The 57,218-nt window shown below is 42.2% G+C and carries 41 protein-coding genes and 2 pseudogenes; 35 read left to right on the top strand and 8 right to left on the bottom strand.

What is annotated here, in order from left to right; translation table 11 throughout:
- The first annotated feature begins 202 nt into the window (after window positions 1-202).
- From leuS to ACT8YW_RS05675, 4 genes are all read left to right on the top strand, one after another.
- On the top strand, window positions 203-3,037 hold the full coding sequence (leuS, locus tag ACT8YW_RS05690) for a leucine--tRNA ligase (protein WP_444104301.1): 2,835 nt from the start codon (window positions 203-205) through the stop codon (window positions 3,035-3,037).
- A 95-nt stretch (window positions 3,038-3,132) separates the two neighbouring features.
- The gene (locus tag ACT8YW_RS05685) at window positions 3,133-4,050 is read left to right on the top strand and encodes a YitT family protein (RefSeq protein ID WP_004314158.1); all 918 of its coding nucleotides are present in this window, start codon (window positions 3,133-3,135) and stop codon (window positions 4,048-4,050) included.
- Between the two features lie 50 nt (window positions 4,051-4,100).
- Entirely contained in the window at window positions 4,101-4,682 is a 582-nt protein-coding gene (locus tag ACT8YW_RS05680; protein ID WP_444104303.1) for a non-canonical purine NTP diphosphatase, read from the top strand.
- Window positions 4,683-4,713: 31 nt separating this feature from the next.
- A complete protein-coding gene (locus tag ACT8YW_RS05675; RefSeq protein WP_444104300.1) occupies window positions 4,714-5,556 on the top strand; it encodes an OmpA/MotB family protein in 843 nt (280 codons plus the stop codon).
- A gap of 152 nt (window positions 5,557-5,708) precedes the next feature.
- Here ACT8YW_RS05675 and nadA read toward each other — a convergent pair whose 3' ends face one another.
- A complete protein-coding gene (gene nadA / locus ACT8YW_RS05670) occupies window positions 5,709-6,647 on the bottom strand; it encodes a quinolinate synthase NadA (protein ID WP_004316098.1) in 939 nt (312 codons plus the stop codon).
- Window positions 6,648-7,148: 501 nt separating this feature from the next.
- On the opposite strand from nadA, the gene ACT8YW_RS05665 reads away from it, so the two are divergent.
- Complete coding sequence (locus ACT8YW_RS05665) at window positions 7,149-7,676, top strand: RNA methyltransferase (protein WP_004302816.1); 528 nt, start codon at window positions 7,149-7,151, stop codon at window positions 7,674-7,676.
- A gap of 361 nt (window positions 7,677-8,037) precedes the next feature.
- Here ACT8YW_RS05665 and ACT8YW_RS05660 read toward each other — a convergent pair whose 3' ends face one another.
- Window positions 8,038-8,616, bottom strand: a complete 579-nt coding sequence (locus ACT8YW_RS05660; protein ID WP_004302817.1) for a DUF4294 domain-containing protein — start codon at window positions 8,614-8,616, stop codon at window positions 8,038-8,040.
- A 144-nt stretch (window positions 8,617-8,760) separates the two neighbouring features.
- Between ACT8YW_RS05660 and ACT8YW_RS05655 the strand changes: the two genes are divergently transcribed.
- The 12 genes and pseudogenes from ACT8YW_RS05655 to ACT8YW_RS05600 all read left to right on the top strand — a co-directional run bounded on the left by ACT8YW_RS05655 (window position 8,761) and on the right by ACT8YW_RS05600 (window position 27,653).
- Window positions 8,761-10,809, top strand: a complete 2,049-nt coding sequence (locus ACT8YW_RS05655) for a helix-hairpin-helix domain-containing protein (protein WP_444104299.1) — start codon at window positions 8,761-8,763, stop codon at window positions 10,807-10,809.
- Between the two features lie 43 nt (window positions 10,810-10,852).
- Window positions 10,853-11,362 carry a sigma-70 family RNA polymerase sigma factor gene (locus ACT8YW_RS05650; RefSeq protein WP_444104298.1) on the top strand — a complete coding sequence of 170 codons (510 nt, stop codon included), beginning with the start codon at window positions 10,853-10,855 and terminating at the stop codon, window positions 11,360-11,362.
- Between the two features lie 31 nt (window positions 11,363-11,393).
- Window positions 11,394-12,572 (top strand): FecR family protein, encoded by a 1,179-nt coding sequence (locus ACT8YW_RS05645; RefSeq protein ID WP_444104297.1) that lies wholly within the window; start codon window positions 11,394-11,396, stop codon window positions 12,570-12,572.
- A 132-nt stretch (window positions 12,573-12,704) separates the two neighbouring features.
- Window positions 12,705-16,058, top strand: coding sequence for a SusC/RagA family TonB-linked outer membrane protein (locus ACT8YW_RS05640; RefSeq protein ID WP_444104296.1), 3,354 nt, complete (start codon window positions 12,705-12,707; stop codon window positions 16,056-16,058).
- A 16-nt stretch (window positions 16,059-16,074) separates the two neighbouring features.
- Window positions 16,075-17,598: a RagB/SusD family nutrient uptake outer membrane protein gene (locus tag ACT8YW_RS05635; protein ID WP_444104295.1), complete on the top strand. Its 1,524-nt coding sequence runs from the start codon at window positions 16,075-16,077 to the stop codon at window positions 17,596-17,598.
- A 9-nt stretch (window positions 17,599-17,607) separates the two neighbouring features.
- Complete coding sequence (locus ACT8YW_RS05630) at window positions 17,608-18,291, top strand: DUF4843 domain-containing protein (RefSeq protein WP_373173483.1); 684 nt, start codon at window positions 17,608-17,610, stop codon at window positions 18,289-18,291.
- A gap of 17 nt (window positions 18,292-18,308) precedes the next feature.
- Window positions 18,309-19,976: a PKD-like family lipoprotein gene (locus ACT8YW_RS05625; protein ID WP_444104294.1), complete on the top strand. Its 1,668-nt coding sequence runs from the start codon at window positions 18,309-18,311 to the stop codon at window positions 19,974-19,976.
- A gap of 15 nt (window positions 19,977-19,991) precedes the next feature.
- Window positions 19,992-22,340, top strand: coding sequence for a zinc-dependent metalloprotease (locus ACT8YW_RS05620; protein WP_444104293.1), 2,349 nt, complete (start codon window positions 19,992-19,994; stop codon window positions 22,338-22,340).
- A 25-nt stretch (window positions 22,341-22,365) separates the two neighbouring features.
- Window positions 22,366-24,477: a DUF5117 domain-containing protein gene (locus tag ACT8YW_RS05615; protein WP_444104292.1), complete on the top strand. Its 2,112-nt coding sequence runs from the start codon at window positions 22,366-22,368 to the stop codon at window positions 24,475-24,477.
- 115 nt (window positions 24,478-24,592) lie between these two features.
- The gene (locus ACT8YW_RS05610; protein ID WP_444104291.1) at window positions 24,593-25,366 is read left to right on the top strand and encodes a radical SAM protein; all 774 of its coding nucleotides are present in this window, start codon (window positions 24,593-24,595) and stop codon (window positions 25,364-25,366) included.
- Between the two features lie 97 nt (window positions 25,367-25,463).
- Window positions 25,464-26,276 (top strand): annotated as a pseudogene (locus ACT8YW_RS05605) (efflux RND transporter permease subunit); the annotation flags it as partial.
- Between the two features lie 12 nt (window positions 26,277-26,288).
- Window positions 26,289-27,653 carry a TolC family protein gene (locus ACT8YW_RS05600; protein ID WP_444104290.1) on the top strand — a complete coding sequence of 455 codons (1,365 nt, stop codon included), beginning with the start codon at window positions 26,289-26,291 and terminating at the stop codon, window positions 27,651-27,653.
- 138 nt (window positions 27,654-27,791) lie between these two features.
- On the opposite strand, the gene ACT8YW_RS05595 is transcribed toward ACT8YW_RS05600, so the two are convergent.
- Complete coding sequence (locus ACT8YW_RS05595) at window positions 27,792-29,471, bottom strand: SulP family inorganic anion transporter (protein ID WP_444104289.1); 1,680 nt, start codon at window positions 29,469-29,471, stop codon at window positions 27,792-27,794.
- A gap of 249 nt (window positions 29,472-29,720) precedes the next feature.
- Between ACT8YW_RS05595 and rbr the strand changes: the two genes are divergently transcribed.
- On the top strand, window positions 29,721-30,299 hold the full coding sequence (rbr, locus tag ACT8YW_RS05590) for a rubrerythrin (protein WP_349824727.1): 579 nt from the start codon (window positions 29,721-29,723) through the stop codon (window positions 30,297-30,299).
- A 157-nt stretch (window positions 30,300-30,456) separates the two neighbouring features.
- Here rbr and ACT8YW_RS05585 read toward each other — a convergent pair whose 3' ends face one another.
- Window positions 30,457-30,732: a DUF4884 domain-containing protein gene (locus ACT8YW_RS05585; RefSeq protein WP_444104288.1), complete on the bottom strand. Its 276-nt coding sequence runs from the start codon at window positions 30,730-30,732 to the stop codon at window positions 30,457-30,459.
- Window positions 30,733-30,734: 2 nt separating this feature from the next.
- The gene (nadB, locus tag ACT8YW_RS05580; RefSeq protein ID WP_004298834.1) at window positions 30,735-32,306 is read right to left on the bottom strand and encodes an L-aspartate oxidase; all 1,572 of its coding nucleotides are present in this window, start codon (window positions 32,304-32,306) and stop codon (window positions 30,735-30,737) included.
- 106 nt (window positions 32,307-32,412) lie between these two features.
- Between nadB and ACT8YW_RS05575 the strand changes: the two genes are divergently transcribed.
- The 4 genes from ACT8YW_RS05575 (at window position 32,413) to dacB (ending at window position 36,972) form a co-directional block, all read left to right on the top strand.
- Window positions 32,413-32,865 carry a PH domain-containing protein gene (locus ACT8YW_RS05575; RefSeq protein WP_087318029.1) on the top strand — a complete coding sequence of 151 codons (453 nt, stop codon included), beginning with the start codon at window positions 32,413-32,415 and terminating at the stop codon, window positions 32,863-32,865.
- 41 nt (window positions 32,866-32,906) lie between these two features.
- Window positions 32,907-34,250, top strand: coding sequence for a dihydrolipoyl dehydrogenase (gene lpdA / locus ACT8YW_RS05570; RefSeq protein WP_444104287.1), 1,344 nt, complete (start codon window positions 32,907-32,909; stop codon window positions 34,248-34,250).
- 64 nt (window positions 34,251-34,314) lie between these two features.
- Window positions 34,315-35,517, top strand: coding sequence for a TlpA family protein disulfide reductase (locus ACT8YW_RS05565; RefSeq protein ID WP_444104302.1), 1,203 nt, complete (start codon window positions 34,315-34,317; stop codon window positions 35,515-35,517).
- Window positions 35,518-35,565: 48 nt separating this feature from the next.
- Window positions 35,566-36,972 carry a D-alanyl-D-alanine carboxypeptidase/D-alanyl-D-alanine endopeptidase gene (dacB, locus tag ACT8YW_RS05560; protein ID WP_444104286.1) on the top strand — a complete coding sequence of 469 codons (1,407 nt, stop codon included), beginning with the start codon at window positions 35,566-35,568 and terminating at the stop codon, window positions 36,970-36,972.
- Between the two features lie 313 nt (window positions 36,973-37,285).
- Here the strand turns inward: dacB and ACT8YW_RS05555 are convergent, their stop codons facing one another.
- Both ACT8YW_RS05555 and ACT8YW_RS05550 read right to left on the bottom strand, forming a co-directional pair.
- Window positions 37,286-38,785 (bottom strand): acetyl-CoA hydrolase/transferase family protein, encoded by a 1,500-nt coding sequence (locus ACT8YW_RS05555; RefSeq protein WP_008775390.1) that lies wholly within the window; start codon window positions 38,783-38,785, stop codon window positions 37,286-37,288.
- A 143-nt stretch (window positions 38,786-38,928) separates the two neighbouring features.
- Complete coding sequence (locus ACT8YW_RS05550; RefSeq protein ID WP_049701489.1) at window positions 38,929-39,390, bottom strand: hypothetical protein; 462 nt, start codon at window positions 39,388-39,390, stop codon at window positions 38,929-38,931.
- 336 nt (window positions 39,391-39,726) lie between these two features.
- Between ACT8YW_RS05550 and miaB the strand changes: the two genes are divergently transcribed.
- Complete coding sequence (gene miaB / locus ACT8YW_RS05545; protein ID WP_444104285.1) at window positions 39,727-41,100, top strand: tRNA (N6-isopentenyl adenosine(37)-C2)-methylthiotransferase MiaB; 1,374 nt, start codon at window positions 39,727-39,729, stop codon at window positions 41,098-41,100.
- Between the two features lie 183 nt (window positions 41,101-41,283).
- On the opposite strand, the gene ACT8YW_RS05540 is transcribed toward miaB, so the two are convergent.
- Complete coding sequence (locus ACT8YW_RS05540) at window positions 41,284-41,997, bottom strand: LexA family transcriptional regulator (protein ID WP_008023698.1); 714 nt, start codon at window positions 41,995-41,997, stop codon at window positions 41,284-41,286.
- A gap of 481 nt (window positions 41,998-42,478) precedes the next feature.
- Here ACT8YW_RS05540 and ACT8YW_RS05535 point away from each other — a divergent pair, with 481 nt between their 5' ends.
- The 12 genes and pseudogenes from ACT8YW_RS05535 to ACT8YW_RS05480 all read left to right on the top strand — a co-directional run.
- The gene (locus ACT8YW_RS05535) at window positions 42,479-42,880 is read left to right on the top strand and encodes a hypothetical protein (protein ID WP_444104284.1); all 402 of its coding nucleotides are present in this window, start codon (window positions 42,479-42,481) and stop codon (window positions 42,878-42,880) included.
- Between the two features lie 21 nt (window positions 42,881-42,901).
- Window positions 42,902-43,771: a DUF4373 domain-containing protein gene (locus ACT8YW_RS05530; RefSeq protein WP_287636111.1), complete on the top strand. Its 870-nt coding sequence runs from the start codon at window positions 42,902-42,904 to the stop codon at window positions 43,769-43,771.
- 204 nt (window positions 43,772-43,975) lie between these two features.
- Entirely contained in the window at window positions 43,976-44,494 is a 519-nt protein-coding gene (locus ACT8YW_RS05525) for an HU family DNA-binding protein (protein WP_022198923.1), read from the top strand.
- A 101-nt stretch (window positions 44,495-44,595) separates the two neighbouring features.
- Entirely contained in the window at window positions 44,596-45,129 is a 534-nt protein-coding gene (locus ACT8YW_RS05520) for an N-acetylmuramoyl-L-alanine amidase (protein WP_444104283.1), read from the top strand.
- Window positions 45,130-45,134: 5 nt separating this feature from the next.
- The gene (locus ACT8YW_RS05515; RefSeq protein WP_005681936.1) at window positions 45,135-45,230 is read left to right on the top strand and encodes a smalltalk protein; all 96 of its coding nucleotides are present in this window, start codon (window positions 45,135-45,137) and stop codon (window positions 45,228-45,230) included.
- Window positions 45,231-45,334: 104 nt separating this feature from the next.
- Window positions 45,335-46,024, top strand: coding sequence for a hypothetical protein (locus tag ACT8YW_RS05510; RefSeq protein ID WP_049701493.1), 690 nt, complete (start codon window positions 45,335-45,337; stop codon window positions 46,022-46,024).
- Window positions 46,025-46,032: 8 nt separating this feature from the next.
- Window positions 46,033-52,200: an FG-GAP-like repeat-containing protein gene (locus ACT8YW_RS05505; protein ID WP_281218920.1), complete on the top strand. Its 6,168-nt coding sequence runs from the start codon at window positions 46,033-46,035 to the stop codon at window positions 52,198-52,200.
- Window positions 52,201-52,202: 2 nt separating this feature from the next.
- Complete coding sequence (locus ACT8YW_RS05500) at window positions 52,203-52,652, top strand: hypothetical protein (protein WP_049701495.1); 450 nt, start codon at window positions 52,203-52,205, stop codon at window positions 52,650-52,652.
- 454 nt (window positions 52,653-53,106) lie between these two features.
- On the top strand, window positions 53,107-54,459 hold the full coding sequence (locus ACT8YW_RS05495; protein WP_444104282.1) for a TonB-dependent receptor plug domain-containing protein: 1,353 nt from the start codon (window positions 53,107-53,109) through the stop codon (window positions 54,457-54,459).
- Window positions 54,381-55,925 carry a TonB-dependent receptor domain-containing protein gene (locus tag ACT8YW_RS05490; RefSeq protein ID WP_444104281.1) on the top strand — a complete coding sequence of 515 codons (1,545 nt, stop codon included), beginning with the start codon at window positions 54,381-54,383 and terminating at the stop codon, window positions 55,923-55,925. The genes ACT8YW_RS05495 and ACT8YW_RS05490 overlap by 79 nt, the downstream gene beginning before the upstream one ends.
- Window positions 55,926-56,119: 194 nt before the next feature.
- The gene (locus ACT8YW_RS05485) at window positions 56,120-57,019 is read left to right on the top strand and encodes a methyltransferase domain-containing protein (RefSeq protein WP_175630576.1); all 900 of its coding nucleotides are present in this window, start codon (window positions 56,120-56,122) and stop codon (window positions 57,017-57,019) included.
- Window positions 57,020-57,022: 3 nt separating this feature from the next.
- A pseudogene (locus ACT8YW_RS05480) lies at window positions 57,023-57,218 on the top strand (cell division protein FtsX); the annotation flags it as partial.

Here is a 57,218-nt window from a genome sequence, read left to right as displayed (position 1 = left end):
TTTCGCACATCCACCTATTGAACTTATGTCACAATATTTATATCTTTCATTATTAATTTTCTATTTTTAATTTCCCCAAATATACGAAATAAAAACGATAAAGTCAATAGAGAAAGCGTGGTTATCTGAAAATAAACACGTAAATTTGTGCCTCGAATTAGAAATAACAGTATAAATCACTATAAATAAAAACTTTATCACTATGGAGTACAATTTCAGAGAAATTGAAAAGAAGTGGCAGAAAAGGTGGGTAGAAGAGAAAACCTACCAAGTTACGGAAGATGATTCGAAGCAAAAATTTTATGTACTAAACATGTTTCCTTATCCATCAGGAGCCGGCCTACACGTAGGTCATCCGCTGGGATACATTGCTTCGGATATTTACGCCCGTTACAAACGACTGCAAGGCTTCAATGTACTCAACCCGATGGGATATGACGCTTACGGTCTGCCGGCAGAACAGTATGCCATCCAAACCGGACAGCATCCTGCTATCACTACCGTCAACAATATCGACCGCTACCGCGAGCAGTTGGACAAAATAGGTTTCTCTTTCGATTGGAACCGTGAAATCCGTACTTGCGACCCGGAATATTATCACTGGACCCAATGGGCTTTCCAAAAAATGTTCAACAGCTATTATTGCAACGACGAACAGAAAGCCCGTCCTATCGAAGAACTGGAGAAAGCCTTCGCCATCTACGGAAACGAAGGACTCAATGCCGCTTGCAGCGAAGATATCAGCTTCACTGCCGAAGAGTGGAACGCCAAAAGCGAAAAAGAACAGCAGGAAATCCTGATGAACTATCGCATCGCTTATTTGGGTGAAACAATGGTAAACTGGTGTGCTGAATTAGGAACTGTATTGGCGAACGACGAAGTAGTGGACGGAGTCAGCGAACGTGGCGGCTACCCTGTTATACAAAAGAAAATGCGTCAATGGTGTCTGCGTGTATCTGCTTACGCACAACGCCTGCTCGACGGATTAGATACGATCGACTGGACAGATTCTCTGAAAGAAACTCAAAGAAACTGGATCGGACGCTCGGAAGGTGCTGAAGTGCAATTCAAAGTAAAAGACAGTGATCTCGAATTCACCATTTTCACCACTCGCGCAGATACAATGTTTGGTGTCACCTTCATGGTATTGGCTCCGGAAAGCGAACTGGTGGCACAATTAACTACTCCTGAACAAAAAGCAGAAGTAGATGCTTACCTTGACCGTACCAAAAAACGTACGGAACGCGAACGTATCACCGACCGCAGTGTTACCGGTGTATTCAGCGGCTCGTATGCCATCAACCCGTTCACAGGTGAAGCAGTGCCCGTCTGGATCAGCGATTACGTATTGGCCGGATACGGAACAGGTGCTATTATGGCTGTACCTGCACATGATAGCCGCGACTATGCATTCGCCAAACATTTCGGACTGGAAATTCGCCCGTTGGTAGAAGGTTGTGATGTAAGCGAAGAAAGTTTCGATGCCAAGGAAGGTATCGTTTGCAACTCTCCGCGTCTTGATGTTACTCCTTATTGCGATCTTTCGCTGAACGGACTGACTATCAAAGAAGCGATAGAAACAACCAAGAAATATGTAAAAGAACATAATCTGGGACGTGTGAAAGTGAACTACCGTCTGCGTGACGCTATCTTCTCACGCCAGCGTTACTGGGGCGAACCGTTCCCTGTTTACTATAAAGACGGAATGCCTTACGTGATCGACGAAAACTGTCTGCCACTGGAACTTCCGGAAGTAGCTAAATTCCTGCCTACCGAAACAGGTGAACCTCCATTGGGACACGCTACTAAATGGGCTTGGGACACAGTAAACAAATGTGTAGTAGAAAATGAGAAGATTGACAATGTAACTGTCTTCCCGCTGGAATTGAACACCATGCCGGGATTCGCCGGTTCTTCGGCATACTATCTCCGTTACATGGACCCACGCAATCATAAAGCACTGGTTGATCCGAAAATCGATCAGTACTGGAAAAATGTAGACCTTTACGTAGGTGGTACCGAACATGCTACCGGACACTTGATCTACTCTCGTTTCTGGAATAAATTCCTGCACGATGTAGGTGTATCTATCATAGAAGAACCATTCCAGAAGTTAGTAAACCAGGGAATGATTCAAGGTCGCAGTAACTTTGTATATCGTATCAAAGACACCAATACTTTCGTTTCGCTGAACCTGAAAGATCAGTACGAAGTTACCCCTATTCACGTAGACGTAAATATCGTATCTAATGATATTTTGGATCTGGAAGCATTCAAAGCATGGCGTCCTGAATATAAAACGGCCGAGTTTATCCTCGAAGACGGAAAATACGTTTGCGGATGGGCAGTTGAAAAGATGAGTAAATCAATGTTCAATGTTGTCAATCCGGATATGATTGTTGAAAAATACGGTGCGGATACACTTCGTATGTACGAAATGTTCCTTGGCCCGGTAGAACAATCCAAACCGTGGGATACAAACGGAATTGACGGTGTACACCGTTTTATCCGCAAATTTTGGTCGCTGTTCTACAGCCGTACAGACGAATATCTGGTAACGGACGAACCTGCAACAAAAGAAGAATTGAAGAGCCTTCATAAATTGATTAAGAAGGTGACAGGTGATATTGAACAGTTCTCTTATAATACATCTATCAGCGCATTCATGATTTGTGTAAACGAACTCTTCAACCTGAAATGCAGCAAAAAAGAGATTTTGGAACAGCTCATTATCACTCTTGCACCTTTCGCTCCGCATGTTAGCGAAGAGCTGTGGGATGTACTGGGACACGAAACTTCCGTATTCGACGCCCAATGGCCTGCATACAACGAAGAATATCTGAAAGAAGACACTATCAACTATACCATCTCTTTCAACGGAAAGGCACGTTTCAATATGGAATTTGCAGCAGATGAAACTTCGGAAGCTATCCAGGCGGCAGTATTAGCCGACGAACGTTCACAGAAGTGGATTGATGGCAAGACTCCGAAGAAAGTCATTGTCGTTCCGAAAAAGATTGTAAACGTTGTTGTTTAAAAACAAATTAGGCACGGATTACGCAGATAACACGGTTTTGATTAATTAGAACCACGAAATCCGTGTAATCCGTGCCTAACATAATTATAAATCCTATGCATAAACTGACAAAAGCGGAAATAATGAGAGAAGTGAAAGATTATATCTACATCACTCTCGGATTGATAAGCTATTCTTTAGGATGGGCAGCATTCCTTTTACCCTATCAGATAACTACCGGAGGAACTACCGGTATCGGGGCTATTATCTATTATGCAACAGGATTCCCAATCCAATGGTCATACTTCATCATTAATGCAGTGCTGATGACCTTCGCAATCCGGGTATTAGGTCCAAAATTTAGTATAAAAACCACTTATGCTATTTTTACGCTGACTTTTCTGCTTTGGTTATTCCAGTTAGTAGTGAACAATTACGTAGAAGCACCGGATATGACGCCGGACGGTAAACCGTTGTTACTCGGTACAGGGCAGGATTTCATGGCCTGCATTATCGGTGCAGCCATGTGCGGTGTAGGTCTGGGTATCACTTTCAACTACAATGGAAGTACGGGTGGAACAGATATTATCGCCGCTATCGTCAATAAATACAAAGATGTATCACTCGGACGAATGATTATGATTTGTGATGTATTCATTATCAGTTCCTGTTACTTTATATTTCATGACTGGCGCCGGGTTATTTTTGGTTTCGTCACCTTATTCATCATTGGCGTAGTGCTCGATTGGATTATTAACAGTGCCCGTCAATCGGTTCAATTCTTCATCTTCTCCAAGAAATATGATGAAATAGCCGACCGTATCATTAAAGACGCCGACCGGGGAGTAACGGTACTCGACGGTACGGGATGGTACAGTAAAAACAATGTGAAAGTGTTGGTAGTACTTGCCAAGAAACGTCAGTCACTCGAAATTTTCCGTTTGGTAAAACGCATTGACCCGAATGCTTTTATCTCTCAAAGTTCCGTTATCGGTGTGTATGGCGAAGGATTCGATAAGCTAAAAGTGAAATAATAACCGGTTGATAAGTATTGAACAACCCTGTTAAAACAAAAAATAAGATGATGAAACGCAAACTTGTATTTGCTACCAATAATGCTCATAAACTGGAAGAAGTAGCCGCTATCTTGGGAGATCAAGTAGAATTACTAAGTCTCAATGATATCGGTTGCCAAACGGATATTCCCGAAACTGCTGAAACACTGGAAGGAAATGCGTTATTAAAATCTTCCTATATTTTTAAAAACTATCATCTGGATTGTTTTGCCGATGATACGGGATTGGAAGTGGAAGCCTTGAACGGCGCTCCCGGAGTCTATTCCGCCCGCTATGCAGGAGGTGAAGGACACGACGCCCAGGCTAATATGCTCAAACTTCTTCACGAACTGGACGGAAAGGAAAACCGTAAAGCGCAATTTCGCACCGCTATTTCTTTGATACTGGACGGAAAGGAGTATCTCTTTGAAGGAGTGATAAAAGGCGAAATAATCAAAGAAAAACGTGGTGATTCCGGATTTGGCTACGATCCTGTATTCATGCCTGAAGGTTATGACCGGACTTTTGCCGAATTGGGAAATGATATAAAAAACCAAATCAGCCATCGTGCACTGGCTGTACAGAAACTTTGTGAGTTTCTGCAAAGCTGATTATACATACCCACTTAAAATATAAAACACAATGAAGAAAATTACTTTATTTACTTTACTTACGCTCCTATTGTGTACTTCGTGTGTAACAAAAAAGAAGTTCATGCTTGCAGAGATGGCAGCCACCGCAAGCAAAGACAGTCTGCAAGAGTTGTTGAATAACTCCCGCGAAGTTGGTAACCAGCTATCGGCACAAGTCAAAAACCTCTTGCGTGATACGACCAAGATGGGGAATAGTATCCGCCAATATCAGAGTATGTTGAATGTCAACATGACTGAACAGGAAAAACTGAATGCGCTGTTGAGCCAAAAGAAAAATGAGCTGAACGAAAGAGAACGCACGATCAATGAATTGCAGGACATGATTAAGGCGCAAAACGATAAAGTACAAAACCTTTTGAGTAATGTAAAAGACGCATTACTTGGTTTTAGTACTGACGAGCTGACCGTTCGCGAGAAAGACGGAAAAGTATATGTAGCGATGTCCGACAAATTATTATTCCAGTCAGGAAGTGCTCGCCTGGACAAACGTGGAGAGGAAGCTCTCGGCAAACTGGCCGAAGTACTGAACAAACAGACGGACATCGACGTATTTATCGAAGGACATACGGACAACAAACCGATCAATACTGTACAATTCAAAGACAACTGGGATTTAAGTGTGATCCGTGCCACTTCCGTAGTTCGTATCCTCATCAAGAATTATAATGTGAATCCTTTGCAAATTCAGCCTAGCGGCCGCGGTGAATATATGCCTGTTGACGATAACGAAACAGTAGAAGGCAGAAGTAAAAATCGCCGTACGGAGATTATCATGGCCCCAAAGCTGGATAAGTTGTTCCAAATGTTGCAGACTTCGGAAGAAGCAAAATAAAAACAATCTTATTTGATATAAAAATCGAGCGTCTCACTTTAATTTTGAGACGCTCGATTTTTATTATACCTATATTGATACAGTTAACAGTTTTCTGTATAGTCATTAACCGAATACTTTTAATTCAATAACAGAAACTACTTTAAAGTAGATTATAATCCCAATTTCGCCGAAATCTCCAACATTCGCTGAATCGGCTTCACTGCTTTCTTCGCTACTTCCGGATCTACCGTTATTTCCGGTGCTTCATTCTTCAGACACTCATAGAGCTTCTCTAACGTATTCAACCGCATGAAACTACACTCGTTACATCCGCACGTACTATCGTTCGGAGGAGCAGGAATAAACGTCGTCTGCGGACACTTCTTCTGCATCTCATGCAAAATCCCTGATTCGGTAGCCACAATATACGTGTTTTCCGGATGGTTCACGGCATACTTCAACAAAGCAGCTGTAGATCCTACCACATCAGCCAGTTTCAATACTGTGCTCTTACATTCGGGATGTGCCAGCACTAATGCTTCGGGATGCTGCGTCTTCAATTCCACAATCTTTTCAACAGAGAACTGTTCATGCACATGACAGGCACCGTCCCAAAGCAACATATTCCGGTTCGTAACTGAGTTGATATAATTCCCCAGATTCCTATCTGGGCCAAAGATTATTTTCTCATCTTTTGGGAAACTTTCCACGATCTGCTTCGCATTGGTGGAAGTCACCACCACATCAGTCACCGCTTTCACCGCAGCTGTTGTATTGACATAAGAAATAACGGTGTATCCCGGATGCTCTTTGACAAACTGCGCAAACTGATCCGCCGGACAACTGTCCGCCAACGAACAACCTGCCGCCATGTCGGGCACCAGCACTTTCTTGTCCGGACAAAGCACTTTTGCCGTTTCCCCCATAAAGTGGACGCCACACATCACAATAATGTCCGCTTCCGTTTTGGCTGCCCATTGAGCCAATGCCAAACTGTCGCCAACATAATCGGCGATGTCTTGTATTTCCCCCTTCTGGTAGTAGTGTCCCAGAATGATTGCATTCTTTTCTTTCTTTAGCTCGTTAATAGCCTTTATGAGTTCATTCATAATAATATTCTTATTTCTTTCCTTTTAAAAAAAATCCTTTGTTAGTGATGATAGCCTGTTAATAATGTTAGCAAATAAATATGATTTTTCTTGCCGGATAAGTTATTAGTCCATACTTCTGTTTTATGAGTTGGTTATGAACTGATGTAAAGGACAAGATATTCTATCCTACTTACTTCATTATCAATGAAAGCATCGTTAAATACCATCAAATGGAAGTTTGCTATTAACTCCCTGTTGATAAAGTGCAAAGTTAAAAACTTTATGGATATAAACAGGCAGATAAGTGCTGAAAAATATGTTTATGTCTGTGTAGAAAGTTTTGGGTTAGTTTTTTGGAATGTTCATAACGAAGGCCTCTTATACCTTCTTTTGAATAATGCAAGAATTATTTTTCAAAATCTTTGCCGATAGTTTTGACAGGTTTTAAACCGTTATCAACACCTTGTTAACTGAAAAGAATTACCTTTGTGGACAAGAACATAATAAAAGAAAAGACGTATGCGTAAACTGAAAATAACAGAACTGAACCGTATCAGTGCCGAAGAGTTTAAACAGGTTGAAAAACTGCCTCTGGTAGTAGTGCTGGATGATATTCGTAGTTTGCACAATATAGGTTCTGTGTTCCGTACTTCGGATGCTTTCCGTATTGAATGTATCTATCTGTGTGGTATAACGGCCACTCCTCCACACCCTGAAATGCATAAGACTGCACTGGGTGCAGAGTTCACTGTCGACTGGAAGTATGTTAATAACGCTGTTGATGCTGTTGATAACCTCAAAAACGAAGGGTATATCGTTTATTCTGTAGAACAGGCGGAAGGAAGCATTATGTTGGACGAACTGGAACTGGATAAGACTAGAAAATATGCTATCGTAATGGGAAACGAGGTGAAAGGGGTACAACAAGAGGTTATTGACCATTCGGATGGTTGTATAGAGATTCCTCAATACGGAACGAAACACTCTTTGAATGTTTCCGTAACAACCGGTATTGTGATTTGGGATTTGTTCAAAAAGTTACGTTAATAGCCATAATATAGGATTGGTTAATAAGTTGTTTATAACGAGTTAATATCTTAGTTAATTCATTTATAATCAATAACTATGTATTGTTTATAACTATATGGAGCCATGTTGATTCTATGGGTATTGGGTAGTTATTATTATAGTTGTTGATAGTGCGTTTTCAGGCTGTTAATACTTGAGTTGTCAGGTATTAATAGCCTATATGATAAGTATTAATAGCTGGGAACTCAAGTATTAACTTCTGAGAAAACAGAAATTAATACCTTGCAGGAAGCTTGTTAATTCTTGAAATGATAACTAGTAGGGTTGAGTAGTTGATAAATTGGCTTATAAGGTTGATAAACTTATAAGCCGATTGATTTTAGATCTGTCCGTTCTCTACCATCAACACCACACGTTCTGTTAGTTTATCCTCACCTTGCGGATCATATTCTTTTTTTAAACTGGCTCCGAATAATGCAGCAAAAGTCTGATAGAATCCCGCTTTGAAAGGTCCCATAAATGCTTTCACCAGTTCATAGCTGGTAGAATTGCTTTGGCGGTCTATTAATTTAATCAACAGTTTTCCCTGTGCAAAAGAAAGTTTCTTCATTCGGGGAGTATATTGCTCTTTCAATCCTTTTTCAACCCGTTTGATATGTTTTTGACGGGCTTTCTCATTGGGTAATGTCTGAAGATATTCGTAAGTTTCGATGATGGCTTGGTTAATTTCTCTGGAGATAGGATATACCTTTTTCACATTGCGGATCAGGCGATAATATTCCTGGCGTTCTTTTTCATTCTTGAATTTCAACGGACGGAAAATATACACAGTTCTTAACTGGACACATGGAATGGTATCTCCATTGTAGATACACATCGGAACCAAATATCCATTGATGCTTTGTTTTTCTTGAGCTTGCAGGCGCAACGAACAACAAACAATAGCAAACAGCGTCATTACTACTATGTTAAGCCTCCTTTTCACGATACAAAAATAGAATTAAAATTTTATTATTCAGACATTTCTCTTCGATGTTAACCTATTTAAAGTATCTTTGCGGCCTTATCTGTTAAAAAGCAGGAAGAATAAACCATTTTATTGATGAAAACTATTCAACTTTTACGGTTGATAAGTATTATAAACAGCCTGTTAATAATTCCTGCTTGTAGTGCTCAAAACCTTTCTGAAAGTCTTTTAGAAGATGTTCTTGAAGATTTATCTGTTAATAACGATATTAATAACTCTGTTAATACTCTTAATTGGGAAAATGAATTGGAAGAACTTTCCAATCGTATGCAAGAACCAGTTAATTTGAATGTTGCTACCCGTGAACAACTCGAACAGTTTCCTTTCCTTAGTGATATTCAGATTGAACATCTGTTGGCCTACATCTATATACATGGACAGATGAAAACCATCTATGAACTTCAACTGGTAGAAGAGATGGATAAGCAAACAATCCAATATTTACTGCCTTTCGTCTGTATAAAAGCTATTAACAATGAATCTGCTTTCCGGTGGAAAAGCCTGTTGAAAAACGCAGCGAAGTATGGAAAGAATGAACTGTTAACCCGCTTTGATATACCATTTTATAAACGAAAAGGTTATGAACATACCTATTTAGGACCTTCTGTTTATAACTCTGTGAAATACAGTTTTCGGTATAGTGACCAGCTCTATGCAGGAGTCGTTGCTGAAAAAGATGCCGGAGAACCTTTTGGAGCTTTACACAATCGCTACGGCTATGATTATTATTCCTTTTATCTGTTATTAAAAGATTGTGGACGATTAAAAGCATTAGCTGTTGGTAACTATCGGCTTAGTTTCGGACAAGGTCTGGTGATTAGTACTGATTATTTGATGGGAAAAACAGTTTACGCTTCTTCTTTCAATAACCGTAATAGCGGGATAAAGAAACATTCTTCTGCTGACGAATACAACTATTTTCGAGGAGTAGCTGCCACTGTTTCTTTGACAAAAGATTGGGATATTTCTGGTTTCTATTCACACCGTTCTCTGGATGGAGTAATTACTGATGGAACAATCACTTCTATCTACAAAACCGGGCTGCATCGAAGTCAAAAGGAAGCGGATAAAAAGAACCTGTTCACCATGCAATTAACAGGTGGACACGTGAGTTATCAACACAACCGTATCCGATTGGGTATCACCGGTATTTACTACCTTTTCAACCGACCATACGAACCGGAATTAACAGGTTATTCCAAATACAATCTTCATGGAAATAACTTCTATAATCTGGGAATAGATTATGCTTACCGATGGCATCGTTTTTCTTTTCAGGGAGAGACGGCAATCGGAAAACAAGGTTGGGCTTCTTTGAATCGTTTGCAATATTCACCGGTTCAAAACACTCAAATCATGTTGATACATCGGTTTTATTCTTATAACTATTGGGCTATGTTTGCCCATTCATTCGGTGAAGGAAGTACGACACAAAATGAACAGGGATATTATATCGGCTTGGAAACTTCTCCTTTTGCTTATTGGAAGTTTTTCGCCTCATTCGATTTATTTTCCTTTCCGTGGAAAAAATACAGAGTGAATAAACCCTCCCGCGGAACAGATGGTCTGTTCCAAAGCACTTTTACTCCATACAGCAATTTATCCATGTATCTAAGGTATCGTTATAAACAAAAAGAGCGTGACTGGACAGGTAGTAAAGGAACACTAACACTTCCTATTTTTCACCATCAACTTCGCTATCGTTTGAACTATTCTTTAGGAGATGTGTTAAGCAGTCGTACAACTTTAGATTATAATCATTTTCATTCTCAGGACAGAGCTGCTAATAAAGGGTATCAGGTTACACAAATGATATCCTCCCAACTGCCTTGGGCCAGGCTGTTTGCTGACGTTCAGGGCAGTTACTTTTTTACAGACGATTATGACTCGCGTGTATATGCTTCGGAAAGCGGATTGCTTTATACGTTTTATACTCCGTCTTTTCAAGGTCGTGGATTCCGGTGTAGTATCCGTTTGAGATATGAACTGAACAAACACTTTCTATTGATAACTAAGTTTGGCGAAACAGTCTATTTAGACCGGAACGAGATTGGTTCCGGTAATGATTTAATCTGTGGAAATAAAAAAGGAGATGTACAAATGCAACTGCGTATTAAGTTTTAATGTATATTTGTCTGCCAAAAATAACAGAAGAATACGATATTAAATGAATGACAGGGCTACTTTTGACAAAATGTTTAATGAATGGTATGCACAGTTTGTATATTTTGCATATTATTTTATAAATGACGTTGAGGTATGCAGAGATATCGTAAGTGATGCTTTTGAGTATTTGTGGCGTAATTATGAAAAGATAGAAGAAGCGACGGCTAAAACTTATCTTTATACAATCATTCGTACACGTTGCATTGACTATCTTCGCAAGCAAAATATCCATGAAGAATATGTAGAGTTTACTTCGCAATTAACTGATAAAATGATAGAAGTCGATTCACAACATTCTGATTCTCGTGTTTTGCGTATTCGTAAAGCTATGGAAAAGTTGACTCCTTATAATTATCATATATTGGAAGCATGCTATATTCATAATAAGAAATATAAAGAAGTGGCCGAAGAATTGAATGTAAGTGTTGCGGCTATTCATAAGAATATAGTAAAGGCTTTGCGTATTCTTCGTGAAGAATTGGGTCAAGAGGGTAACCGGAATAGACTTTAAAACGTAAATATATATATTGAATACATTATTTATGGATGAAAAGAATATAAATATAAGTAAGTCGGAAGAAGAACTCCTGGAAATTATGGAGAATCGTTCTCATATAACTGCTGATCAATTACATAATTTGAAAGAAGATGAGGAGTGCTTGCAAGCATGTTCTGATTTGGCAGAAATTGTAATAGAGATGCAGAAAAAACAAAATATGCTGGCAATTGATGTCCGGAATGAACTGGCAGATTTTCATAATAAACATTCTAAAAATGATCGAAGAAAAAATACACGCATACTGTTGTGGGCTAGTGTCACAGGTGTAGCGGCGACTGTTGTCATAATTTTAGTTTTGCGTGCAATGATGATTTCGTCGCAACCGGAAATCATTAAAGTGTTTCAAGCCAATCATGTTGCCCAACAAGTCACTTTACAAGTGAATGATGAGAAGGAAATCAAGCCATTAAAAGAAGTAATAGAATCTCTTTCGTCTTCCTCCACTGCACAGTTGTCTTCTAAAGAAATAGATTATAGTCGTGCTCTTCTTCAGACAGAAACCAAGGAAGTAGGAAAGCAGAAAGTACAGATACATAGATTAAGTATTCCCAGGGGAGAGACATTCAAAGTTGTTTTATCCGAAGGGACTGAAGTCTTCTTGAATTCGGACAGTCGTCTGGCTTATCCTACGGTTTTCAAAGGAAAAGAAAGAGTTGTCTCTTTGGAAGGTGAAGCCTATTTTAAAGTTGCTAAAAATGCAGAACATCCTTTTATAGTGAAAAGTGGAAATCTACAGGTTCGTGTATTGGGAACGGAATTTAATGTGCGTAGTTACTCTCCTACTGATGTCCGTGTTACGCTCATTACAGGAAAAGTGGCTGTTAGCGATACTTGTGGCGTTCATACTGTTGAAATGATGCCGGGACAAAGTGCGCAACTTTCTTCTAACGGAACATTTGCTGTGAACGAGGTGGATATTGAATCATTTTTGTATTGGAAGGAAGGATTTTTCTATTTTGACGATGTTGCTCTGGTTGACATGATGAAAGAAATAGGGCGTTGGTATAATATAGATATTGAGTTCCGCAATAGCAAAATCATGGATCTTCGTATGCATTTCTTTGCAAATCGTCATCAAGACATCTTTCACTTGATTGAATTATTGAATCGAATGGAGAGAATACATGCTTATTTTGAAACAGGAAAACTAATTATCGAATAAAAAGCAAGCAAAAAGATATAAATCTGAATAGAAAAATATATTTCTGAAAAAAAACTCTTTTAAGGGTAACCATTCTTTTTTAAACTTCGTATACAATTAAAAGAATGAAATATTATTTAACTATTCAGGCTTATGAAAAAGAATCAAGCACAGAAGTTCATTGTTTTATTTTTGCTTTTCCTTTTTGCCTATTCATGGCGTGCGGAAGCACAGACAGGCAAAGAAAAGCAACTAACAATGGAGTTTAAAAATGAAGGACTACCCTCTATTTTTAAACGTTTTGAAAAAGTATCGGGGTATAAAGTTCTTTTTATTTACGATGAAATTAGTTCTTATACTTCTACCGGAAAAGTAGAGAAAGCTACAGTTGATGAGGCATTGAAAGTGATTATTGGAAAAAATCCGTTGAAATATCACATTGACGGACAATTTATCAATATCACAAAAAAGGATTCTAAAAAGGTTTTTTCACAAGTAAAAGGAAAAGTTTTTTTCGAGGAAGACGGACTTCCGGTCATTGGCGCCACTATTATAGTGGAAGCTCCTAATAATATTCGTACTATCACAGATAATAATGGTAATTTTCAGCTCTCTGACGTTCCGAAAGATAGCCGGGTCAGAATATCGTACGTAGGTTTGGAAACCCAGTTCTTGCATTCTTCAGCTTATATGTCGATAGTGATGAAAGCTGATACGAAGGCGTTGGATGAGGTAGTGGTGACAGGTATGTTCAATAGGAAGAAAGAGGGATTCACCGGTTCTGCCGTTACTATCAAGGGGGAAGATCTGAAAAAGTATAGCACGAATAATGTGGCTAAAGCGATAGCCGCTGTTGCTCCCGGGCTTCGCATCATGGATAATATCAATATGGGGTCTAATCCGAATAATCTGCCTGATATGCGTATGCGTGGTGGTGCAAATATGGATATGGCTACACAGTCTGCGGTAGATTTTAATTCTACCAGTAATGACGTATTAGCAGTTCAGGGCGAATATGAGACCTATGCCAATCAACCGCTGCTTATCATGGACGGATTTGAAATCACTATACAGACACTTGCCGATATGGATCCTGACCGTGTTGCTTCTATCGTTGTGTTGAAAGATGCGGCAGCTACGGCTATTTACGGCTCGCGTGCGGCAAATGGAGTAATTGTTATCGAAAGCAAGACTCCCAAACCCGGACGGATTTGGGTGACTTATGGTGGGGAACTTCGTATTGAAGCTCCGGATATGACCGGGTATAACTTGATGAATGCAAGAGAGAAGATAGATGCAGAGTTGCAAAGCGGACTTTATACATACGGCGGCGAAACAGTTGAAAAATGGCAGCTCTATCAATCTAAATTGCGTGAAGTGCTGGCAGGAGTAAATACTTATTGGCTGGACAAGCCTTTGCAAACAGCTTTCCAACAACGACATACAGTTACGCTGGAAGGTGGTGACGAAGCCTTGCGTTATCGGATGTATGTCGGATATAATAGTTCTCCGGGTGTGATGAAAGACAGCAAACGTGATGTACTGACCGGTTCACTTGATTTTCAGTATCGTCTGAAGAAGGTGTTGTTAAAGAATAGTATTACGTTGGATAATTCGGTAGCTAATGAGTCTCCGTGGGGAAGTTTTAGTGAATATACCCGCTTGAATCCTTATCTGCGTCCGTATGGAGAGAACGGAGAAATACAAAAACGGCTTGATAATTTTGAAGGAGTGGGTGGTGAGTCGAGCTATTTGAATCCGATGTACAATACGACATTCAACAGCAAAGATCAAAGTAAAAACTTTACAGTACGTGAACTTTTCAAAGTGGAATATAATCCTACTAATGAATTACGGTTTGAAGGAGCTTTTAATCTGTCCAAGAGCGTAGGACATCGTGATATTTTTCGTCCTGCACAACATACGCTTTTTGATAATGTGACCGATCCTACCTTAAGAGGTGATTACCGCAGAAGTCAGAGCGAAGCTGTCAATTGGGGCATAGATTTAACAGGAAGTTGGAATAAGCAACTGGAAGATCACTACCTGACTGCTAATGCACGTATGAGTGTATTGGAGAATAATTCGGAAACCTATGGAAACTATGTAACCGGTTTTCCGAATGATAATATGGATAACTTGCTATTTGGTAAGAAATATAATGAAAAAGTGACAGGAGATGAGAGGACAACACGCTCCATTGGTTGGGTGGCTGCGGGAGGCTATTCTTATAAATATAAGTATTCGTTCGACTTTAATATACGCTTGGACGGTTCTTCTCAATTTGGAAAAAATAACCGTTGGGCTCCTTTCTGGTCAACCGGATTACGTTGGGATTTGAAAAAAGAGAACTTTTTGAAAGATGTATCTTTTATTTCTGATTTTATTTTGAGAGGTACATACGGCACGACCGGTTCCCAAGGTTTTGATCCTTATCAGGCACATGGTTATTATACATATTCCAATTTACTGCTTCCTTATTACTCATCGGATGCAACAGGTTCGGAAATCTTGGCTATGCATAATGAAAGTTTAAAATGGCAGACTACAAAAAGTACTAATCTTGCCTTGGAACTCGGTTTTTTCGATCAGCGTTTTACTGCACGTGTGGAATATTATCGGAAAATAACAGATAATATGGTTGCCAATATAAGTCTTGCTCCTTCTCTTGGTTTCAGCAGTTATCCGGAAAATCTGGGAAAGATAGAGAATAAGGGTTGGGAAATTTCTCTCTCGGCTATTCCTTATAAAAACCCTGCTAAACAAGCTTATTGGACAATTACAGTAAACGGTTCTCATAATACTGACAAACTATTGAAAATATCGGAAGCGATGAAATACAAAAATGATAAAAGTTCGTCAGATTTAAAAGATACGCCGTTGCCACGTTATGAAGAAGGTGAATCTCTTTCTCGTATCTGGGTAGTACGTTCATTAGGTATTGATCCGGCTTCCGGAGATGAAATATTATTGAAACGTAACGGAGAGATGACGAGTGCCGTTAACTGGAGTGCGAATGATGTAGTACCTATTGGTAATACAGAACCTAAATGGCAAGGATATATTAATTCTTCCTTTACATACAGAGGTTGGGGAGCAGACGTCAGTTTCAGGTATCAGTTTGGCGGTCAGGTATATAATCAGACTTTGCTTGACAAAGTGGAAAATGCTAATTTGAAATATAATGTAGATCGACGGGTAACTCAGCTACGTTGGGCGAAACCAGGTGATAAGGCACAGTTCCGTGCTCTTAATCCTAATGGTTTGGAAACGAAAGCCACTTCCCGGTTTATAATGGATGAAAATATATTCCAGGGAAGTTCGTTGTCTGTTTACTATCGTATGGATCGTACTAATACAAAATTTATTAGTCATTGGGGATTGAGTTCCGCTAAAGTGACGTTTAATATGGAAGACTTTTTCTATTGGTCTACAGTGAAACGCGAAAGAGGTTTGTACTATCCGTATTCCCGTCAGTTTACATTTGCTCTGAATGTTGCTTTCTAATTAAAAACCTATTTGTATGAAACAGATAATATATATACTATTAACAACAACAATGCTGGGACTTATGTCTTGCAGCGACTGGTTGGATGTATCTCCGAAGACTTCTATTCCTACCGACAAGCAATTTGAGTCGGAATCAGGATTTAAGGATGCGCTTACAGGTATTTATTTGAAGTTGGGAACCACGACATTATATGCTGGAGACTTGACTTATGCTTATTTGGATGAGTTGGCAGGATTATATTCCGATTATCCGGGGTATAATACAAATGCTGTTTTCGACCAAAGTATCGTATTCGATTATGAGAACATATTTTTGAGTAAGAAGAATGGGATTTACTCAACGATGTATAACATCATAGCCAATATTAATAACTTCTTGGAGTACGTAGACAAAAATAAAGATGTTTTAGTTACCGAACGATATTATGAAACTATGAAGGGAGAAGCACTCGGGCTTCGTGCTTTTCTTCACTTTGATTTGTTGCGTATGTTCGGTCCTGTTTATAAAGAACATCCTGCATCCAAAGCTATACCTTACCGTATTGCTTTTGATAAGGATGCCACTCCTGTTTTACCAGCCAGCGAAGTGGTTGATGCTATTCTCAAAGATTTGAATGACGCTGAAAAATTACTGAAAGAGAGTGATCCTCTTGATTTCTTTACCGATCAGACGGATGAAGATTTTATAGATAAAAATCATTTTCTTGTCAATCGTGAGTTTCGTATGAATTTATATGCGGTTAAAGCTATGCTGGCTCGTGTATATTGTTACAAAGGTGATGCGGAAAGTAAAGGATTGGCTACAGAGTACGCTAAACAAGTGATTGCTGCCTCTAAGTATTTTACATTGTACAAATCGCAGACTGCTTCCAATTACAATTCCATACGCTACGCAGAGCAAATCTTTGGAATAACAGTCAATGAATTCTCCAATTTGCTTATTGGTAATTATATGGATATGGAGAATACCAATACTCAGCAACATTTCTATCTGGATGGAGATAAATTTAAATTCTTCTATGAAACTGCCGATGCAGGGAATACTGACTGGAGAAAAAATGCGGAAATGTTTGAGGTTATTAATGGGGCAAGTCGGACAGATGTTTTTTGTAGAAAATATAATCAGAAACCTTTGAATGGCGGATATGCTTATTCCGGTGCTGACGCTATCCCTTTGATACGCTTACCCGAAATGTATTATATTGTAGCAGAATGTGTTCCTTCTGCATCGGAAAGTGCTGACGCGTTAAATACCGTACGTTTTGCACGTGGTATCTCTTATAGTGATGAAATACCGACTACCGGATATGATGACCTTGATAATACTTCGGAAGAAGACAAAAACCAGACTAAACGTATTAATGAGATAATGAAAGAATATAGAAAAGAATATTTCGCGGAAGGTCAACTTTTCTATTTCTTGAAAGCGCATAATTATAGCACTTATTATGGTTGTGGGATTGAAACGATGACTGAAGCCCATTATCAGATGACGTTGCCGGATGACGAGTATATTTTTGGAAACAACTCTAAATGATGAAGCATTATGAAACGTATTATATATTTTGTTTTAGCTATTCTTGTTTGCGGCATTTATGTAGGATGCAGTGAAAACGAGATAGACTTATATGACCAGACACCTCGTATCAATTTCTATGGTAGCACTACGCATGTCCGTACTTTGGTTGATACGGATTATGTGAAGAAAGAACCTTATGCTGTAGACAGTTTCGAGGTAAGAATACAAGGAGATTTTTTGAAAGAGAATCGTGATTTCTGTGTGAAAGTAACTCCGAATAATGATTATCAGAATTCAGTGGATGTATTATTGGAAAGCAAGTATACATATACTGACCTTGATACAGTTTGCCAGATATTCTATTATAAAATAAATCGTCCGAAAGTAGAGGCAGGTAGAAATGTTTATGGTTGTTATCTGGAGTTTGATTTGAATAACCCTCTTCATCAGTTTGATAAAGGTCTGGTAGAAAAGAATCAAATCGTTTTAAATGTCAGATGGGAGTTGAAACCGACCGAATGGAGTGATTATGTGGGATTTGGCAGCTATAGCGATGCTAAATATATGTTTATTATGGATGTATGTCAACGTGTATGGGATGATTTGGAAGATGAAGATATTGATGTAATCAAGCAAGCTTATAGAGAATATAAGGAGGCGGGGAATCCACCGATTTTAGGTGAAGAGGGTGATGAAATAGAATATGAATAAGATTAAAAAGAAACGTTATGAGGAAATATATCATCTGTATAGTAAGTTTTATCGGAGCGGCTTTATTGCAAACAGGCTGTTACGATGACAAGGGAGATTACGATTATCATGATGTAAATACGATGGATATCGTAATACCTGAAACGAAGGTACGTATGCCTAAAGAGGAAGCAGTCGAAGTTTCAATTATACCCGAGATTTCTCAGACTTTGGAGCAAAATGAGGAAAACCTTGTATTTCAATGGAAGAAAACAATCGAAGGAAAGAAAGCGGGGTCGGACAGACTTAGTGATTATAAAGATTATTCCGTAGGTAAAGAATGTAAAGTAACAGTCGAGCCTTATGAATCGGAAAATATAGGTTTGATGTTGGTCATTACGGATAAAAAGAATGGAACAACCTGGTATCAGATAGGTGAAGTTGCAATTATTCGTCCTTTAAATCCTTGCTGGTTTGTATTGCAGGAAAAAGAAGGAAAGGGAGTATTAGGAGCGATAGAGGGTACTCCGGAAGGATATTATGTTTATCCGGATGTCTTTAAATCAGAACTGAATCAGTCATTTCCGTTAGAAGGAAAACCTTTGGCGGTAAGTGCAAGAAAAAACTATGGAGATTCGTTTTTAAGTAATATGCTGGGTGGTTTTGGTTTTAAAGTAAGTCCGGCGTTAATGGTGGTAACCGATCGGGACTTGGCCTTGTTGACTCCAAGTACTTTAATAACGAGATATCCGTCGAATAAAATACTTTTTGAACCGACTGGAAAAGGGGAACCGTTGAATATCGAGCTCTATAAGATGAGTACTCATGGTGAATTGTTTGTAAATAGTGGAAAAGCATATTGTGCTCCTATGGATGGATTTTGTGTACCATTCTCGGTAAAAAAAGAAAGTGAGTTTCCCGCTATTTCCGCTTATGGTTCGTATGGAGGAGGCTATTTGTTTTTTGATTCTGAAAGTCATTGTTTTCTTAGTGCATCTATTCCGGGGGTTGGTGATTATATGGGGAATCAGGCTACTCAAAGTATACGTAATTATGGTACTAAATGGAGTGACCAGAAGCCTGTATCCACGTATTCAATGTCAGACGAATCTAATTTGTTTGATCCGGATGTAATTGATCCGTCTTTAGAAGTACATGATATTGTTACGGGTGGAAATTGGGGAAATTCTGCTTATGCGATTGCTTCTCCTCGGAACGGAAAAGAGCTGACTGTGTTTAAATTCAGTGCGCAAGATGAAGATCCGATTTGTGCTGCCCGGTATGCGATTGCTTTACCGTCCGAAGTAAATGTAGAAACAGCAAAATTTGCAGCTTCTTACGCGTATACGGCAAACCTTATATTTATGACATCGGGTAATAAATTATATCGCATTGATCTTGACCGCGGAAGAGCAATTGAACTTTATACTTATGAAACTGATCCGTCAGCACAGATAGTTAGTTTAAAATTTAAGGACCCTGAAAGTGTGAGAGAGGAAGATGACGATGAGGAAACGGGCGAATATAAGGAGAAACTAGGTATGTCTCTCGGGTTGGGTATCAATACTGCTGACAAAGGTGTAGTTGTAGAATTGCAATTGACAGTGGCGGGCGATGTAGCTCGTGAAGAAAACAGCATTTGTGTTTACGAAGATCCCGATCAGCCTATTGGGAAGATTGTTGATATTAGCTATAATTATGAATAGTATAAACCGGTCTTTATGCTAAAAGGAATTATCGGTGCAGTATTTCTTGCTGTTGTCTGTACTTGTCTGTACGGGCAACAGCAAAGTATTACAACTTTTATTAAAGAAGAAGCACCAGTGGAAGTTATTCCCGGTATGTTTACTACCTATCGAAGTGATAAACATATCTATTGGGAAATCCCGGATTCATTGATTGGACGTGAGTTTGCCGTAACGACAACTATCCTGACAGCTCCTGCCCGTCCAGACCGGGATATGGAAAAGAAATTCGGATATGCGGGTGACATGATAGGTCCGGTACTTTTTAGTTTCCAGAAACAGGGTAACGAGTTGTGGATGATGGATCCACAATATGAAAGGGTGATAGAAAATCCTGAAGGAACATATGCAAAAATCGCCGCCCAACGTGGGAATGAAAGGCTTTATAAAATTTTGCCGGTTAAAGCGAGGAATCAGGGAAGTAGTCTGATAGAGATTGGTGAAGTATTAAAAAATTTTCCTCTGTTCACTCTCGGTATTGTGTCTTTTGATTTGTTGATAGGTACACATCTAAGCGAAAAAGACTGTATCAAGGAAATCAAGGGATATGATAATCGTTTGTTGATACATGCGTCACGAGCTTATCAAAGTTCATCAATGGGAATACCGGGTAAGCCTGTTGCACCTCTTTATATTGGAGACTGGGATACAGGTATCTGCATAAGATTACTATCAAAAAGACCATTGGAAGCAGTTACTGCAAATACCGGAGCTTATTTTTCTATCAACAAGGAGTCTTTTCAAGGGGATCAGCCTGCTATTCAGAAATCAGTTGTTAAACGATGGCGGCTGGAAATAAGGGCGGAAGATGAAGAAAGATACATGAGGGGGGAACTAGTAGAACCTATACAACCTATTATTTTTTATATAGATCGTAATACACCGGAAAAGTACATCGACTGTATCATTGAAGCGGTACGTGACTGGCGTCCGGCTTTTGAAAAAGCCGGGTTTAAGAACGCCATTGATGCGCAGCTGGCTCCTACCGTTGAGGAAGATCCTGATTTTAGTATTTATGATAGTAGTTATCCGTTTATTTCATGGAAGATATCAGGACAAAATAACGCTTATGGTCCCACTCCTTGTGAACCCCGGTCCGGTGAGATTATTGCTTGCCATATCGGTATTTTTTGCAGTGTCTTGAACTTGGAACAGAAATGGTATTTTGCTCAATGTGGAGCGAATGATCCGCAGGCATGGAATATAGAGCTGCCGGACTCTTTGCAATACGAACAGATAAAACAAGTACTGACACATGAAGTGGGTCATACATTAGGGTTGGAACATAACTTTCTGGGTAGTTCTCATTACTCCATCGATCAATTACGTGATAATGATTTTTTAAGTCAATATAGTATTGGTAGTTCCATTATGGATTATGTGCGGTGTAATTATGCTTTGCGTCCTCAAGATAAAGTTGATTTGAGAAACAGGAGGGTACGTGTCGGTGAATATGATAAGTGGGCTATTGAATGGGGCTACCGTATATTTCCGGGTAAAGATGCTTCTGAAAGAGAAAAGAACAGGACCCTTTGGAATCAAGAAAAACAGAAAGATCCCTCATTACATTTTTCGGGCAGAATGGATGTACGGGCTCAGGCAGAAGATTTAGGTAATGACCATGTTATGGTTAATACACAGGGAATAGAGAATCTGAAATATTTGTGTGAACATCCTGATGTCTGGAATGTGACGGATAAAACGTCTTTGCATGTATTGCAGGGACGTTATGAAGCGGTATTAAATCATTATAAGCAGTGGGTACAGCACGTTTTGTCTCATTTGGGCGGGAAACGCCTTGCTGAAACAGATGATGAGAATATTTACATACCTGAAAAAGCCGATTACAATAAGAAGGTTATGAACTTTATACAGACTTATATATTACAGCCGCCTGTATGGATGTTTGATAAAGAACTTACCACTAAATTAGAAATAGATGGTAGTCAGGAGTTCGACCGCTTTTATGAAGAGCTAATGTCGGAAATGATTCGTTCTCTCCGGGAAGTGGAAAGAACGGAGAATGTTTGTGAGGATATGTTGTCTGTAGATGAGTTTTTGGAAAGCATACATAAAGAGTTATTTGCCGAATGGGCTGACAATATTCCTGTAAGTGACGCCAAGTATAAAGTGCAGCTGCTTTATGTGAGTAAACTTGCTAGATTGTTGGATAGATCAGAAAAGATAACTTCGTCGAGATTATTGGTTTCCATTATGCAGGCTTTGAATAGAATAAAGGAGGAAAGTCTTGATTATAGCCATAAGATTACGGATCCGGTTAGCAAAAAACGGACAATGTTTCTTGTAGATAGTATTTTGTTTTAATGATGAAAAGTAAATAAAGAAATTCATGAAGAGAAGAAGATATGTGATTGGTATATTGTTGTGTGTCACAGCTTTGCTTCAGGCACAGGATTCCGTCAAGTCATTTGACGAGTTTTTTGTTGCCGGGATGAATAAGATCGACGGTGTGTTTCCTGTGTATGTAGCGGAAAAAGAAATCTATTTGGAAATACCCGAAAAATATATCGGGCGGGAAATTAAAGTCAGTGGACAGATAGACCGAGGGTTTGATTTGTTGAATCGTCCGGTTGACGGACTGGGAGTAGTGCGTATTATATCTCCGGATAAAGCTACAATTTGCTTTCAAAAACCGTTTTATACAGAGCGTATTTTAGATGAAAAAAGCACATATCAGCAATCTTTCTCGTTGTCAAATATGCAACCTGCCGGTAAAAGTTATCCGGTGGTGGCCTATTCAAAAGAACAGGGAGCTATTATTCGGATAACAGAGTATCTGATGACTGGCGATGACTGGTTCAGCTATAATGATAGTTTTATTCGTTCCTTGGTTCCGGAACTGTCGGAAATAATGAAAATACATCCTTTTAAGGAAGGTGTGTCGTTTACGGTCAGGCGCTATCATGGAGTTGAAGCGGAAAGATATATGCTGTCCAGTTCTACCGTTATATTGCCTGAAGGTAGTATGCCTTTGGAAGTCACTTGTGCAGTACGCTTGCTACCTCTGAAAAAAGATCAGATCCGCCTGGCAGATTACAGAATACCCTACCGGACATTGAGTTTCAAAGATTACTCGCAAAATCCTTATTGTATGGTAGAAGATTCATTGATTCTTCGTTGGGATATGTCACAACCGCTTACTTTCTATGTAGATACCCTTTTTCCGAAGGAATATTTCCAGGCAGTAAAGGAAGGAGTGGAAGCATGGAATACCGCCTTCCATAAAGCAGGTATTCATGATGCTTTACAAGTAAGGTATGCAGACCGAAAGATAATTCCGGCGGAACAACGTGCTTTTATATCTTATGATTTGAGAATACCGGGGATCAAAAGTGACTTTATCTGTCATCCTCGTACCGGAGAGATACTTTCATGTCGTCTGAATATCGGACATGGATTCCTAAAAGGAAAATTAGACGACTATTTGTTAAGTTGCGGTGCCTCGGATTCGCGTATTCTGGCTGACCGTTATTCTAAAGAAGTGGAAAAAGAATTGTTGCAAAATGAAATAACGGAAGAAATTGGATATCTTTTAGGTTTGCGCAGAAGTTTATCGAAAAGCTCGTGTGGAAAGACTTTAAAAGTTGGAGATGATGATTGCCAGACTGTTTATTTTGGCTATCATCCTTTCAAAGGAGACCAAAATTGTTATGATGAACGGGAGAAGCTCCGCCAATGGATAGAGCATAATTTACCAGATCACATTCGTTTATTCCAACCATCAGGGAAGGAGAATTCTAATTCTTCATTTCCAGAAGATTATGCGGTCAAAATATCGGATTTACAGACTGTAGTGAGTCGGTTGGATAAGATTGTGTATAAGGGGAAGAAATACGATAAGGGGAGTTCGCTCACTGATATATACAGAAAGGCTATTCGTCTGTATGGGAGTTATCTGATGGAAATGGCAAAGGTGGTGGGTAGTTCTCAACCGGCAGATGCGCAGCGTCAGGCAATGCTTGATTTGGACAACTATTTATTTCATCCTGTTAAAAAGATGGAGTGTACCTATGTAAAAGAGAATTTGTTGGAAACAAGAAACAATCTTCTATATCCGGAACTGGCGAAGTTGTTCAAACATTTGTTGAGTGTAAAGACAATTTCAGCTCTTCGATTGCAGGCGTTGCAGAGTGACCGGAAGGGGTATGACGATATTGATTTTTTCCGGGATCTTTATAAAGGGTTGTTTAATGGTTTTGATCCGCAGTCTGCCGTTAGTTATGAACAGATGGATATTCAGCTGATATGTTTGGAAGCGTGGCTGGATATTATGCAGGAAGCTACTGAACATAATAGTATAAAGAAACGTTTAACGAGCGAATTGCATAGTCTGTACGATAGACTGGAGGAGCTTAGCACGACACATTCCCAAAGGGAAGTACGTGATATGTATATTCTGCTTTTGAGAAGAATGGATCAATATTTCCGTGCGGTTTCTTGAGTGGCGTTAGAGTAATAATTTGTTTGGGATGATGAAAAAATGGTCGTACAGATAGAATAACCTATAAGTTTTGGGTTATCTTTGCTATGATTTATGAATAAATAATTAGAATAAGATGACTATTATTTTTCCTTCACCCATCTTCGGCCCTATTCATTCCCGCCGTTTGGGCGTTTCATTGGGAATCAATTTATTGCCGGACGACGGTAAGGTTTGTTCATTCGACTGCATTTATTGTGAGTGTGGTTTCAATGCCGAACATCGTACGAAAAAACTTCTTCCTACCCGTGAAGAAGTCCGAACGGCTCTCGAAGAGAAACTAAAAGACATGCAGGCAAACGGCCCTGCTCCTGATGTACTGACATTTGCCGGAAACGGTGAACCGACTGCGCATCCCCATTTCCCGGAAATCATAGAAGATACACTTGCGCTTCGCGACAAGTATTTCCCAAAAGCGAAAGTAAGCGTATTGAGTAACTCTACATTTATCGACCGTCCTGCCGTATTCGAAGCACTGAACAAGATAGATAATAATATCCTGAAACTGGATACGGTGGATGAAGAATACATTCATCTGTTGGACCGTCCTAACGGAAAATATTCTGTTAAGAAGATCATCGAAAGAATGAAAGAGTTCAAAGGAAACTGCATCGTACAGACGATGTTTCTGAAAGGAGGTTATCAGGGAAAAGACATGGATAATACATCCGACAAGTATGTGCTCCCTTGGATAGAAGCAGTGAAAGAAATCGCTCCCCGTCAAGTGATGATTTATACGATTGACCGGGAGACTCCCGACCACGATTTGCAAAAGGCTACGCATGAAGAGTTAGACCGTATTGTGGCTTTATTGGAAAAGGAAGGTATTCCGGTAACAGCTTCTTATTAAAATATAATTCAAACAGAGATATATTTCTTCTTGATAATACATAAGAAAATTAATATAAGAGGGCGAACCAATAGAATTCAGAAGTTTTATACTTCCTAATGGTGCGCAGATGGTGCCGGTGAGCCAGTTCGTGACGCTGAAACAAGTGCTGGGACCGGAAACGGCTAACCGTTTCAATCTTTACAGCACCATCACCGCCAATGTGAATCCTGCCGACGGTTACTCTTCCGGCGAGGTGCAGAAAGTGATTGAAGAAGTGGCTGCTCAATCTTTGCCGGCAGGCTACGGGTATGAATATGGTGGTATGGCACGCGAAGAAGCAAGTAGCGGTGGTGCGCAGACGGTTTTTATTTACGCCATCTGTATCTTCCTTATCTATCTGATTCTGGCCTGTCTTTACGAGAGTTTCCTCGTACCGTTTGCCGTTATCTTCTCCGTGCCGTTCGGACTGATGGGATCGTTCCTTTTCGCCAAAATACTCGGGTTGGAGAATAATATCTATCTGCAGACGGGTGTGATTATGTTGATTGGTTTGCTGGCTAAGACGGCCATCCTGATTACGGAGTACGCCATAGAGCGTCGCCGCAAGGGAATGGGCATCGTGGAGTCTGCCTACTCTGCCGCACAAGTCCGCCTGCGTCCTATCCTGATGACGGTGTTGACGATGATCTTCGGTATGCTTCCGCTGATGTTCTCTTCCGGTGCAGGTGCCAACGGTAACAGTTCGCTGGGTACGGGTGTTGTAGGCGGTATGGCTGTCGGAACACTGGCATTGCTCTTTGTCGTTCCGGTTTTCTACATCATCTTTGAATTTTTGCAGGAGAAAATCCGCAAACCGATGGAAGAGGAAGCAGACGTGCAGGTGCTTTTAGAGAAAGAAAAGAGCGAAGTTGAACGCGAACGTAAATAAATGAAAGAAAGAATGAAGAAGAATATCATCACATTAGTTGCCGTCAGTCTGTTGTTTAGCGGTTGTGGCATCTATACGAAATACAAACCCGCCACTGTCGTCCCCGACAATCTTTATGGTGGGGAAGTGGTAGCCGAAGACACTGCCAGTCTGGGCAATATGGATTGGCGGGAGCTCTTCACCGACCCCTATTTGCAGTCTCTCATCGAAGTGGGATTGCAGACTAACACTGATTATCAGTCCGCCCAGCTTCGTGTAGAAGAAGCGCAGGCAACGCTGATGTCCGCCAAACTTGCTTTTCTGCCCGCTTTTGCTCTTGCTCCGCAGGGAACAGTGAGCAGTTTCGATACGCAGAAGGCTACACAGACTTATTCGTTGCCCGTTACTGCCAGTTGGGAGTTGGACGTTTTCGGTCGTATGCGCAATGCCAAGAAACAGGCGAAGGCGCTTTACGCTCAAAGCGAGGATTACCGTCAGGCAGTCCGTACGCAGTTGATAGCAGGTATCGCCAATACCTATTATACCCTGCTGATGCTGGACGAACAACTCGACATCTCCCGTCAGACGGAAGAGGCATGGAAAGAAACCGTTGCGTCTACCCGTGCATTGATGAATGCGGGACTGGCAAACGAATCGGCTGTGTCGCAGATGGAGGTGGCCTATTATCAGGTGCAGGGTTCGGTCCTCGATTTGCAGCAGCAGATCAGTCAGGTGGAGAATAGTCTTGCCTTATTATTGGCGGAGACGCCACGCAACTATGAACGTGGTATGCTGGCAAAGCAACGGTTTCTTACCGACTTCTCGATAGGGATTCCTGTCCAAATGCTTTCTTCCCGTCCGGATGTCCGTTCGGCAGAGCGGACGCTGGAAGCGGCGTTCTATGGCACCAATGCGGCACGTTCGGCTTTCTATCCTTCCATCACTTTGAGCGGGAGTGCCGGATGGACAAACTCCGCCGGGGCGATGATTATCAATCCGGGCAAGTTTCTCGCGTCAGCGGTAGGTTCGCTTACGCAGCCGCTCTTTAACAGAGGGCAGGTGGTGGCACAATACCGCATTGCCCGTGCGCAACAGGAAGAAGCAGCGCTCGGCTTTCAGCAAACGTTGCTCAATGCCGGTAGTGAGGTGAATGATGCGTTGATTGCCTATCAAACCAGTCAGGGAAAAAGAATCGTGCTGGATAAACAGATCACTTCCCTGCAAACGGCTCTGCGAAGCACTACTCTGTTGATGGAGCATGGTAATACAACCTATCTGGAAGTGCTTACCTCCCGACAGTCGTTGCTTAGTGCGCAACTGTCGCAGACGGCCAATCATTTTACTGAAATACAAAGTTTAATTAACCTATACCGTGCTTTAGGAGGAGGTCAGGAGTAAATGACATCATACTCTTCCTGTTTTTTAATTTAATGAAAGAAGGGCTGCCGGAGAAGTGATTCTGTGGCAGCCCGCTTGTTGGGCATATATGTCCAATACGCATGGTATATATAGCTTGCAAGTAACTGATAAACAGCGTTATTCTACCAGACTTTTTGCTCTTTCCAATGCTACGTTGATATTCGGGCAGATATTCTCTTTTCCCAGCAACTCGTAGAATCCGGCTTTTTCTAGTACATTATGCACGTTCTCGTTGACTCCCGAAAGAATAATGGTAGTCTTTTCCTTCTGCGACATTTCGCAGAGAGCAGTCAGGTTATGAATACCTGTGGAGTCGATGAACGGAACCTTGCGCATACGGATGATACGTACTTCCGGGCGGTCTCCCAGTTGGGTCATTGTCTCTTCAAACTTGGTAGCGATACCGAAGAAATAAGGACCGTTGATTTCGTATACCTCTATGCCTTTGGGAATCATCAGGTTTTCTTCGTGTACGGTAATATCCGATTCTTTATTCGGGTCAATCTCATCGGTAATCACCGAGATTTCAGTAGTCTCCATGACACGTTTCATAAAGAGGACGCAGGCAATCACCAATCCTACTTCGATAGCGACGGTCAGGTCGAAGATAACGGTCAGGAAGAACGTGATAAGCAGTACGGTAACGTCCGATTTCGGATTCTTCAGTAAAGCTCTGAATACACGCCATCCGCTCATGTTGTAAGATACGATGACCAGTACTCCGGCAAGGCATGCCATCGGGATATATTGTGCGAGTGGCATCAGGAAGAGCAGAATCAACAGTAATACTACTGCATGAATGATTCCGGCTATCGGCGTCTTACCCCCGTTGTTGATATTCGTCATGGTACGGGCGATAGCTCCGGTGGCGGGAATACCTCCAAACAGCGGGGCTATGATATTGGCTGCTCCCTGTGCAATCAGTTCTGTATTGGAGTCGTGGCGGTCGCCTATCACACCATCGGCTACCGTGGCAGACAGCAGCGATTCGATAGCTCCCAATACGGCAATGGTGATAGCTACCGGAAACAATTCCCTGATAGCTTCCCAATCCAACGCAGGCACAACGGCATCGGGCAACTCCGATTTAATGGTGAAGCGGTCGCCGATTGTCTGGATGCAGTCGATTCCTCCGAAAGTTTTCATCAGGTAAACGGCTACCGTGACTACGATGATGGCAATCAGCGAGCCGGGAATTTTCTTTGAGAACTTCGGAGTGATGGCGATGATAATAATGCTGACAATGCTTACGATGGTATTCCACCGGTTGATCGTGTCGAAGTGACGGAAATAAATCAGCCACTTCCCGACGAAGTCTCCCGGCACTTTCTCGTCTCCGAAAGATAAACCGAAAATATCGGCAATCTGGGTCGTGAAAATAGTGACGGCGATACCGCTAGTAAATCCGACGATGATAGGATAAGGAATGAATTTGATGACCGCTCCCAGCTTAAACACTCCTAATAATACAAGGAGTACGCCCGCCATCAGCGTGGCTACAATCAGTCCGGCCTCGCCGTATTGTTGTATGATGCCATAAATAATGACGATAAATGCTCCCGTAGGGCCGCCGATCTGGACTTTGCTGCCTCCCAACAGGGAAATGATGAATCCCGCAATGATAGCGGTGATAATACCTTTTTCGGGTGAAACTCCCGAAGCGATACCGAAAGCGATAGCCAGTGGAAGCGCCACGATACCTACGATGATGCCGGCCATCAGGTCCGCCATAAACGTTTCTTTCGAATAATTCTTTAGACAAGAAACCAGTTTGGGTTTAAATTCAAATAGCTTCATTTTTATATGTTGTTATACGTGTACTCCGTTCTTTTTTGCAAAGTAGAGGTTGCAAAATTAGATAAAATAATCGAAATAAGTATGTTTTTGAACATACTATTTGTCTGTTGATAGATTTCATTAATGAGGCGATAGTTTTTATTCATTAAGAAAAGGTGGTTTATTGTGAACAAATGGCTTATATTTGCGTTATAAATAGTACGACAAGTTACGTTTGATAATCAACCAATTTAAAATATAAAAAGAATTATGGCTAAGAGTATTAAAGGAACTCAAACAGAGAAGAATCTGTTGACTTCATTCGCAGGAGAATCACAAGCTAGAATGCGTTACACTTATTTTGCAAGTGCAGCTAAAAAAGAAGGCTACGAACAAATTGCAGCTATTTTCACTGAAACTGCCGATCAGGAAAAAGAACATGCAAAACGTATGTTTAAGTTCCTCGAAGGTGGTATGGTAGAAATCACTGCCAGCTATCCGGCCGGTGTAATTGGTACTACACTTGAAAATCTTCGCGCTGCCGCAGCAGGTGAACATGAAGAATGGTCACTGGATTATCCTCACTTTGCTGATGTGGCAGAACAGGAAGGTTTCCCAATGATTGCTGCTATGTACCGCAATATCTCCATCGCAGAAAAAGGTCACGAAGAAAGATATCTGGCTTTCGTGAACAACATCGAAAATATGACTGTATTCGCTAAAGAAGGCGAAGTGGTATGGCAATGTCGTAATTGCGGTTACATCACTGTAGGTAAAGAAGCTCCCGAAGTTTGTCCGGCATGTCTGCATCCGCAGGCTTACTTCGAGGTGAAGAAGGAAAACTATTAATCTACGGATGAATAGATAAATCTTGGATGATTTAGATAAAGGAAGAGGCTGTCTAACATGCCCCGAAAAAAAGAAATCACCCCTGTCAGAGTCATTGTTTGAACTGCTGATAGGGGTGAAATCGTTAAAAAGAGACTTGTTAGACAGCCTCTTTTCGTTATCGGTTTGGTATACTGTCTTTATAAATAGTAATCGTCCTTTTTCTTGTTGAATCATTTTTGATACTGGTTACATCTCCCCGGGTGGTGAAATACACATAGTTTCCCATATCGAGAAAACGGTACACTTTCACTCCGTCGTGCTCGAACAGATAACTGACTTCATAGGTCTGGTTATTTTCCGATTTTCCGCTTTTCAGCGGAATACCTGCATAGCACGAAGCTAGTCCTGTTATGCAGAAGAAAAGAATAAAAGTCCGAATCAATGTTTTCATAATCATTTCTTCACATGAGGATAATCTATCGTATAATGTAATCCACGGCTTTCCTTACGCTCCATTGCCTGGCGCATAATCAGATAACCCACATTCACCATATTACGCAGTTCGCAGATTTCTCTGGACGCTACGCTACGTTTGAACAGGCTTTCAGTCTCTTCATAAATAATATCGAGTCTGTCCCAGGCACGTTTCAGACGGAGGTCGCTGCGGACAATACCTACATACGTACTCATAATCTGGTTCACTTCTTTCATACTTTGCGTGATGAGCACCATTTCTTCCGGCGAACGGGTTCCTTCATCGTTCCATTCGGGAATATCTTCATTATAAGAATATTGATCGACCACTTGTAGACTGTGCTTGGCGGCAGCGTCGGCATATACGACTGCTTCTATCAGTGAGTTGGAAGCCAGGCGGTTGCCTCCATGCAATCCTGTGCAGGAACATTCTCCCACGGCATAGAGACGTTCGATGGAAGATTGTCCGTCTAGGTCAACGAGAATACCTCCGCAGAGATAATGGGCGGCCGGGGCTACCGGGATATAATCTTTCGTGATGTCGATGCCCAGGCTAAGACATTTTTCGTAGATATTGGGGAAGTGTTTCTTTGTTTCTTCGGGATCTTTGTGGGTGACGTCCAGATATACATGGTCGTCTCCACGGTTCTTCATCTCGTTGTCGATGGCGCGTGCCACGATGTCACGGGGAGCGAGCGAAAGACGGGGATCATATTTCTGCATGAACTCTTTGCCGTCCATTGTACGCAGTACACCTCCGTAACCACGCATTGCTTCCGTTATCAGGAAAGAAGGGCGGTCTCCCGGATGATACAGGGCGGTAGGGTGGAATTGTACAAACTCCATATCTTTCACCGTACCTTTGGCACGGTAAACCATGGCGATGCCGTCTCCGGTAGCGACTAGCGGGTTAGTGGTTGTTTTATAAACGGCTCCTACTCCACCGGTAGCCATCAGCGTCACTTTGGCAAGATAGGTATCTACTTTTCCCGTTTTCGGATCGAGGATATAAGCACCATAACATTTGATGTCCGGTGTCTGGCGGGTTACAGTCACTCCCAGGTGATGCTGTGTCAGGATTTCAATGGCAAACTGGTTTTCGATGACCGTGATATTCGGATGGCGTTGTACGGCTTTAATCAGGCTGTCCTGAATTTCCGCTCCCGTATTATCTTTATGGTGAAGAATACGGAACTCCGAGTGTCCGCCTTCGCGGTGCAAGTCAAATTCGCCTTTCTCGTTTTTGTCAAAATCCACTCCCCACTTAATCAGTTCTTCAATTTGTGCGGGAGCTTCGCGCACTACCTTTTCTACTGCGGCACGGTTACTGATCCAGTCGCCGGCAATCATTGTGTCTTCAATGTGCTTGTCGAAATTATCCACCAGAAGGTTGGTGACGGAGGCTACACCTCCCTGGGCGAAGTACGTATTGGCTTCTTCCAGCCCACTTTTACAGATAAGAGCAACTTTACCTTTGTGCGCCACTTTCAGCGCAAAACTCATACCGGCAATTCCGGAACCGATAACGAGGAAATCGAATTTTCTTACCATAATCTTGTTATTTCTCACCGCAAAGCTACAAAATAAGTTACTTCGTTGTACTTTTCGTTGTCACTAATTCATAAAATTGCTACCTTGCAGGCAAAAATCTGACAAAATGAATCGAATTTTTCATGCCCGCATCGCCTGGTACCAATATTTCCTGTTGGTGGTGCTTACTGTGAATGCCGTCGGCGCATTGTGGTGTAAATATATCTTAGTGGCGGTACTGTTTATGTTGATGCTGATTGTAGTGATCGAGCAAATTATACATACTACTTATACATTGACAACAAACGGTGATCTGGAAGTCTCACGTGGTCGTTTTATTCGCAAGAAGATCATCCCGCTTTCCGAAATTACTGCAGTCAGGAAATACCATTCCATGAAGTTCGGCCGCTTCTCGGTGACGGATTATATCTTGATAGAATACGGAAAAGGGAAGTTTGTTTCGGTGATGCCTGTCAAGGAACAGGAATTTGCAGAACTACTCGAAAAGAGAATGTTCGCAAAGAAAATAAAGGCCACGGAGGCAATAGACCCTGTAGACTCTCAAGCGGATGAATCGTAGCATGTTTTGATAATAATGAAAAGATTAACTGATTATATACTATGAAATATCAAGTAATTATCATTGGTGGCGGTCCTGCGGGATATACGGCTGCCGAAACTGCCGGTAAAGGCGGTTTGAGCGTATTGCTTATCGAAAAGAATAGTCTGGGTGGCGTCTGTCTGAACGAAGGCTGTATTCCTACGAAAACATTGTTGTATTCGGCAAAGACTTATGACAGTGCAAAACATGCATCAAAGTATGCAGTCAATATCCCGGAAGTCTCTTTCGATTTGCCTAAGATAATAGCGCGTAAAAGTAAGGTAGTGCGTAAACTGGTGCTGGGAGTGAAAGCGAAGCTGACTGCCAACAATGTTACAATTGTATCAGGAGAAGCGCAGATCATTGATAAAAATACGGTTCGCTGCGGGGAAGAGACTTACGAAGGAGAGAATCTGATATTATGTACGGGTTCGGAAACCTTTATTCCCCCTATTCCGGGAGTGGACGCGGTGAACTACTGGACGCACAGGGATGCTTTGGATAGTAAAGAATTGCCGGCTTCTCTGGCTATTGTTGGTGGCGGGGTAATCGGTATGGAGTTTGCGTCGTTCTTCAATAGTTTGGGAGTACAGGTGACGGTGGTTGAGATGATGGACGAAATCCTGGGTGGAATGGATAAGGAGCTTTCCGCTTTGCTCCGTGCAGAATATATAAAACGAGGTATTAAATTCCTGCTTAGTACGAAAGTGGTCGGCTTGTCGCAAACGGAAGAAGGGGCTGTTGTTTCTTATGAGAACGCGGAGGGAAACGGCAGTGTCATTGCAGAAAAGCTGTTGATGAGTGTCGGCCGTCGCCCGGTGACGAAAGGTTTCGGGCTCGAAAACTTGAATTTGGAGAAGACAGAGCGTGGCGTTATCAGAGTTAATGAAAAGATGCAGACTTCTGTGCCGGGCGTGTATGTTTGTGGTGACCTGACAGGATTCTCTTTGCTCGCGCATACGGCTGTTCGTGAAGCGGAAGTTGCCGTACATTCCATCTTGGGAAAGGAAGATGCCATGAGTTATCGGGCTATTCCGGGCGTAGTCTATACCAATCCAGAGATTGCCGGAGTGGGTGAAACGGAGGAATCGGCGTTGGCAAAAGGTATCACTTATCAGGTTATCAAACTTCCGATGGCTTACTCCGGCCGTTTTGTGGCGGAGAATGAAGGCGTCAACGGAGTCTGCAAAGTACTGCTGGACGAACAGCAACGGGTGATTGGAGCCCATGTATTGGGCAATCCGGCTTCGGAGATTATCACTCTTGCGGGCACTGCCATTGAGCTCGGATTGACGGCAGCGCAATGGAAAAAGATTGTTTTCCCACATCCTACGGTAGGAGAGATTTTCCGGGAAGTGTTATAAACGGATTCTGATATCTGCGATCGTTCATTGATGTGGGTATCTTACTGATAAAATCAAATATATGATGAGAAAATATATAATCATTCCGGTCTTATTGGCAATAGTTTGTATGGTGATGTGTCATTGTACATTTAATCGTAAAGCGTCAGTTGCCGCCAATGAATATTTGATTCAGGGCGAATTGGCCAATCTTCCCGACAGCATTGTGATCGGCCTGTATGAAGAAGACGGAAATATTCTTAACTGTGTCTTGAGAGATACGCTTATGAATGGACAGTTCTCTTTTCGCGACACGGTTTCTACCACACGGAAAATGCTTATAATGTCTGATAATCGGGGCTTCCCGGGTACATGGCTGGAAGTGTGGATCGCACCGGGAGAATACATCGAAATCAAGGGACAGGACAAACTAGTGAAAACATGGGAAGTAGTAAGTGATGTGCCGGAACAGCAGGAAGAAAACCGCTTTACGGCTTGCGCGATGGCTCAACAGAAAGAACTGATGCAATACATGGCAGCGGAATATGACTGGCAACGGATGATGTTCATAGACCATCCGGGCGACCGGGAGTTTGAAAGTCAGGCCTGGGCCAAAATAGATTCTATCCGGAAACTGTCAATGCCGTTGCAGCAGGAAATCTGGAAAAAGGAAATGGAATACATGGAAGAAGCTCCCGTCTCCCCGGTGTGGATGGATAGATTATTGTTTTTTGCTTCCATGATGAAATATAAAACCATCATGCCTTATAAAGAAGAGGTGAAAAAACTCTATGCCCGAATGTCCGAAGCCGATAAACAAACAGATGACGGACAGGAGATTACAGCCTATGTTTATCCTCCCACTACCGTAGGAGTTGGAGATATGATGGTGGATGGAGACTTGTATGATGCGAATGATTCTCTCCGTCATATTTCCGAATTTAAAGGAAAATTCATCTTACTCGATTTCTGGAGTAGCGGGTGTGGTCCTTGCGTGGAGTCGATACCCGAAATGGAGAAGGTGATGGATCTGTATAAGGATAAAATGACTGTGATTAGTATTAGTGAGGACCCGAAAGCACGTTGGAAAGAGTATATCAAGACGAAAGGAATGGGCGGTAACCAGTGGAATGAACTTCGTAAAGGACGTACCGGTCTTGCCCTAAACTATCAGGTACGGGGAATCCCTCATTATGTATTGATTGCCCCTGATGGAAAGATTCAGGATGTATGGTCCGGCTATGGCTCCGGTTCGCTTCTTGGACAGGTAGAGAAAAACTTGAAATAGATATAGAGGTAAGATACTATCATTTGTTGATGTCATAAACTGTATTGTATGAAAAAAAGTCTTTTGTTGGTCGCCCTTTCAGTTTGTTTGTTGCCACTTTGGGGACAACAAAATTTCTCCCGGATAGATTCGCTTATCAAGAAGATGCTCCCCGAAGCATCCGAGGTCGGCATATCCGTCTACGATCTGACGGCTAAGAAATCACTTTATAACTATCGTGCGGAGAAACTTTCCCGTCCTGCCTCTACCATGAAGCTGCTGACGGCTATTACCGCACTCTCCCGCCCCGAAGCTGCCGAACCTTTCCGCACGGAAGTATGGCACGATGGCGTGATAGAACATGATACTTTGCAAGGCAACCTGTATGTGGTAGGCGGATTCGATCCTGAATTTAACAGCCAGTCGATGGATTCATTGATAGAAGAGGTAATCACTTTCCCTTTTTCGGTGATTAACGGACAGGTATATGGTGACGTTTCGATGAAAGACTCCCTTTATTGGGGTAGTGGATGGGCATGGGACGATACCCCTGCGGGCTATCAGCCCTATTTGTCTCCACTGATGTTTTGCAAGGGGACTGTGCAGGTTTCTGTCGTTCCTTCTACGGTGCAGGGAGATACAGCAAGTGTTTCCTGTCAACCTGTATCCTCCTATTATACAGTGACGAATCAGACGAAAACATGTACCTCTTCTGCCGGAAAATTCTCTTTCACGAGAGACTGGCTGACGAATGGAAACAATCTCCTTGTTTCGGGAAATGTCACTTCGGTCAGAAAGGACGATGTAAACATCTACGACTCTCCCCGTTTCTTTATGCATACTTTCCTGGAGCGTCTTCGTGGGAAAGGAATCACGACTCCCCAGTCGTATGGCTTTGCCGAATTGCCTCGTGATAGTGTGACTGTAGAACGGATGGCTTGCTGGAATACTCCCGTGCAGAAAGTGCTGAACCAGTTGATGAAAGAGAGTGATAATCTCAATGCGGAAGCATTGCTCTGTCGCTTAGGGGCGCAGGCTACGGGAAAGAAGCAGGTAGCTGCCGAAGATGGTATTGTCGAGATTATGAAATTGATCCGTCACCTGGGGCATGACCCGAAAGACTATAAGATTGCCGACGGTTGCGGACTGTCCAATTATAATTACCTCTCTCCTGCCCTGCTGGTCGATTTTCTGAAATATGCGTACTCGCAAACAGAGGTGTTTCAGATGTTATATAAATCTCTTCCCGTTGGCGGAGTGGACGGAACATTGAAATTCCGGATGAAAGGTACTCCTGCCTTCCGGAATGTTCATGCCAAAACAGGCTCGTTTACGGCAATAAATGCGCTTGCGGGCTATCTGAAGATGAAAAACGGACATGAAGTGGCCTTTGTCATTATGAACCAGAATGTGCTTTCGGCAGCTAAGGCACGGGCATTTCAGGATAAGGTGTGTGAGGTGATTATTGGGAAATAGATGGTGTCATAATACTCAAATTGAAAGACTTACCCCTGCTAAAGCTCTGTGTAACAGAAGCACTTTCCTAAAGAAAAGTGTTTTGACACCCCAAAACAACCCAAGTGGAATTTCGTTGTTGAATCCGATTTCTATGTTGTCATAGGTTAAGTTTCTACTCTTTATGGAGGGCTTATTGATTCTTCTATAACTTATTGATTTTTCTATAAAAAGATAATTGTATTCTCTAATAAGCAAAAATCGTTGGATTTTGTTTACCAGAGAATACAATTATACTTGTTTAGAATCGAACATTGTAAATCCTATATTCTATTTACTTGGCGTATTCAGCCCAATTGGTATTCTTCATATCGCCGCTTTTAGCCAACTCTGCGTGCATACCAAGTGCAGCCTGAATAGCGTGTGGAGTCTGCGCGCGGTTGCCGGCCAGTTTGAGGTAATCCCAAAGAAGCTCTTTGTAGTCAGGATGAGCACAGTTTTCGATGATGGCTTGTGCGCGTTCTTTCGGACTCTTGCCACGAAGATCGGCAACACCTTGCTCGGTGATAACGATATTGACATCATGCTCCGTGTGGTCGTGGTGGGATACCATCGGTACGATTGCACTGATCTTACCTTCCTTAGCCACAGACGGACAAGTGAAGATAGAGATGTAAGCGTTGCGGGTAAAGTCTCCCGAACCACCGATACCGTTCATCATTTTTGTTCCGCCGATATGGGTAGAGTTTACGTTGCCGTACAGGTCGACTTCGATGGCTGTATTGATAGAAATGATACCGAGACGACGTACTATTTCCGGGCTGTTTGAGATTTCCGACGGACGGAGAACCAATTTATCGCGGAAGAAATCCATATCGTTGTAAATGCCTTCCAGACAGTCGTTTGTTACAGTCAGTGAGCAGGCACTACCAAATTTGATACGTCCTTCGCGAATCAGTCCGATCACGGAGTTCTGTATTACCTCTGTGTACATTTCGAATGGAGGAATCGTTTTATCACGTCCCAATGCACCGAGCACGGCGTTGGCGATGTTTCCTACACCCGATTGCAAGGGTAAGAAAGTAGACGGAATGATACCGCGTTTCATGTCGGCAGCGAGGAAGTCGGCAACATTCTGTCCGATTTTGTCGGTCAACGGATCGGCAGCGGCAAAAGAACGGGCTTCGTCCGGCCAGTTGGTTTCTACTACGCCAATAATCTTTTTCGGGTCTACCTGAACGTAAGGCAGTCCGATGCGGTCACTCGGTTTATAGATAGGAATTTCGCGGCGGTAAGGCGGGTCGAGCGGTTCGTATACGTCGTGCATACCCATGCCGGATTTGCTGTGTGCGCTGTTCAACTCCACGATAATCTGGTCGGCCAGACGGCAGATGGTCGGAGCGATACCACCGGCAGCAGTCAGATAAATCTTTCCGTCCGGAGTCACTTCACAGGCTTCAATGATGGCTACGTTCACTTTGCCCATGAATCCGTAGCGCACTTCCTGTGCCATTTGTGAGAGGTGTATGTCGTTGTAGGCAATCTCTCCGTTGTTCACAGCTTTGCGGAAATCAGCGTTGGTAGTATAAGGGGCGCGGTAGCGGATCGCTTTGGCACGTGACAGTACGCCGTCGCAGGACTCTCCTGTCGATGCACCTGTGAAAATTCCTACTTGAAACGGGTTTCCTTTCGCATGTTCTGCTTCAGCAATTTTTGCGAGTTCGGCTGTTACAGCCTTGGCCGTTCCGGCGGGAGTAAATCCGCTTAGGCCGATGTTGTAGCCATGTTTAATCAGGCTTGCAGCTTCCGCTGCCGAAATACGATTGAGTGACATAAATAGTAAATTTCGTGTTAAATACAGTTGATATCTAATTAGTTGAAAATTCGCTCAAAATGTATGTATACAGGTTGACACCTGATACTCCATGTTTAATACTTAATACTTGATACTTAAAAGAAGTCTCCTCCGACTGTCGGTCAGTATTTCCGTTGAAGTATTTCTCCCCAGATAATGGCTCGGCGTGCTTCTTCTGCCGAATGAATCGTAAAGTCTTCTTTATTGTCGGGTGAATCGTGAGGAGTATTATAGTGAGCACCTTGCCGACTGTTTTGTTCATCCTGTGCGACACTGTTCGCGAGGGATGCAGCCACGGATACTTCTTCTTTTTTCTTTTTCTGTTTCGAAGTTTGCTGTTTGGAAGGTTGTTTGGCGACCGGTTGCTCGCGAAGAATCGGCTGGAACAGTTCTTCCAGGGATTTGGGCCTGCCCCAAGCTTCGGGCATAGGAGCGGTATCGGGGTTTACTTCAACCGGAGATGGCATTGGGGGAACGGGGTGCTTGGCTTTAGCCTTTTTTGCCTTGCTGTTTTTATTCACCTCTTTGAATATTCCCACAAGAATGACGCCTGCTATCAAGAGAAATTTCAAAAAATCTTCCATTGTGCTTCACATCTAAATAGTTATCCGCCAAAGGTAGGCATTTTATCTGGTTTGAACTAACATTTGGGCATGAAAAAAGGGCAGCTTCACAGCTCCCCTTAATTTTTTTAACCTAAACCTTAACTATGAAAAAATCTAATGTTTCTTTCATTGCACAAATGTGAAAAATAAATTTAAATTTGCCAAGTATATGGATGGAAAATGTTTATCCTCTTAACATAAATTACAAATTTGCTTGCCAAATCATCAATTTTTGCGTTATTTCTGTGTCAATTAACTACTTATTGAAAGTGAAGCCGTATCTTTGCATCCGAATTTTTAAACTAAGATTTGAGTATGAACGAATTAACGGGAGCGGACTTTAAATCCGCAACTGAAATGACTGATGACAACAAGAAGTTGTTTATCGAAACATACGGCTGCCAGATGAACGTAGCCGACAGTGAGGTGATTGCATCGGTGATGCAAATGGCGGGATATTCCGTAGCTGAAACGCTGGAAGAGGCTGACGCTGTGTTTATGAACACTTGTTCTATCCGCGACAATGCGGAGCAGAAGATCCTGAACCGCCTGGAGTTTTTCCACTCGCTGAAGAAAAAGAAAAAGCGCCTGATTGTGGGTGTGCTGGGCTGTATGGCCGAACGGGTAAAGGATGATCTGATAACGAATCATCATGTCGACCTGGTAGTCGGTCCGGATGCTTACCTGACGTTGCCCGATTTGATTGCCGCCGTTGAAACCGGCGAGAAAGCAATCAATGTGGAGCTTTCTACTACCGAAACTTATCGGGAAGTGATTCCGTCGCGTATCTGTGGCAATCATATTTCCGGCTTTGTGTCCATCATGCGTGGTTGTAACAATTTCTGCACTTATTGCATCGTTCCCTATACTCGCGGACGTGAGCGTAGCCGTGACGTGGAAAGCATTCTCAATGAAGTGGCGGATTTGGTGGCAAAAGGCTATAAAGAAGTCACCCTGTTGGGGCAAAATGTCAACTCATACCGTTTTGAGAGACCGACAGGAGAAGTGGTTACCTTCCCGATGTTGCTCCGAACAGTGGCCGAAGCCGCTCCGGGGGTACGTATTCGTTTCACGACTTCCCATCCGAAGGATATGAGTGACGAAACGCTGGAGGTGATTGCACAAGTGTCGAATGTATGTAAACATATTCATTTGCCTGTGCAGAGCGGTAGTTCCCGCATCCTGAAACTGATGAATCGTAAGTATACCCGTGAATGGTATCTGGACCGGGTGGCAGCTATCAAACGCATCATCCCCGATTGCGGACTGACTACCGATATTTTCTCCGGTTTTCATTCTGAAACGGAAGAAGATCATGCCATGTCGCTTTCGCTGATGGAAGCGTGTGGGTACGATGCTGCTTTCATGTTTAAATATTCCGAGCGTCCGGGAACGTATGCATCGAAACATCTTGAAGATAATGTGCCCGAAGAAGTGAAAGTCCGCCGCTTGAATGAGATTATCGCTTTACAGAACCGTCTGTCTGCCGAATCTAACCAGCGTTGCATCGGAAAGACGTATGAAGTGCTTGTGGAAGGTGTTTCCAAGCGTTCGCGCGATCAGCTGTTCGGCCGTACGGAACAAAACCGTGTGGTGGTGTTCGACAGAGGGACGCATCGTGTCGGTGATTTCGTCAATGTGCGTGTCACAGAGGCTAGTTCGGCTACGCTGAAAGGGGAAGAAATCTGATTTCACCACAGAGGACGCAGAGGACACAGAGGTCTTATTCTCATAGTCGTGGCTGTCTTGTAGTTGTGACTGCCTGTACGGTATGTGGTAACTGCACTTATACAACACATCCTGTGGAGGCTTTGAGGATTAATATAAAAAATCAGTGTTCCTCTGTGTCCTCTGCGTCCTCGGTGGTGAAACTTACATCATCATGTGTCTCCTGATGGAGAACTTCACAATTGCCATTGCGTTGATGGACGCGAATGGAATATCCATCGGCTCATGGTGTGTGTTGTAACTCACCAGTTTGAGATGACCTTCCTTCTCCGAACGGTTTACGTATTTTACTGCCAGATACTCGTCTCCGTCAATCATAAACGACACCAGGTATATTTCCCCGTAAATGACGTTGTCGAAACTGCTGATTTCCTTGTATCCGATAATGTCTCCCGATTTCAATATAGGGTACATGCTGTCTCCGTTGACGTAGACCGCCCCGTCGCAGACGGATATATTGGGAATCAATATCTTCCCTAGTGCATACTGCTTTTTGTTGGTGAATAATGTTTTCAGGTTCGCTGCTGCCGTAATGTCGTATAATGTCACGCTACGGTCGTCTATTGGTTCGGGTGTTTTCGGATTGTGTATAATCTCGACTTCTCCCTGCACCAGTTCGCTTTCGCAATGTCTCGGCTGATGTTTCGGATTTCCTTTTCCCAATAATAGCCAGTTGTAGTCCACCTTGTCCCCCAATTTGTCGAGCAACAAGCGGAAATCGATGCTGTTTCGTGCGCCCCAATTGGTGACTGTAGCTCTCGAAACTCCCAGATATTCAGCTAGTTCGCTGTCTCTTTTCAGGTTTAACGCCTGTTTGGCACGCTTGATGATACCTAATACATCCAAATTTGTATCCATTCTGTTTTTTTATTTAAAAGACTAATCCCGGATTTATAAATGGCAGCTATAAAATGGCTGACTAAAAAACGTGTTTACTATATGTTTATAATCAATGACTTGCAAAATAGTTAAGATTAAAAATGAAAACTAATGTTTTATTTATGAAAAAATATTCTATCTTTGTCCCATTGATTAATAGAAAACGTTTCAAAAATATAAATTAAAAACGGATATGCCATGCAAAACTTCAAGAAAAACACCGAAACCTTGAAAATTTCTCATCCGCCGCCTGCAGAAAGCTTGCTGATACCTGTTAACAGCTATTTCCTCAAATGTTAATAGCTATTTTTCTAACCATTAATACCTGAAATGCCAGATGTTAATACCTGGCAATAGGATAACAAAAGGATAACATATTGTATACGAATACTCCGTATTTGGATGATTACAGACCTGACTGATAAAAACTAGTATTTATAATTTATAATTGGATAACAAAATGAAAAGCTCAAAAGTACAAACACTGTGCGTTTGCGGATGTTGCAAACGCTCTCTTCCGGCAAGTGCCTTTTATATCAATAAGAAAACCGGTCTTCCCGGCAACTACTGTAAGGAATGTCGTAAAACTGTCAGCCGGAACCACCGGAAGAACGAGAAACGCTCCCTGGCATGCGACAGGGAAAGCAGTTATCCGGTAATTACCTCTACGGAAGATCCCACGTTGCGACGGGAACTTATTCTGCATGCCCTTGAAACCGTAGCTGCCAGCATTGAACGGAAAAGGCGGAAAGTCCGTGAATCGGAATTTGAATCCGAATCAGGTTCTGAATCTCAATCCGGATCAGTCTTTGAATTGAAATTAGAATCAAAATCAGGATCAAAATTAGAATTGGCGGACTGATTTATAAAAACAATTTATATCATGGGACGAATAAAACAAGGGCTTGACTATTTCCCTTTGAATACCGATTTTATGCACGACCGTGTCGTACGCCGTGTGATGAAGCGTGAAGGCGATTCCGTCTTCACGATCCTGCTCTATACCCTGTCTTATCTATATTCGGGCGAGGGTTATTATATTCATGTCGACGATGACTTCTATGACGAACTCTCCGACCAGCTCTTCAGCACGGACAACGATAGTGTCCGCCGGGTGCTTCATCTGTTTGTGGAGTACGGTTTCTTCGATTCCTCTCTCTACGAACGTTACGGCATCCTGACTTCCGCCGACATTCAGCGGCAGTTCCTTTTTATCACTAAACGCCGCAGCCGTCGTCATATTTCTCCGGACTACTGTCTGCTGCCGGATGAGGAAACCGTACACTCCACCCTTCCGGATGCTGTTGCAGAAACCCCGGATATTGTAACGCAAACCCTCGATACTGTAACAGAATCTCCGGATACTGCAACAAAAAGTACCCTCATAAAAAGAAAAGAAAAAGAAAGGAAAGAAAACATCCTCCCTAACCCTCCTTTGCTCAAAGGAGGGGATGAGGGAGAAGAGGGAGGAGATTTTTCTAACAGAAAACCGGCGAAGAAGAAACGTGAACTGACACAGTCGGATATTGACCGGATGCAAGCTCCTGCTGACGGACACCCGCGCAACCTTTCCGGACTGTTGGATAACCTTCGTCTTTATCATATTCCTCCCTCCGAACAGTATGCAATCGTGCTGAAAAGTAATTACGGAGAAATCGGTGGTAAGGTTTGGAAGGGTTTCGGCGTCATTCGGGCAAGTGCCGGAAAAATCAAACTGCCCGGTCATTATTTGTTGAGTGTCCTGAATAACTGAATTAATGAGGGTTATGATGCTATTATATTGTGTAATGTATTGTAAATTAGTAGTATAGTAGCAAATTTTCATATTAACGAATTTATTAACGCACACTTTTAAAATCTCTTGCACAGACAGAAATAAGGTCTTATATTTGCATTGTCGATAAGCTTAAAGACACAGACAAACTAGAATTATTAACGACTAAAAACTATTACAATTATGCCAGTATTGTACAAACCCTTCCAGTCAACTCTGGAAGACAAAAAAAGCGGTAAAAAACTCTTCTACCCCCGAGTTGTACGTTCGGGAAACGTAGATTCCGCACAACTTTCGAAAGAAATAGCAGCCTACTCTTCCCTCTCTCCGGGTGACGTAAAAAACACACTCGACAACCTGGTGACGGTGATGGGGCAACACTTGCAATCTTCGGAAAGCGTAAGCGTGGACGGTCTTGGTACCTTCCGTATGGTGATGGTGGCTCGTGGCAAAGGTGTGGAAACTTCTGACGAAGTGTCGGCTGCACAGGCTACGCTTACCGTCCGCTTCCAACCGACAACGACTAAGAATCATGACCGCACTACCGCTACCCGTTCGATGGTGACCGGTACGAAGTGTGCCCGTTATGATAAACTTGTTTCCGATGCAGGTAGTGCAGGAGGTGGCAACTCCGGTGGAAGCGACAAGCCCGGTGGGGGCGGTAATGAAGGAGGCGGAGAAGCGCCCGATCCGGCTGCATAAATGACGTCACGGCAGTGAGGAGTACACAAAATGTAAACGGCAAACTTCGTAGGCTTAACTGGACATTTGACTTTTAACTAAACTAGAAATCATCCACTAACATGAGGATTATCAACTTGATTGTGGTGCATTGCAGCGCCACGAGGGAGGATTGTACACTTTCTCCGGAAGATTTGGACCGTTTGCACCGGCGCCGCGGATTTAACGGAACAGGCTATCACTACTACATCCGCAAGGATGGAACAGTGCACCTCACCCGCCCCATCGAACGCATCGGAGCACACGTGAAAGGTTTCAATATTCATTCAATAGGTATCTGCTATGAAGGTGGTCTGGACTGCCGGGGACGCCCGGCAGATACCCGGACTCCGGCACAACGGGCTACGCTCCGGCAACTCGTCGGGCAACTACAGGAGAAATTTTCCGGCTGCCGGGTATGCGGACACCGGGGTCTTTCACCGGATCTCAATGGAAATGGTGAGATAGAGCCGGAAGAGTGGATTAAACAGTGCCCGTGTTTTGAGGTGGCAAAGGAATTCAATGAGTTCGGAGAGTCTGCTACCGGAACTAAGAATAAGAACACGGAAGAACACAGAGTAACACAACACATTAAAGAACAGAAAGGAGGTAAATGATGGCAATGAAGAAATCAGTATGGGATATGATCCTGAAGGTGGTTATCGCAGTGGCTTCAGCTTTGGCTGGCGTTTTGGGCGCTAATGCGATGAATTTGTAAAAGAGAAATGCTGAATAATCCCCACTATGCAAAATTGTGCGTGCCAGTTTGGCATGGCGGGGCTTTGTAGAATTATCCAATAGTGAATTATAACAATAAACACAATGACTAAACGAATTATATTCATATTATTAGCAGTATTTTGGGGATTGGGACTGCAGGCGCAAACCGTAGAAAAAGATGGTACCTATTATTATGACGCAATACCAGTGACATTCGACATTGGAAAAATGATATTTACGGATGTACGCGATACACGGAAAGTGCCACCTTGGTATAATAGCTTCATTTACATGCCTAAAGGGAGCAGCCATTATCAGAAGACTCAAGGGAATGCCGTTTTTTATCGGATGGAGATTCCGGCTTCGGGAAATGTAATTGTCCATAACTGGAACTCACGCATGGGATTTAGTTCCTTGTTTGTATATCGACTCCTTTCTGAACTTCAGCCAGACAGTGATGTAAACATAGAAGAGGTCGAAATTTTTGAAGAGGGAGACTTTATGTCCCCGGATTTTGATCCGGAGAAGCTTGGTATCCCTGAAGGTGCTTCTCATGGACTTGCTTATATCCATTTGAAAAATTTACCTGCCGGCACCTATTTTATTATTACTGCAGGATATAAATACATGAATGGTTCTGTTCCCAATGGAGAACTGGGAATAACTATTATAGCCGATTTATCACCTGGCATTCCTGATGAACCGGAAATTCTGCCGGAGGAACCGGATAATAGCCCGGTATGGTACCAATACGATCAGTCGGGTAATCGAATTAAAACTAATAAGAAATAGCAATATATATGAAAAATATGATACAAAGACTCATTATTTTAATAATCGCCTCACTGACGGCCCTTTCTGCAAAAGCGCAGGGCGCAACAACATTAGAAGGTGGTAATGACTACGCTAATACGGGGTACGAAGTAGGTGAAATACCTATTCAATACGCCCTTACTCCCACGGGAGCTGTTACCTATCAGGTGGCAATCGATATTCATCCTGATCCGGAAGACTTTCACCCCCGTTTGTCGTTCTGTTACAATAGCCAACAACGTGAAAGCGCATTGGGGTATGGGTGGAATATCAGTGGGCTCTCCGGTATCACCCACGTGGCTGGAACAATCTATTATGATGGAAAATCATCTCCTCTCTCTTTGAACGAAGATAAGTTGATGTTGGATGGTATCCGCTTGTTAAAAACTGGTACGAATAGTTGGCAAAGCGAACAGGGATTCGTGAAAGTGAAAAAATTGGCGAACGGTTCATTGCAAGCTCGTTATCCAGATGGAAACATCGCTTTGTTTGAAGCCTTTGCGCAAGCTCCTTTCAGCTACGTGATGACTTCATATACGAACCGTAAAGGTAGAACTATTAAATATGACTATACTCAGGTTGATAATTTACCTTATATTCGTAAGATTCTGTATGGAGAAGCTGGAAGCGTATATAATGATTCCATAGTATTTACCTATCGCAATGTGACTGATGACATCACACGCTATGTTGATGGAAAAGCATTTAAATATAGTCGTTTACTGGAAAAAGTGGAATCTTTTTATAAAAGTACACTGTGGCGGCGTTATCTGCTTTCTTATCAAAATAGAGGCGTGGATCTGCCGGTACAATTGGATTGCGAGACAGAAAGCGGCAAATTAACTCCTCTGCGTTTCAAGTACGGAGATGGAAGGAGCATTGAGTTTCTTAGTGGGCGTACTATTTATTTACAGAAGTATTTTCCGAATTCTGTTCAGGGAGCCAATTCTCACAAGTCACTTGCCTTGTCACGTGGAAAGTTTAGCCGGGCGTCGAAAAGTGACGGTTTAATTTCGTATCCGGTGTTAGGTGAGTATAAAGAAGACCAGCATTTACTGGTATATAAAGATTTGTCGACTTCTCCCGTTTCTCCCGTCATATTTACAGCAGGAAAAGGCTTTAAGCAATTGGAAGCGGTAGATGTGAATGGGGATGGATTGGAGGAACCGGTAAAAGTGAATTATGATGAAGATCGGTTGATGGTGTCTGTATATACAAATAATGTCGATCCTAATCGTCATTCGGATTATGTATACTCGGAATGGGATGGATATGTTCATGAACGGCAAGTACTTACCGGTGACTTTAATGGGGATGGAAAGGCAGAGCTGCTGGCTATATCCACTTGCTATGATTCGAATAGAAAGAAATATCCGTCACGTGCCTTGCTGGTAGACTTGAATAGCCGTAAAGCGATTTATGATGGAACCTGTTTTGACTTTGCACTGTACCAAGCAGATAGTCGGGCATTGCATGCCGATCGACTGATTCCTATGGATTATAATGGTGATGGAAAAACGGATATCTGTCTGATCAACATAAACGGTCTTTATGTTTACGAGTTTACCGGTGATGGGTTCAGGCAACTGGCATACTCTAGTGCTATTAATATCATGCACTTCAATTTTGAAAGCGGTACTATAAAGGACAGGGAACTGATGGTGGCTGATATGAACGGTGACGGGAATATGGATATTATTCTGGGGCCACGTCGTGTGCATTGTAAGGATGGGTTTAAACACTTCGGAGATGGAATTTGCCATGGTGCATGTGATAGTGAGAGTAACCTGAAAAGCGTTAGTGCGAGTGGATATAAACATTATGTACATCCCTACTCCGGCCAGGAGTGTATGGTTGATCCGAGTGTACCCCAGCGTGACTTGGTGGTCTTTGACTGGAATGTGGAGAACGGCAAGCAGTGGAAGTTTCTGTTATCAACCGGCAACTCTTCCTACAGTTCCGCTAATCCTGGATTTAAAGTGCATACAGAGGAATTGTTCTACTGTTTTCACGAGACGGTTGGGCAGAACTTCATGTTGGTGGATGTGGATAGTGACGGCTTGCCGGATTTGCTGCGTAACGTGCGTGGGAAAATCTATCTTCACTTGAACGAGAATGGAAAAATAAGTCAGAACTATAATATCCGTTCTGTTTTGCAAATGGATAATCTTTCGGCGCAGTTTGCTATGGCTAATGTAGCGCAATCTTACTACTGGTCGGGCGGGCTTATCTGCGTGGACAATGAGAATCTCCATGTATATGATTATTCTCATAACGAGTCAGAACAGCGTATGTTACATGACCTAACCGATAGTTATGGAGTGACTTCGAACCACTATTATATGGATATAATGAAAGTTCCCGAAAGTCGCTATACGGGTACTTTGAGTCCATCATTTGGGTATATTAGTTACCCATATGCGGTAATGACTCCTCATCTGTATGTTCCGTCATGGCTGAAAAAAACAAAGGGAGGCGAGCAGCTTTCGTGGGAATACTACAACTATACTCATGCCGTTTTCCACTGTACGGGGCTGGGATTCCGTGGTTTCCGGAAAATTGAGACGGAAGACGTTATAAATAAACGTCTGATGACTTCCGTATTTGATCCGGAATTGTTAGGTGCGGAGATAAAAAAGGAAACTCCCACTGATACAGTTGTACGTAAATATGTGTTGGAGAGGGCACAGGATAAAACGATCCTTCTGAAATTACAGAAAGAAACGGTGAAGAATGCCCTCAATGAAACGGAAAAAGTGACTAGGTATGAACATAATGGGTATGGGCAGGTGGTTGCTGTATCCACTTCCTGTGGCGTCCTTAAGGAAACGAAATCGCATGGTTATGAGAATGTGGAAAATAGTGATTTGTATCTATTGGGACTTCCGCTTTATTCCGTGACAAAGAACTTCCGTAATGATTCAACTGTTATCCAGGAAGTAAGAGTAGATTACGACGACCGTTATTGGCCTGTTTGTAGAACAAACTTTATCAATGGAAGTATCACTTCCCAAGAACGTTACGAGTATAACGACCGTTTGCAGCTAATCAAGCAGAAGCAATGCTCTTATGAGTCAACAGATACATTAGGATACACATTTATGTACTACCCTAACGGACGCCTGCTTAAAAAGACTAATGCCATGGGACTATCTATTGACTATACGTATGACCCTGCAACCGGACTTTTGCAAAGCAGTTCTGACGCTAAAGGACGCATCACCCGCTACATCTATGATGCATGGGGACGTCTTATGGAAACCAGCTATCCTGACGGGAGTGCGAAACAGCTATCAATTGCATGGAGCCAGGGAAAGGACCCCGGACTGTATGTTGTAACCGCTACTGAGACCGGAAAACCCGTGACGAAAATGTATTATGACTTTCTCAAGCGTGAAGTGCGTACATCGCAGATTCGCTTTGATGAACGGGAAATGAAAATAGATAAGGTGTATAACCCCAAGACTGGCTTGTTGGAAAAAGAATCACTACCGACTAAGGATAGCGTGCCTTCACACTGGACCCACTTTGTATACGACAAGTTCAACCGTCTTACCTCTACCCGCCACGCCTCGGGGAAAATAGATTCCTGCGCCTATGGAATTTTGACGGACACTGTTCTAGAGAATGGTATTCGCCGCATTCGCAAGTATGACGCTGCGGGACTGATGACGCAGGTTGCGGATAACGGGGGAATTATTGACTATTACTACCGCCCTGACGGACAACCGATAGTAGCAGTAGTAAAGGCGAATCAGAAAGAAATACAGACCCGTTTCTACTACGATAAGTACGGTCGGCGCATTGCTATCAAAGACCCGAGTGCCGGAATCAGGCGTACAGCATACGACGCTGCCGGAAACATATGTAAGGAAACGGATGCTGATAGTCGTGAGATTGTGAAAGAGTACGATTGCTACGGGAGAATAACCAGGCAGACTACCCCTGACATGACAACGGTCTACACCTATGACAATACAGAGAACCTGCTGCTCTCGGCAGTGTCGAGCAATGGCAGTGGTATGTACAACGTTTACGACGGATATGGCAGGCTGGAAATGCAGCGTGAAAAAGCGCCAGACGGCAAGTGGTTACAGAAAACGTATGGCTACACTACCACTGGACTGCCATCCGATGTGGTTTATACTTCTCAAAACGGAACATTGGCTACCGAGCATCTGATTTACCGGAACGGTTTCTTGTCCGAAGTCCGCTTGCAGGACGGGACCTTGGTGTATCGTCACGATGAAGAGAACGAGTTGGGCCAATTGACGAAGCTTACCGCCGGTGGTATGCAACGCAGCTATACCTTTAATGATTGTGGATTACTTACAAGACGCAGCATTATGAGGGCAGACGAAACAGTCATGTTCGACCATAGCTACAGCTTCAATACGGAAACCAACAGTCTAGAGAATCGTACGGATGAGACGAGAGGGTTGTCGGAAAACTTCGGTTATGATGAATTGAACCGCTTACGAATTGAAGGACATAACAGTATCATCTATGACGATTTGGGCAATATTCGCAGGAAGAGTAATGAAAATAACTTGGGCCTGAATTATACTAATCCTAATCGCCCCTATGCAGTGACTGGTTTGGATTACAACGGGGGAGACCCGGTAAAGTCAGGTATTGACATCACTTATACCGCTGCCCAGCGTCCTTCTGTTATCATGCTGGATACGAAGAAAGTCATGTTGACGTACAACGCCAATCATGAGCGCATACGTATGCAGTATTCTGTGAACAATCAGAATGAGTTGACTCGTTACTATCTGGGTGGTAACTACGAAATAGACGAATCTCTTGGCAGTGTCAAAGAAAAGCTTTATCTTGGCGGCGGATATTATGATGCTCCTGCGGTATTAATAAAAGAAGGTAATCGCTTATCTGTTTTCTTTATTCATCGGGATTACTTAGGCAGCATTTTACAAATAGCCGATGCACAAGGAAACGTAGTGGAAGAGAATAGCTTTGATGCTTGGGGAAGATTGCGCAATCCCGCTACCCAAACCGTTTATGCACCAGGTACGGAGCCTGAGCTGATGCTGGATCGAGGCTTTACAGGACACGAGCATCTTTCGTTCTTTGGATTGATTAACATGAATGCCCGTCTGTATGATCCAGTGCTGGGAAGATTCTTGAGTCCTGACCCATATGTGCAGGTGTTGGACTTTACGCAGTCGTATAATCGGTATATGTATGCGATGAATAATCCGCTGTGCTATGTGGATCGGAATGGAGAGTTTCTTTGGTTTGTTCCTGTAATTATTGGTGCTGCAATTGGTATGTATTCGGGTGGTGTTATAGCTAATAAAGGACAATATAATCCTGTAAAATGGGATTGGAGCTCCGGTAAAACTTGGGGTTATATGCTTGGTGGTGCTGTTGTAGGCGGTGTGTCAGGTTATGTAGGTGGAGCGATAGCGACTTCAGGAATTCCAATGGCGAACACTGCGGCTATAGCTGGTTCTTCGCTTGTCAACTCGGTAGGTACTTGGGCTTATACCGGTGGACAAACGCCGATATCAATCAGTCTTGGTGCAGTCTCTTACGACTTTACGAATGGAGATTTTGGATATCTCGGCGAAAAAGGGAATTCTGTACTGGAGAATATCGGATATGGGCTTGGAGCACTGGCAAATTTGAGTGATGCGTTGATAGGATTTAATCCTCAAAAGGTTGATTTGGTTACTGAAAATTCGGATGCTGTAGGGCATTCTGCATTAGTAAATGAAGGAACTATGACAGGAACTGGTTTGGGCAATGGAAATCCTGCTAATGCTGACCCTAATGGTATTATTTCAGTCGGTCCCAATAGGTATGTCGACGGGAATGGCAGTTGGCATTGGATGAAAGGAACAAACCATTGGGATACTCATACAGGTGCAGGAGAAGTGTTTTGGCGACAAACTCTTAATGTCAATAAGGGTACAATAATGAAATATGGACAATGGCTTAATAAGATGGAGAATTCTGGCAAATTTATCTATAGCTTGGAATTGAGCAGTTGTGTTACACATACTTCTGTTGCATTGAATTTATCGGGATTGTTCAATATAGGAATACATCCATATCTCTTAAATGCACAAATGTATTTGTGGGGAAATGGTATTAGACCGTGGACTTATAGTTATTTTTTTAATAAATAAAAATGAAACATTTACTTTTAATTCTATTCCTGCCTATGATTTTTAACATTTCATTAATGGGGCAAGATAAATCCGAACAAGACAGGCAAAAAGATATTTTAGACTGTCTTGTCAAAATGGGGGAAGATACTATGGTTACCCTGAATATTTGTGAAAGTAAATATCTGAATTTTAATTATCAAACGATAAAAAGCACATTTGATTTTCACGGAAAGAGAGTTGCATTTTTTAAAGGCAATGCAGGGACGATCAAAAGCACAAAAAAAGAATATTTTGATAGGATAAAGTATTTTGTAAACCAAAAAGGTTACTTGCCCTTATGTACCGATCAATTGGTCATTTTTAACGAAGATCAAGTGGCAAAAACAGGGTATGATGCTGCGATTGTTTATCAAAGTAAAAGATTAGTACCCATAAACGAGGTCGTCAGAAAACTGAGAAAGAGCAAATAGAACTTTTATTCATCAAGTAGGAAGGGAACTGGGTTTGTTTTCTTCCTACTTTCTTTTATGGTTTATATTCAAAAAGCCCCGGACGACACTTGGCTACAGAGAATGTACAGTTACATCGCTGATGGATTGTCGTCCGATATGTATCTTACCCTAATATAAGTCGACTAAAAACAGCCAATTTATATCAGGGTATTTTATATTCTCTAAATTGAATGTTTTTTAGGGCTGTATAATATTCTTCGAAATTATGCATTCGAAAGTATGTAATTTGAATTTTGTTAGTAAAGGGAAATAGAAACTATCTAAAATATAATTTAAGATTTTTCTTAAAAAGTCTCATTTCTCTTTTAGTAGAAAGCTCCTTATAGTTGTATTTATATTATGTATATAGTTTTTCTATAAACTTTGATACATGAATAGTTTGTAGTAACCAAAATCTAAATATTTGATGCCTATGAAAGCATTTACTCTCAAAACTTTGCTTAGTTGTGGCTTCTCACAATCTTTGTACATTTCTTTGATGAAAAAAGGAGGTGCGATTCTTTTATTGGCCTTGTTACCTGTTTCTATGATTTATGCGGATCATGAAACTTCTCCAAAGGATACGGTGAAGTTGGCATACAGTCCACAACAGATTGATGGGGCCGATCTGATGAAGGTGAAAGACGCCAATTTCGTAAACTCCCTGATAGGAAGAGTGGCGGGAGCTACTATTAATCCCAGTGCTTCCGGTGTGGGTGGTTCAGTAAGGATGGTGTTGCGTGGTTACCGTTCCATATTAAAATCCAACAATGTGCTTTTTACTTTGGATGGTGTACCTTTGCCACGATTGGAGCCAGAGCAATCTTTTAATGTAAATACCTCTAACTGGCAGACTGGTGATGGTATAGCAGCTTTCTCTCCTGATGATATAAAGAGCATTTCTGTTTTGAGTACCGCAGCAGCTTCTACTTTGTATGGTAGTCGTTCCGCTAGCGGTGTGGTGATGATTAATACAAAGAAAGCACATTCCGGAAAACTAAGAGTAGAGTTGGGGAATAGTACCACTTTCAGTTCGCCACTTGTCATGCCTGAATTCCAGCAGACCTACGTGGCGGGGTGGGGAGAAAAGACGAATCATCCTCAGTCATGGAATCCAGCAGACTTTTTCCGTACCGGACATACTATCAATAATTCCCTTAGCCTTTCTATAGGAAATGAATATAATCAAACCCGAGTATCGGCTGTCACAATGAATGGCACTGGCATCATTCCCAACAACGATGTAGATCGTTACAATTTCTCATTCCGGAATACATCTTCTTTATTAAATCATAGACTGAAACTCGACTTTACTTTGAGATATATTCATACCGCAGAACAGAATATGTTATCGCAAGGTATGTATGGTAATCCATTGGTTCCTGTCTATTTGGTACCTGATGTGTTGCAAGAGCGTATTAGCGTCAATCCCGATTATAACTACAAGAATCATTTTGAAGTTTACGATCCGAAACTTGGGGCTAATGCGCAATATTGGCCTTTAGGAAACATGGGGATGGGTATGCAAAATCCTTATTGGATAATCAACCGGAATCTGTACAATCAGAAAAAGAGACGTTTACTAGGTGGGATAGGAGCAAAATATGATTTGACCTCCTGGCTCAATGTGGCGGGGCTATTCATTGCGATCGTGATAAAGAAACTGCCACCGAAAAACTTTATGCGTCTTCTCTTCAAGCCAATCCTTTGGGCTCGTATTATGAGTCTGAAGATAAGAATACCCAGTTTTATTCCGATCTCCTGTTCAATGTCAATAAAAAGCTAGGGGACTTTTCGATTAATGCCACTTTAGGTTCTTCTATTTGTGATACGAAGTTTGATAACTCTTACATTGACGGTGCATTGGGAGTAGTGAATCAGTTTAATTTATCAGGGCTGGATAAACATGGGGGCTCTTACTATAGAGATCAAGACTTCAATTATCACGACCGGGCTACATCATTGTTTATGCTTGCGCAATTGGGATATAAAAACCTGTTATTTCTTGATTTGGGCGGACGAATGGAATGGCTGAAATTCTGGGATGATGATTCAAGTTATTCAACAGATGTTATCTATCCTTCGGTAGGGGTATCTGTAGTCCCAACAGGACGGTTGTCTGATAATCCCAACCGATTCCTTTCGTTTCTAAAACTCAATTATACCTATAGTGAAACCGGTAATAGTTTTACTGATTATATCTTTTTGAATAAAAAAAGGGTGGGTTTGAAGCCCAGATTGGAGGATAATATGCTGGATCCCGAGCATACTAAGTCTCACGAAATAGGACTCAATGCAGGTTTTCTTAATGATAAAATCAGTTTGGCGTTTACAATGTACAAGACATCTACTTCCGATTTACCGTTTGGAGGATATCTTTCTATTCCCTCTCAGGGGGATATTTATTTCATGTATAATGGGGCCAAGGTTGATAATAAAGGTTTCGAGCTTATCTTGAGTACAAATATGAATATCGGGCAGGTAAAGTGGGATGGACGTTTCACTTATTCTATCAATAAGAATGAAGTAAAGCAGCTTTTAGAACCTCAGAAAAATCCTATAACGGGTACCGATTTTAATTTAAAAGAAATCCAAATGGGTAAAGGTATCGGTTGGTATACTCCATTGAAGGAAGGTGGCTCTATAGGTGATATATATATTACAGATTTTCAGAGAGATGCACAGGGGGATGTTATTGTTGATAAATCCTCACAGACTGTCAATCCTGCATACGACTATGTGTATGCAGGTAATACTGATCCTAAATATACGATGGGCTTGGCTAACAGTTTTTTATGGAAAGGCTTTGAACTCGATTTTGTGATTCATGCCCGTTTTGGTGGTGTAGGTGTGTCGATGACGCAAGCTGCTATGGATCGATTTGGTGTCTCGCAGGCTACGGCAATAGCCCGTGATAATGGCGGTGTCTGGGTTAGTGATGAAAAGATTCCGGCAGAGAACTACTTTCGGCAGGTAGGACAGGCATGTACGGGAACAGTGTATACCTATGATGCCACTAATATTCGTCTTGCTGAAATGTCGATAGCCTATCATATCCCCGTTAACCGGTGGGTAAAATGGATACAAGATGTTCGGGTGGCATTAGTGGGACGTAATTTGCTTATGTTGTACAATAAAGCTCCGTTTGATCCGGAATCTACGGCAAGCACGGGAACCTGGGGGCAGGGCATAGACAATTTCCGTCAGCCTAGCTACAGAAACATGGGCTTTTCCGTTAATCTGACTTTTTGATCTTCTTGAAAAAAGAGAACTTGTCCCGATAGGAGCTGTCAAAACTACTTCTGCCTCCTATCGGGAACAACTCTTCTATTAAAAGTCCTTAACGAAACCCCAATCCATCACTTTTTATTTGTTTCTTTGCACCAAATTCGGGTATAGTGTTGTCTTGTCATTCGAGGCAGCACTTAATTTTGCTTAGATAGTTAATGGAGAAACTCAGTATAAATGCTTGTCCGGTGTGTGGCGGTATGCACTTGAAACGCGTCATGACTTGTACGGATTTTTATGCTTCGGGCGAACAGTTTGAACTGTATTCGTGTGAGGACTGTGGATTTACATTCACACAAGGAGTTCCCGTGGAAGCAGAGATAGGCAAGTATTATGAGACTCCCGACTATATCTCTCACACCGATACGCGCAAAGGCGCGATGAATAATATCTACCATTATGTACGTTCCTATATGCTGGGCCGCAAAGCGCGCCTGGTAGCCAAGGAAGCGCATCGTAAAACAGGGCGCTTGCTCGATATAGGTACGGGAACCGGTTACTTTTCTGATACAATGGTTCGCCGGGGATGGAAGGTAGAGGCAGTGGAGAAAAGCCCGCAGGCACGTGAGTTTGCAAAAACGCATTTCGAACTGGATGTAAAGCCTGAATCGGCTCTGAAAGAGTTTGCTCCTGCTAGTTTTGATGTTATCACTCTCTGGCATGTGATGGAGCATCTCGAATCTTTGAATGAGACTTGGGAAACGCTTCGCGAATTGCTGACAGAAAAAGGAGTATTGATTGTGGCAGTACCCAACTGCTCTTCTTATGATGCCAAGCGCTACGGTGAATATTGGGCGGCTTATGACGTTCCCCGTCATCTTTGGCATTTCACTCCGGGCACTATACAACAGCTGGCTTCTCGTCATGGCTTTATTATGGCGGCACGTCATCCGATGCCGTTCGATGCGTTTTACGTATCTATGTTGAGCGAGAAACATCGTGGCAGTTCATGCAGTTTCCTGAAAGGGATGTTTGCCGGGACGTTGGCCTGGTTCAATGCTTTGGGAAGGAAAGAACGCAGCAGTTCAATGATTTATGTATTCCGAAAAAAGAGATAACGCATGGGAAATCAAAACAAATATAAGTCAGGTTCGATTTTCGACATGCAGTTCATCACGTCGAGTATCAGTACGACATTAGTGTTGCTGTTGCTGGGACTGGTTGTCTTCTTCGTATTGACAGCACACAATCTTTCCGTATATGTCCGCGAGAATATCAGTTTCTCCGTTCTTATCAGTGACGACATGAAAGAAGCGG

The organism is Bacteroides sp. (genome assembly GCF_052357945.1).
GTDB lineage: Bacteria > Bacteroidota > Bacteroidia > Bacteroidales > Bacteroidaceae > Bacteroides.
The sequence above is the reverse complement of the archived record's forward strand: the minus strand, read 5'-3'. Positions and strand labels throughout refer to the sequence as shown.

What these genes read in the sequence shown, in the direction of transcription:
- ACT8YW_RS05645 (WP_444104297.1), top strand. Translation starts at nt 11,394, where the DNA reads ATGGATGAAAAGAATATAAATATAAGTAAGTCGGAAGAAGAACTCCTG.
- ACT8YW_RS05585 (WP_444104288.1), bottom strand. Translation starts at nt 30,732, where the DNA reads ATGAAAACATTGATTCGGACTTTTATTCTTTTCTTCTGCATAACAGGA.
- ACT8YW_RS05535 (WP_444104284.1), top strand. Translation starts at nt 42,479, where the DNA reads ATGAAAAGCTCAAAAGTACAAACACTGTGCGTTTGCGGATGTTGCAAA.
- ACT8YW_RS05630 (WP_373173483.1), top strand. Translation starts at nt 17,608, where the DNA reads ATGAAACGTATTATATATTTTGTTTTAGCTATTCTTGTTTGCGGCATT.
- ACT8YW_RS05510 (WP_049701493.1), top strand. Translation starts at nt 45,335, where the DNA reads ATGACTAAACGAATTATATTCATATTATTAGCAGTATTTTGGGGATTG.
- nadB (WP_004298834.1), bottom strand. Translation starts at nt 32,306, where the DNA reads ATGGTAAGAAAATTCGATTTCCTCGTTATCGGTTCCGGAATTGCCGGT.
- ACT8YW_RS05675 (WP_444104300.1), top strand. Translation starts at nt 4,714, where the DNA reads ATGAAGAAAATTACTTTATTTACTTTACTTACGCTCCTATTGTGTACT.
- ACT8YW_RS05495 (WP_444104282.1), top strand. Translation starts at nt 53,107, where the DNA reads ATGAAAGCATTTACTCTCAAAACTTTGCTTAGTTGTGGCTTCTCACAA.
- ACT8YW_RS05625 (WP_444104294.1), top strand. Translation starts at nt 18,309, where the DNA reads ATGAGGAAATATATCATCTGTATAGTAAGTTTTATCGGAGCGGCTTTA.
- ACT8YW_RS05530 (WP_287636111.1), top strand. Translation starts at nt 42,902, where the DNA reads ATGGGACGAATAAAACAAGGGCTTGACTATTTCCCTTTGAATACCGAT.
- ACT8YW_RS05555 (WP_008775390.1), bottom strand. Translation starts at nt 38,785, where the DNA reads ATGTCACTCAATCGTATTTCGGCAGCGGAAGCTGCAAGCCTGATTAAA.
- nadA (WP_004316098.1), bottom strand. Translation starts at nt 6,647, where the DNA reads ATGAATGAACTCATAAAGGCTATTAACGAGCTAAAGAAAGAAAAGAAT.
- ACT8YW_RS05540 (WP_008023698.1), bottom strand. Translation starts at nt 41,997, where the DNA reads ATGGATACAAATTTGGATGTATTAGGTATCATCAAGCGTGCCAAACAG.
- ACT8YW_RS05665 (WP_004302816.1), top strand. Translation starts at nt 7,149, where the DNA reads ATGCGTAAACTGAAAATAACAGAACTGAACCGTATCAGTGCCGAAGAG.
- ACT8YW_RS05620 (WP_444104293.1), top strand. Translation starts at nt 19,992, where the DNA reads ATGCTAAAAGGAATTATCGGTGCAGTATTTCTTGCTGTTGTCTGTACT.
- ACT8YW_RS05610 (WP_444104291.1), top strand. Translation starts at nt 24,593, where the DNA reads ATGACTATTATTTTTCCTTCACCCATCTTCGGCCCTATTCATTCCCGC.
- leuS (WP_444104301.1), top strand. Translation starts at nt 203, where the DNA reads ATGGAGTACAATTTCAGAGAAATTGAAAAGAAGTGGCAGAAAAGGTGG.
- ACT8YW_RS05505 (WP_281218920.1), top strand. Translation starts at nt 46,033, where the DNA reads ATGAAAAATATGATACAAAGACTCATTATTTTAATAATCGCCTCACTG.
- ACT8YW_RS05515 (WP_005681936.1), top strand. Translation starts at nt 45,135, where the DNA reads ATGAAGAAATCAGTATGGGATATGATCCTGAAGGTGGTTATCGCAGTG.
- ACT8YW_RS05680 (WP_444104303.1), top strand. Translation starts at nt 4,101, where the DNA reads ATGAAACGCAAACTTGTATTTGCTACCAATAATGCTCATAAACTGGAA.
- ACT8YW_RS05600 (WP_444104290.1), top strand. Translation starts at nt 26,289, where the DNA reads ATGAAGAAGAATATCATCACATTAGTTGCCGTCAGTCTGTTGTTTAGC.
- ACT8YW_RS05640 (WP_444104296.1), top strand. Translation starts at nt 12,705, where the DNA reads ATGAAAAAGAATCAAGCACAGAAGTTCATTGTTTTATTTTTGCTTTTC.
- ACT8YW_RS05550 (WP_049701489.1), bottom strand. Translation starts at nt 39,390, where the DNA reads ATGGAAGATTTTTTGAAATTTCTCTTGATAGCAGGCGTCATTCTTGTG.
- ACT8YW_RS05635 (WP_444104295.1), top strand. Translation starts at nt 16,075, where the DNA reads ATGAAACAGATAATATATATACTATTAACAACAACAATGCTGGGACTT.
- ACT8YW_RS05485 (WP_175630576.1), top strand. Translation starts at nt 56,120, where the DNA reads ATGGAGAAACTCAGTATAAATGCTTGTCCGGTGTGTGGCGGTATGCAC.
- ACT8YW_RS05525 (WP_022198923.1), top strand. Translation starts at nt 43,976, where the DNA reads ATGCCAGTATTGTACAAACCCTTCCAGTCAACTCTGGAAGACAAAAAA.
- miaB (WP_444104285.1), top strand. Translation starts at nt 39,727, where the DNA reads ATGAACGAATTAACGGGAGCGGACTTTAAATCCGCAACTGAAATGACT.
- ACT8YW_RS05520 (WP_444104283.1), top strand. Translation starts at nt 44,596, where the DNA reads ATGAGGATTATCAACTTGATTGTGGTGCATTGCAGCGCCACGAGGGAG.
- ACT8YW_RS05660 (WP_004302817.1), bottom strand. Translation starts at nt 8,616, where the DNA reads ATGACGCTGTTTGCTATTGTTTGTTGTTCGTTGCGCCTGCAAGCTCAA.
- ACT8YW_RS05565 (WP_444104302.1), top strand. Translation starts at nt 34,315, where the DNA reads ATGAGAAAATATATAATCATTCCGGTCTTATTGGCAATAGTTTGTATG.
- lpdA (WP_444104287.1), top strand. Translation starts at nt 32,907, where the DNA reads ATGAAATATCAAGTAATTATCATTGGTGGCGGTCCTGCGGGATATACG.
- ACT8YW_RS05575 (WP_087318029.1), top strand. Translation starts at nt 32,413, where the DNA reads ATGAATCGAATTTTTCATGCCCGCATCGCCTGGTACCAATATTTCCTG.
- dacB (WP_444104286.1), top strand. Translation starts at nt 35,566, where the DNA reads ATGAAAAAAAGTCTTTTGTTGGTCGCCCTTTCAGTTTGTTTGTTGCCA.
- ACT8YW_RS05615 (WP_444104292.1), top strand. Translation starts at nt 22,366, where the DNA reads ATGAAGAGAAGAAGATATGTGATTGGTATATTGTTGTGTGTCACAGCT.
- rbr (WP_349824727.1), top strand. Translation starts at nt 29,721, where the DNA reads ATGGCTAAGAGTATTAAAGGAACTCAAACAGAGAAGAATCTGTTGACT.
- ACT8YW_RS05685 (WP_004314158.1), top strand. Translation starts at nt 3,133, where the DNA reads ATGCATAAACTGACAAAAGCGGAAATAATGAGAGAAGTGAAAGATTAT.
- ACT8YW_RS05650 (WP_444104298.1), top strand. Translation starts at nt 10,853, where the DNA reads ATGAATGACAGGGCTACTTTTGACAAAATGTTTAATGAATGGTATGCA.
- ACT8YW_RS05500 (WP_049701495.1), top strand. Translation starts at nt 52,203, where the DNA reads ATGAAACATTTACTTTTAATTCTATTCCTGCCTATGATTTTTAACATT.
- ACT8YW_RS05595 (WP_444104289.1), bottom strand. Translation starts at nt 29,471, where the DNA reads ATGAAGCTATTTGAATTTAAACCCAAACTGGTTTCTTGTCTAAAGAAT.
- ACT8YW_RS05655 (WP_444104299.1), top strand. Translation starts at nt 8,761, where the DNA reads ATGAAAACTATTCAACTTTTACGGTTGATAAGTATTATAAACAGCCTG.